This is a genomic window from Planotetraspora silvatica (genome assembly GCF_016863315.1).
Lineage (GTDB): Bacteria > Actinomycetota > Actinomycetes > Streptosporangiales > Streptosporangiaceae > Planotetraspora > Planotetraspora silvatica.
The window spans coordinates 1-57,671 of sequence record NZ_BOOQ01000047.1; the positions used below are offsets into that span (position 1 = coordinate 1).

At 68.6% G+C, this 57,671-nt stretch carries 42 protein-coding genes and 1 tRNA gene (1 of these 43 running past the window's edge); 16 read left to right on the top strand and 27 right to left on the bottom strand.

Translation table 11 applies throughout. From position 1 onward, the window contains the following. Positions 1–231 precede the first annotated feature (231 nt). The 3 genes from Psi02_RS31255 to mads6 all read right to left on the bottom strand — a co-directional run bounded on the left by Psi02_RS31255 (position 232) and on the right by mads6 (position 2,993). Positions 232–648, bottom strand: coding sequence for a pyridoxamine 5'-phosphate oxidase family protein (locus Psi02_RS31255; RefSeq protein ID WP_203979438.1), 417 nt, complete (start codon positions 646–648; stop codon positions 232–234). Positions 649–700: 52 nt separating this feature from the next. Next, positions 701–1,342, bottom strand: coding sequence for a response regulator transcription factor (locus Psi02_RS31260; protein WP_203979439.1), 642 nt, complete (start codon positions 1,340–1,342; stop codon positions 701–703). A gap of 214 nt (positions 1,343–1,556) precedes the next feature. Continuing rightward, positions 1,557–2,993: a methylation-associated defense system protein kinase MAD6 gene (gene mads6, locus Psi02_RS31265; protein WP_203979440.1), complete on the bottom strand. Its 1,437-nt coding sequence runs from the start codon at positions 2,991–2,993 to the stop codon at positions 1,557–1,559. A 411-nt stretch (positions 2,994–3,404) separates the two neighbouring features. Between mads6 and Psi02_RS31270 the strand changes: the two genes are divergently transcribed. Together Psi02_RS31270 and Psi02_RS31275 are read left to right on the top strand one after the other, a co-directional pair. Beyond that, a complete protein-coding gene (locus Psi02_RS31270) occupies positions 3,405–4,454 on the top strand; it encodes an NAD-dependent epimerase/dehydratase family protein (RefSeq protein ID WP_203979441.1) in 1,050 nt (349 codons plus the stop codon). Positions 4,455–4,543: 89 nt separating this feature from the next. After that, positions 4,544–4,837, top strand: coding sequence for a hypothetical protein (locus Psi02_RS31275; RefSeq protein WP_203979442.1), 294 nt, complete (start codon positions 4,544–4,546; stop codon positions 4,835–4,837). A gap of 5 nt (positions 4,838–4,842) precedes the next feature. Here the strand turns inward: Psi02_RS31275 and Psi02_RS31280 are convergent, their stop codons facing one another. The 3 genes from Psi02_RS31280 to Psi02_RS31290 all read right to left on the bottom strand — a co-directional run bounded on the left by Psi02_RS31280 (position 4,843) and on the right by Psi02_RS31290 (position 8,280). After that, entirely contained in the window at positions 4,843–5,868 is a 1,026-nt protein-coding gene (locus tag Psi02_RS31280) for a methyltransferase (RefSeq protein ID WP_239095312.1), read from the bottom strand. 115 nt (positions 5,869–5,983) lie between these two features. Continuing rightward, entirely contained in the window at positions 5,984–6,541 is a 558-nt protein-coding gene (locus tag Psi02_RS31285) for a hypothetical protein (RefSeq protein WP_203979443.1), read from the bottom strand. Next, entirely contained in the window at positions 6,538–8,280 is a 1,743-nt protein-coding gene (locus tag Psi02_RS31290; protein WP_203979444.1) for a PHP domain-containing protein, read from the bottom strand. Before Psi02_RS31290 ends, Psi02_RS31285 begins: the two co-directional genes overlap by 4 nt. A gap of 1,900 nt (positions 8,281–10,180) precedes the next feature. On the opposite strand from Psi02_RS31290, the gene Psi02_RS31295 reads away from it, so the two are divergent. Further along, the gene (locus tag Psi02_RS31295; protein WP_203979445.1) at positions 10,181–11,362 is read left to right on the top strand and encodes a carboxylate-amine ligase; all 1,182 of its coding nucleotides are present in this window, start codon (positions 10,181–10,183) and stop codon (positions 11,360–11,362) included. Positions 11,363–11,428: 66 nt separating this feature from the next. Here the strand turns inward: Psi02_RS31295 and Psi02_RS31300 are convergent, their stop codons facing one another. From Psi02_RS31300 to Psi02_RS31315, 4 genes are all read right to left on the bottom strand, one after another. Then, the gene (locus Psi02_RS31300; RefSeq protein ID WP_203979446.1) at positions 11,429–12,064 is read right to left on the bottom strand and encodes a TetR/AcrR family transcriptional regulator; all 636 of its coding nucleotides are present in this window, start codon (positions 12,062–12,064) and stop codon (positions 11,429–11,431) included. After that, on the bottom strand, positions 12,048–12,929 hold the full coding sequence (locus tag Psi02_RS31305) for an oxidoreductase (RefSeq protein ID WP_203979447.1): 882 nt from the start codon (positions 12,927–12,929) through the stop codon (positions 12,048–12,050). The genes Psi02_RS31300 and Psi02_RS31305 overlap by 17 nt, the downstream gene beginning before the upstream one ends. A gap of 199 nt (positions 12,930–13,128) precedes the next feature. Continuing rightward, complete coding sequence (locus Psi02_RS31310) at positions 13,129–14,496, bottom strand: sensor histidine kinase (protein WP_239095313.1); 1,368 nt, start codon at positions 14,494–14,496, stop codon at positions 13,129–13,131. Between the two features lie 106 nt (positions 14,497–14,602). Next, entirely contained in the window at positions 14,603–14,956 is a 354-nt protein-coding gene (locus Psi02_RS31315; RefSeq protein WP_203979448.1) for an MmyB family transcriptional regulator, read from the bottom strand. A 282-nt stretch (positions 14,957–15,238) separates the two neighbouring features. On the opposite strand from Psi02_RS31315, the gene Psi02_RS31320 reads away from it, so the two are divergent. Further along, positions 15,239–15,499 carry an SHOCT domain-containing protein gene (locus Psi02_RS31320; protein WP_203955072.1) on the top strand — a complete coding sequence of 87 codons (261 nt, stop codon included), beginning with the start codon at positions 15,239–15,241 and terminating at the stop codon, positions 15,497–15,499. Positions 15,500–15,628: 129 nt separating this feature from the next. Further along, positions 15,629–17,047, top strand: coding sequence for a sensor histidine kinase (locus Psi02_RS31325; protein WP_203979449.1), 1,419 nt, complete (start codon positions 15,629–15,631; stop codon positions 17,045–17,047). Between the two features lie 95 nt (positions 17,048–17,142). Here the strand turns inward: Psi02_RS31325 and Psi02_RS31330 are convergent, their stop codons facing one another. From Psi02_RS31330 to Psi02_RS31345, 4 genes are read right to left on the bottom strand one after another with little or no spacing between them, the layout of a single operon-like run. Next, positions 17,143–17,805 carry an NAD(P)H-binding protein gene (locus Psi02_RS31330; RefSeq protein ID WP_203979450.1) on the bottom strand — a complete coding sequence of 221 codons (663 nt, stop codon included), beginning with the start codon at positions 17,803–17,805 and terminating at the stop codon, positions 17,143–17,145. A 34-nt stretch (positions 17,806–17,839) separates the two neighbouring features. Next, positions 17,840–20,200: a xanthine dehydrogenase family protein molybdopterin-binding subunit gene (locus Psi02_RS31335; RefSeq protein ID WP_203979451.1), complete on the bottom strand. Its 2,361-nt coding sequence runs from the start codon at positions 20,198–20,200 to the stop codon at positions 17,840–17,842. After that, a complete protein-coding gene (locus Psi02_RS31340) occupies positions 20,197–21,192 on the bottom strand; it encodes an FAD binding domain-containing protein (RefSeq protein ID WP_203979452.1) in 996 nt (331 codons plus the stop codon). The genes Psi02_RS31335 and Psi02_RS31340 overlap by 4 nt, the downstream gene beginning before the upstream one ends. Further along, positions 21,189–21,788 (bottom strand): (2Fe-2S)-binding protein, encoded by a 600-nt coding sequence (locus Psi02_RS31345; RefSeq protein ID WP_373317717.1) that lies wholly within the window; start codon positions 21,786–21,788, stop codon positions 21,189–21,191. Before Psi02_RS31345 ends, Psi02_RS31340 begins: the two co-directional genes overlap by 4 nt. A 97-nt stretch (positions 21,789–21,885) precedes the next feature. Between Psi02_RS31345 and Psi02_RS31350 the strand changes: the two genes are divergently transcribed. Further along, positions 21,886–22,584 (top strand): TetR/AcrR family transcriptional regulator, encoded by a 699-nt coding sequence (locus Psi02_RS31350; protein ID WP_203979453.1) that lies wholly within the window; start codon positions 21,886–21,888, stop codon positions 22,582–22,584. On the opposite strand, the gene Psi02_RS31355 is transcribed toward Psi02_RS31350, so the two are convergent. The 4 genes from Psi02_RS31355 to Psi02_RS31370 all read right to left on the bottom strand — a co-directional run bounded on the left by Psi02_RS31355 (position 22,553) and on the right by Psi02_RS31370 (position 28,038). Then, positions 22,553–22,915, bottom strand: a complete 363-nt coding sequence (locus tag Psi02_RS31355; RefSeq protein WP_203955078.1) for a DUF1304 domain-containing protein — start codon at positions 22,913–22,915, stop codon at positions 22,553–22,555. The genes Psi02_RS31350 and Psi02_RS31355 overlap by 32 nt on opposite strands. A 119-nt stretch (positions 22,916–23,034) precedes the next feature. Next, entirely contained in the window at positions 23,035–24,420 is a 1,386-nt protein-coding gene (locus tag Psi02_RS31360; protein WP_239095314.1) for a chitinase, read from the bottom strand. A 229-nt stretch (positions 24,421–24,649) separates the two neighbouring features. Continuing rightward, positions 24,650–26,503 (bottom strand): ricin-type beta-trefoil lectin domain protein, encoded by a 1,854-nt coding sequence (locus tag Psi02_RS31365; protein WP_203979454.1) that lies wholly within the window; start codon positions 26,501–26,503, stop codon positions 24,650–24,652. 221 nt (positions 26,504–26,724) lie between these two features. Next, a complete protein-coding gene (locus Psi02_RS31370) occupies positions 26,725–28,038 on the bottom strand; it encodes an enolase C-terminal domain-like protein (RefSeq protein ID WP_203979455.1) in 1,314 nt (437 codons plus the stop codon). A 507-nt stretch (positions 28,039–28,545) separates the two neighbouring features. Here Psi02_RS31370 and Psi02_RS31375 point away from each other — a divergent pair. The 4 genes from Psi02_RS31375 to fxsT all read left to right on the top strand — a co-directional run bounded on the left by Psi02_RS31375 (position 28,546) and on the right by fxsT (position 36,205). After that, entirely contained in the window at positions 28,546–28,704 is a 159-nt protein-coding gene (locus Psi02_RS31375) for an FxSxx-COOH-like cyclophane-containing RiPP peptide (protein WP_203979456.1), read from the top strand. A gap of 48 nt (positions 28,705–28,752) precedes the next feature. Further along, positions 28,753–31,011: an FxsB family cyclophane-forming radical SAM/SPASM peptide maturase gene (locus Psi02_RS31380; protein ID WP_239095315.1), complete on the top strand. Its 2,259-nt coding sequence runs from the start codon at positions 28,753–28,755 to the stop codon at positions 31,009–31,011. A gap of 86 nt (positions 31,012–31,097) precedes the next feature. Next, positions 31,098–32,312: a TIR-like protein FxsC gene (locus tag Psi02_RS31385; protein ID WP_203979458.1), complete on the top strand. Its 1,215-nt coding sequence runs from the start codon at positions 31,098–31,100 to the stop codon at positions 32,310–32,312. 2 nt (positions 32,313–32,314) lie between these two features. After that, complete coding sequence (gene fxsT / locus Psi02_RS31390; RefSeq protein ID WP_203979459.1) at positions 32,315–36,205, top strand: FxSxx-COOH system tetratricopeptide repeat protein; 3,891 nt, start codon at positions 32,315–32,317, stop codon at positions 36,203–36,205. Positions 36,206–36,207: 2 nt separating this feature from the next. Here fxsT and Psi02_RS31395 read toward each other — a convergent pair whose 3' ends face one another. The 8 genes from Psi02_RS31395 to Psi02_RS31430 all read right to left on the bottom strand — a co-directional run bounded on the left by Psi02_RS31395 (position 36,208) and on the right by Psi02_RS31430 (position 46,643). Next, positions 36,208–37,074, bottom strand: a complete 867-nt coding sequence (locus Psi02_RS31395; RefSeq protein ID WP_203979460.1) for an alpha/beta fold hydrolase — start codon at positions 37,072–37,074, stop codon at positions 36,208–36,210. 194 nt (positions 37,075–37,268) lie between these two features. After that, the gene (locus Psi02_RS31400; protein WP_203979461.1) at positions 37,269–38,588 is read right to left on the bottom strand and encodes a hypothetical protein; all 1,320 of its coding nucleotides are present in this window, start codon (positions 38,586–38,588) and stop codon (positions 37,269–37,271) included. A gap of 6 nt (positions 38,589–38,594) precedes the next feature. Continuing rightward, positions 38,595–38,981 (bottom strand): cupredoxin domain-containing protein, encoded by a 387-nt coding sequence (locus Psi02_RS31405; RefSeq protein ID WP_203979462.1) that lies wholly within the window; start codon positions 38,979–38,981, stop codon positions 38,595–38,597. 56 nt (positions 38,982–39,037) lie between these two features. Continuing rightward, a complete protein-coding gene (locus Psi02_RS31410) occupies positions 39,038–39,883 on the bottom strand; it encodes a copper resistance CopC family protein (protein ID WP_203979463.1) in 846 nt (281 codons plus the stop codon). Positions 39,884–40,183: 300 nt separating this feature from the next. Continuing rightward, complete coding sequence (locus Psi02_RS31415; RefSeq protein ID WP_203979464.1) at positions 40,184–43,120, bottom strand: FG-GAP repeat domain-containing protein; 2,937 nt, start codon at positions 43,118–43,120, stop codon at positions 40,184–40,186. Between the two features lie 701 nt (positions 43,121–43,821). Next, positions 43,822–45,342, bottom strand: coding sequence for a serine/threonine-protein kinase (locus Psi02_RS31420; protein ID WP_239095316.1), 1,521 nt, complete (start codon positions 45,340–45,342; stop codon positions 43,822–43,824). Positions 45,343–45,684: 342 nt separating this feature from the next. After that, positions 45,685–46,209 (bottom strand): DNA-directed RNA polymerase subunit beta family protein, encoded by a 525-nt coding sequence (locus Psi02_RS31425; protein ID WP_203979465.1) that lies wholly within the window; start codon positions 46,207–46,209, stop codon positions 45,685–45,687. 348 nt (positions 46,210–46,557) lie between these two features. Next, positions 46,558–46,643 (bottom strand) — tRNA-Leu (locus Psi02_RS31430). A 216-nt stretch (positions 46,644–46,859) separates the two neighbouring features. Here Psi02_RS31430 and Psi02_RS31435 point away from each other — a divergent pair. From Psi02_RS31435 to Psi02_RS40350, 3 genes are all read left to right on the top strand, one after another. Then, on the top strand, positions 46,860–48,170 hold the full coding sequence (locus Psi02_RS31435) for a M20/M25/M40 family metallo-hydrolase (protein ID WP_203979466.1): 1,311 nt from the start codon (positions 46,860–46,862) through the stop codon (positions 48,168–48,170). Positions 48,171–48,264: 94 nt separating this feature from the next. Continuing rightward, positions 48,265–48,888: a hypothetical protein gene (locus tag Psi02_RS31440; protein ID WP_203979467.1), complete on the top strand. Its 624-nt coding sequence runs from the start codon at positions 48,265–48,267 to the stop codon at positions 48,886–48,888. A gap of 208 nt (positions 48,889–49,096) precedes the next feature. Next, a complete protein-coding gene (locus Psi02_RS40350; RefSeq protein WP_239095317.1) occupies positions 49,097–51,061 on the top strand; it encodes a chaplin family protein in 1,965 nt (654 codons plus the stop codon). Positions 51,062–51,390: 329 nt separating this feature from the next. Here Psi02_RS40350 and Psi02_RS31470 read toward each other — a convergent pair whose 3' ends face one another. After that, positions 51,391–51,576, bottom strand: coding sequence for a DUF5703 family protein (locus Psi02_RS31470; protein ID WP_203979468.1), 186 nt, complete (start codon positions 51,574–51,576; stop codon positions 51,391–51,393). 282 nt (positions 51,577–51,858) lie between these two features. On the opposite strand from Psi02_RS31470, the gene topA reads away from it, so the two are divergent. The 3 genes from topA to tmk form a co-directional block, all read left to right on the top strand. Further along, positions 51,859–54,534: a type I DNA topoisomerase gene (gene topA / locus Psi02_RS31475; protein WP_203979469.1), complete on the top strand. Its 2,676-nt coding sequence runs from the start codon at positions 51,859–51,861 to the stop codon at positions 54,532–54,534. Positions 54,535–54,617: 83 nt separating this feature from the next. Further along, entirely contained in the window at positions 54,618–55,955 is a 1,338-nt protein-coding gene (locus Psi02_RS31480; RefSeq protein ID WP_239095318.1) for a metallophosphoesterase, read from the top strand. A 181-nt stretch (positions 55,956–56,136) separates the two neighbouring features. After that, positions 56,137–57,671, top strand: partial view of a dTMP kinase gene (gene tmk, locus Psi02_RS31485; protein ID WP_203979470.1) — the 5' portion only. 523 nt of this gene lie beyond the right edge of the window; only the first 1,535 of its 2,058 coding nucleotides appear in the window; its start codon is at positions 56,137–56,139; the stop codon falls past the right edge of the window.

Here is a 57,671-nt window from a genome sequence, read left to right on the forward strand (position 1 = left end):
CCGCCACCGCCGGCCACGCACCGCTCCCGGAAAAGCCTCGGACAGGGCCTCGGACGGTGCCTCAGGCGGAGCCTCGGACAGAGCCTCAACCGGCGCCACCGCCGGTACGCCATCGAGGCCGTCAGGGCCATCGGGTCCGTCAGCTGATCCCTCCTGATCAGGCTGATCAGGCTGATCAGGCGGGAAGCGTCCACACAGCGGCGACCGATCAAGAACCCCCTGGCGTTCTGATCAATTGCGTACTCGGCGTCCGGAGATCTCCTCCGGCGCCATCACGATGAAGTGGATGAAATGATCATGACTTCTGGGTGCCCAGGGCGTCAGGGGGAGCAGGGACAGCCGGGAGATCTCATCGGGTTCCACCACTGCACGCGCATGTCCGATGGCGGTCACCGACCAGCCGACCCGCATGGCGGCGTCGAAGTCGTCCACCTCGAAGGCCACGATGGAGTTCTTCGCGGCGCCCGCGACCTTGGAGCCGATGGTGGTGCGGATGACGACGTTGCCGTCGATCAGGCAGAAGGCCACCGGCTGCACGGCGGGGAGAGCGCGATCGGTGAAGACGATCCTGCCGATCGGGGTCGATGCCAGCAGATCCAAGCACTCGTCCCGCGAGAGGATCTCCAGGCCGGCCGAGTCGAGCTTCATGCGAGCAAGCCTGCTCGATCAAGAGCGATACGGATAAGGGGCGAAGGTCCCGTCATTCCTGTCGATCGGCCTTCAATCGGGCGGCCAGCGCGGCCGCCTGCGTACGGCGCTGCATGCTGAGCTTGCTCAACAGATTGGACACGTAGTTCTTGACGGTCTTCTCCGCGAGGAAGAGCCGTTCACCGATCTGCCGGTTGGTGAGACCCTCACCGATCAGCTCCAGGATGTGCCGTTCCTGGTCGGAGAGGGCGGCCAGCGGGTCCTTCTTCGTGGCCTGGTCGCGCAGGCGCCTCAGCATGGTCGCTGTGGTGTGCGGGTCGAGTAGTGACTGCCCCGCGGCCACGGTTCGCACCGCGCCCACGAGATCCGATCCGTGGATCTGCTTGAGCACATATCCCGCCGCGCCTGCCATCACGGCGTTGAACAGCGCGTCGTCGTCAGCGAACGACGTCAGGATCAGGCAGGCCAGATCCGGCACCTTGGAGCGAACGTCCCGGCACACGTCGACGCCGCTTCCGTCGGGAAGCCGCACGTCGAGCACCACGACGTCCGGCTTCAGCGCCGGGATCCGCGCCATCGCCGACTCGGCGGTGGCCGCCTCGCCGGCGACCTCGATGTCCGGCTCGGACTCGAGGAGCGCCGCGACGCCCCGCCGGACGACCTCGTGATCGTCCACGAGGAAGACGCGAATCATGTGATCACGCTAACCGCGGTCCCGGCGGCCGCTGTAGGGGCCAAGGTCCCGACATGCTCCGCCCGCATCCAACGGCCCGGACAGCAGGCGCGGACAGCCACGGCATGGGCCGCGAGCGCAAGAACGGCGAACGCCAGGAAAGACGGGCTCCAGGGGTGAACAGCCTGCCCTCAGAAGAACGACCGGAGAATCAGAAGATCGACCGGAGAAACGGTCACCGACGGAAGACACGACGCATCGCGCCTCGAAGCCGCTCCATCGCGACCGTACGGCGCCTGCCCGTCTGGGGATCCCCGAAGCGCCGATTGTCGATCTGGGCATTGCGGGCTTGGCGGAGCTCGAGGCGGGCCGTCGCGGCGTCCGGCCGTTTCGACGGCGTGTGGTCGCGCATGCGCCGCACCAGGTCCATGACCTCGGGCGGAACCTGGCCGCCGTCGGCCTCTCCGTCCGGATCGGGAAAGGGGAGCTGACCGGTGAGCAATTGGAAGGCGATCACGCCCGCCGAGTACACGTCGGACGCCGGAGTCATCCGGTCGGGTCTGGCCCGGCATTCCGGAGCCACGTAGTGGGTGTCGAGGATGTTGGGGAGCTCCTGGGCGACCGTGTGTTTGCGCGGCCCCGGCTTGGCGTAGTCGAAGCCGGTCAGAATCGCACGGCTGTTCTCGGTGACGAGCACGCAGGCCGGCGTGAGAGCCCGATGGATGACCTTGTTGGCATGGACGTGGGCGAGCCCGAGCAGCATGTCCTCGAGCACGTCGAGCTTGGCTTCGGTCGTCAGCGGGTGCCCGGTGAGGTGCAGGTGCAGCGCCTGGCCGTGGACGTCGTCGAGAACGAGGACGAACCTGCTCTCGTCGTCGATCGCGAAGAAGTCGCGGGAGCGTACGACGCACGGATGCGGTGGGATCTTGGCGAGTGACTGATAGGCGTTGGCGATGCGCCGCTGCTCCGCCGCGCGACGTTGCTGCTCCGCCATCGGATCGGCCCGATAGACCCGGAGCAGGACGGTCTCGCTGGTCGGGGCCGTGGCGTTGACCGCGCGGTATTCGGTGACCCTGCTGTCTCCGCCGAGCTGCTCCTCGACCTCCCAGTTGCCGTACCGAGGCGGCGCCGTGGGCCGGCGCACGGTTCCGTTGAGCGCCTCGATGACCGCGGTCCGGTACGGCGTGGCGTCGCGGCTGCAGCCGTGCCGTACGCGGGAGACGTCGCTCAAGATGGTGACCAGCCCGGCCAGATCGGTGACGTGCCGTGCGTCGCGGCCACTGGGGTCGATCAGGACGGCGCCGGGGGCGGTCAGCACGACGATGTTGTCCACGTACAGCCGCTCGAGTTCGCGGTGTTCGTCGATCAGGACGCCCTTGAGCGCCCGGGCCGTCCCTCTGAGTTTGGCCACAGGGGATCCGAACGCCTCCCTGTGCTGGGGGAACCATCGAGTGCCCGCCACTTCGAAGCGGCCGCGTGCGCCCTTGACGTCGATGACGCAGAGCGAGTGGCCGGTGAGCACGACGAGGTCGACCTCGAACAGGTCCGCGCCGCGTGGGATCTCGATGTTGTGGAGCAACAGCCAATCGTCAGGGGCGTTGTCTCGCAGGTGCGCGATGACCCTTCGTTCGGCGTCATTGACGGGGCGTCCGCCACCGACGATCTGAGCCATCTTTCCCTGCCGCCTCTCTGACCATAAATGAGAACTTGATCCTCCTGAGTATCGGTATTCCCGTACCACCACTGGATTCCCCCTGATTGTCCAAGTGCAACCTTTCGTCTGGCCCGCAATGGGCGAAATGCCAGTGAGGTGAAGTGAGGTGACCTGCGAGTTCGCCCTGCCGGGAGGTGGCCTTCGGGAGGCGTGGCCCGCGGGTGGGCCAGTGCGGGGCTGGCCGCCGCACGCGGAGTAGGGGCCCGCGGGTGGGCCAGCGCGGGGCGGTCCGTTCCACGTGGAGACGGGACGCCCCGGCGCGAATGATGAGCGCCAGGGGTGAGCGATCATTCAGGCGGCGCGCCGAAGCGCCATGCCACGCGAGCCGCTGTCCGTTTGTCGACCTATTGACCGGGAAACGGATTGTTTATGCGGATTATTGTGGTCGGCGCCACCGGGAACGTCGGGACCAGCGTGGTTTCGGCCCTCGAGTCCGAGCCCTCTGTCACCTCGATCGTCGGGGTCGCGCGACGGCAGCCTGAGTGGCGACCAGGCAAGACCTCCTGGCGAACGGCGGACGTGAGCAAGGACGACGTCACGGAGATCTTCGCCGGGGCGGACGCGGTGATCCATCTGGCCTGGGTGTTCCAGCCGACCCATGATCCGGTGACGACCTGGAGGACCAACGTCCTCGGCAGCATGCGTGTCTTCCGGGCCGCGGCGACGGCGGGAGTGGGCGCGCTCGTCCACGCGTCGTCGGTCGGCGCCTACTCGCCGGGGCCGAAGGACGGCCCGGTCGACGAGACCTGGCCCACCCACGGCTGGCCCAACGCGGCGTACGCGAGGGAGAAGGCCTACCTCGAACGAGTCCTCGACGTCTTCGAGCACGATCACCCCGGCATCCGGGTCGTCCGCATGCGCCCCGGGTTCACCTTCAAGCGGGAATCGGCCACCGAGCAGCGGCGGCTGTTCGCGGGCCCGTTGCTGCCCCAGGGGCTGGTACGGCCGGGGCTGATCCCGTTGATCCCGGACATCCCCGGGCTCCGGATCCAGGCACTGCATTCCGACGACGCCGGCCAGGCCTACCGCCTGGCTGTGACCCGGCCTGTCTCCGGCGCGTTCAACCTCGCCGCGGACCCCGTCATCGATCCCGAAGTCCTGGCCGAGTTGTTCGGCGCACGCCGCGTGCCCGTGCCGCCGTGGCTGGCCAGATCGGTGATCGCCGCCGGCTGGCATCTGCACCTGATCCCGGCGTCACCGGGCCTGGTCGAGATGGCCCTGCGGATTCCCCTCATGGACGTGACCCGCGCCCGGACCGAGCTCGGCTGGCGCCCTCGCCGTACGGCCACGGAGGCCCTGAGCGAGCTGATCCAGGGCATGCACGCGGGGGCGGGGACGGCCACCCCGCCGCTCGCGTCGGTCTCAGGACTGCAGGACTGGATGAAGGAGCCGGCCGGTGGTGACGGACGGCGGCGGTAGCCGGTCACGCCCGAGGGCGTGTGGATCTCCGGCCGAGAGCTGCCGTACTCCGTAGTCGCGGGCCTGCCACACACGAAGGGAGCGCTCCGATGTCACTCGTCGATCAGGAATGTGTCAGGCAGTTGATCGAGTCCCCTGATCCGGACGTGGCGCTGGTCTTCGTCCGGGGGGAATGCGTGATCCGCTCCCTTGGCGAGATCGAGCGGGAGATGCGGGAGATTGAAGAGGGAGTTCAGGCGGAAGGCGTGAAGCCGCACCGCACGCTGGTGATCGTACGGCGGGAGGACATCCCGGGAGTGCTCTCCGGCCAGCCGGTGACCGAGGAGCGGATCGCGTCGCTGGCCCACTGCCTGGACAACGTCGCGAGGGATCTCGGCGCCTGAGCGGGCTACCGTACGGCCAGTTCGACGATCGACAGCGTCCCGGCCGGATGGACGGCGATCGTCGTGAGGCCGGCGGATTCCCCCAGGGCGGAGAGTTCGGCGACGCCGCGCTCCTTGCCGCCGAAGTAGACGAGCATCCGCAGGTCCATGGCGGTGATCACCGATTCGCCGTCGGTGCCGGTCTTCTCGACGACGAAGACGGATCCCTTGGCGCCGGCCGCCTTCGCGCAGGACCGCAGGATCGCCCGGGCCGCGTCGTCGTCCCAGTCATGGATGATCGCTGACAGAAGGTACCCGTCGGCGCCCGGCGGCAGGGCTTCGAAGAAGTCGCCGGCGGCGACGTCGCTCCGGTCGGCGAGGCCGGCGGCGGCCAGGGTGGCCCGCGCGGCCGCGGCGGTCTCAGACTGGTCGAACACCGTGCCGCGCAGCGTGGGGTAGGCCCGCAGCAGTGCCGCCATCAGGGTGCCGTTCCCACCGCCGACATCGATCACGTGCCCCAGCGATCCCCAGTCGTACGCCGAGATGATCGGTGGCGCCCACGCCGCCACGTCGACGCCCATCTGGGCGTCATAGGAGGCGGTGCGGACCGGATCGGCGGCCAGATCATCCCAGAAGGGACGGCCGAACTGCTCGGGAAAGGCCGGTCCGCCCGTCCTGACGCTGTGCAGCAGGTGGGCGAACGACAGGTCGGCGCGGCCGATCGCGCCTTCGAGGTCGAGCATCTCGCGAAGGCCCCCGGCACGAAGAGACTCGCCCAGCGGAGCGAGCGAGTACGCGCCCGATTCGTCCCTGACCAGCACGTCCGCCGTCGCGAGGTGCCGCAGCAGCCGTTCGAGCGCGTCCGCGTCGGCGTTCACGGCCTCCGACAGGTCCTTCGCCGTCCGCCGCCCCTCGGCGATGTGGTCGGCGATGCGCAGGGTCGCCGCCACGCGCACCGCCATCGGCGTCACCAGATCGGAGACCGTCCCCAGATCGACGCCTCCGTCGCCCCCGATGCCTCTGTCGCTCTCGTCGCCCTTGTGTCGTGCCACTGTGATCTCCTCCGCTTCGTGAACCGTTCGTCCCGGTCGTACCGGACGGACAGTTCTACCGCGTAGTCCAGCGAAGATCACCTGGTTTTCGGCGTGCGCCGTCAGCCGTGCGCCCTCAGCCGTGGTCGCCGCAGCAGGGCGTCGGGTTGGGTACTTCCGCCGGCATCAGCGTCCCGCCCGAGGCCGGCATGGTGAGGAGGGTCATCACGCCGTCCTCCCACACGGGCCGGACGAAGTCGTTGGTCGCCACCGCCAGGGCGTCGTCCGCCGGCTCCGACTGCGCGAGCACGCGGACTTTCGCGACGGCCGACCGTTCGACCAGCTCACCGACCGTCACCGTGCCGACGAGATCGTCCCTGCCGGGGAACATGACGATCCGGCCGCTCGCCCGCGACGCGTGCGCCGCCGCCGCGAGCGCCGCGCCGTCCGGGTTCGAGCCCGTACGGCTCTCGCCCAGCGAGGCGGACACGCCCTCCGGGAGGAGGGCCAGGTCGACCGAGGTGGGGACGGTCACGGAGCAGGCCACATGAGGCATCCCCGCGGACACGAAATGGGTGCATCCGACCACGTCGGACGGCAGGCCGAGCACCTCCACCACAGTGTGGAGAAGGTGCTCGGCCTCGGTGACCGTCCGTGATCCGGAGTCGATGCCCAGGATCATCGGCGTCGTCATCGGCGGGGCAGGATCCAGATCGGGTTGCTGTAGAACCAGAGGTCCTTCCACGGGTCGGCGTCACCGAAGACGTCGATCGCTGGGCCGTTCGGGTCGACCGACGCCCCGAGCAGGCCGGGAGCGGTGCGGTTGCCGTCGGTGCCGCGCAGACGCACGTAGATGGGGCGGTCGACCGCGCCGACGTTGTACGTGAAGCTGACGGTGCCGGTGTTCTTGTTGACCTCGAAGGACTTGACGACCTTGGTCTTCGGCGTGGTGAAGGTGTCCTTGTTGGACGCCGGGCCGGTCACGTCGCCCTGGATGACGTCCACCCGAGCCAGGGTCGGGATGACCTGGGCCCAGTTGGGACGGTTCGCCAGCGTGATCTCGATGGAGACCTCGACCTTGGACCCCTGGCGGACGTGCAGCGCGCCGCCGAGGGTCACGCCGCGGGTGTCCGACGTACGGGCGCGGACGATCAGGCCGCTGATCAGGCCACCGTGGTCGACCCAGATGCGGCCGGCGCGCATGGCGTCCATGACCGCGCCGTAGCCGAAGTCCGTGGCGCCCACGTGGGTCCGGCTGTAGTAGCCCGGCCAGAAGTCACCCTGGGTGAGGACGGGGCCGCCGCCGTAGACCGGGTCGTTGTACCGGCCGTTGGCCTCGAAGTCGCTGTTCGGGCCGCGGAGGCTGGTGTCCTGGTACACCGTGTGGGCGTCGGAGTTCGCCGTGATCCACCAGGTCTTGCCCTCGGCCAGGAGGCTGTCCCACAGACCGCCGACGGTCGAGGTCATCCAGTCGAAGCCGCCGAAGGTCTTGTAGCTCTCCGCCGGGTAGCCGGGCCAGGAGTCCGCGCTCGGGGTGCTGTCGTAGAAGCCGCGGCCACTGCCGGGGCCGTTCGGCTTGGGGATGCCCGCGGCCTGGTGGCCGGGAGCGCCCTCCATGCCGACCGCGATCGACGGCTGAGCGTCCCGCCAGCCGCGGATCTCGTGCGGCGAGTCGAGGCCCTTGCGGGCGGGGTGGTTGGCGAGGAACAGCGCGTCGTCGACGCGGCGCTTCTTGACCGCCTCGGCGAGGAAGTTGAGGCCGGCGATCGCGAGGGCCTCGTTCTGCGGCGTGCTGGCGGTCGCGTTCTTGACCGAGCCGTCGAAGGAGTTCTCGAACTCCTTCAGCGTGGCGACCTCGTTGCGGCCGGGGGCCACGAAGACCGTGCCGTGCTCGGCGCCCGGAATGTTCCACTCCAGGCCCTGGAAGACCAGGGTGTCCTTGATGACCTTGCGGGCCGCGACGATGTCGGGGTTGACCTTGTCGACACCGATCTTGGCGTGCGCGACGCTGCCGTGGTCGGTGATGACCATCCAGTCCAGGCCGTACGCGTTGGCGTGCTGCACGTGGTCGATCACCCGGTACATGCCGTCCGAGCTGTGCTGCGTGTGGATGTGGTGGTCGCCCGCCAGCCACAGATAACCGTCCCGGGGCTCGCAGTTGCTGCGGCCGTAGGACTTGCCGGAGTCGGCGGCCGCCTGGCCAGGCGTCCCGAGGACTCCGGCGGCGGTGATCCCCGCGCCGAGCAGTCCGGCGCGCCGGAACATCTGACGGCGCGACACCTGACCGGGGGAGAGTTCCGAGTCCGGGATCGACATGTCGACGACCGGCGCCATGTCGCCCTGGTCGGCGGCGTGCTCGTGGGTGTGCCCGTGCTCGTCGTCGTGCGAATGACCGTGTGAGTGACCGTGCGGGTGCGTGTGCCCGTGGCTCATGCTGTGTGCCCCTTCGTCCCGCCGGAAGGTAGATCATGTTCCGGCTACGTAGGCACGATTGCGAGGTTCAATTAACCGGGCGTAAACGTAGCGAGCCGCGAAAGGGGCCGGTTACTGTACGGCTACCATTCCGGTGTCTGTGTGTGCCGGAATGGTCACTGTGTGTTATTGAGCCAATCGCTACGTCGTGAGCAGGGGGCTCGCTTCACGGGTTTCACCGGATAGCCGAAGCGATTGGACTTCGCGGACGCGGGCGCGCCTCATCTCGTGGCGAAGTCCTTTGCGGGTGGCCGTTTCGACGTGAAACGGCGCGCGTTACGGGGCTGCCGATCATGCGGCGGGGCATTGGGTGGATCCACGCAGGGTGACGGGGGGACGTTCTGCCCTCCCTCACCGTCAGGCAACGGCGTGTCGCGTCGTTATCCCAATTTCCGGAAAAGGCCGACGGACATTTCGGACACGAAATCACCCTTTTCCGGGACAAAGGTGGACGTAAGTAGATAGACGTCTTGTGATTTTGTCGTCACTCTGCGTATGGACCCTAGAATGCCGCTCGAATCCATTGCGTACACGGTGTGTTACCTGTGACCATGAAATGGAAGGTCCGGAATCCCCTCCAGCCGGGTCGGCCGAGGTGGCGGTATTTTCCGTGGCTTGCGGGCAGACCCCAATGGAATGGAGTTCCCGGTTGGACCTTTAACCGTATTCGTGGTCACAAGCCGCGAATAGAGCATATCGGGGGAGGCCACAATGACGGTTATTCGGCCTCGCGAAAGCGGGGGGCGCGGTCGTGACGGGCGGGGTCGCGACCCGGAGTACGGCTCCTGGATAGGAGAGGTGGCGAGAGTGGTCCGGGACGTGGTCGACAGCACGCCCCGGACCATCCGCCTCTGCATTCTGATCGCGGTTGCCGCCGCGTCATGGGCATACCTCAAGTAGCGCTGGTGACGTACCTGTGGCCGCGGGCCCTAGGTTAAGCCGAGCAGGTCCTCCAAACGGTCCGATTTACGGGATCGCGACGATAATGAGGACCAACGCCAACGCTTGACCAGGGCCCGCCGCCAAGGCCGTGGGAGTCGTTTCACAGAGTCGTGGGCGACTTCCCATAGATGAACCGCCGGGTGGACCGCCGGCAGGTGCGTTCCTTCCGTTCCGGTGTTCGGCGGATGCCCCATGAATGCCCGTTAGGCGGCGGCTGTGCGTGGTCGGGTGCGGCTGTGCCCAGCCCGAGTCGGGGACGGCCGAGCGAATGGCCGAGCGAACGGCCGAGGAGATGGCCGAAGAGAATCGGACGCGAATCCGAAGCCGAGTCCCATTGAATCCGCAGTGAATCCTCGCGATCGGCCCAGAACCCGTGTGCGATTAAGTGCTGAGATATCGCACGATTTCGGATCCGTCGGCCGGGTCACTGCGTGAACATCCGGAGGAAATGGACCTGTGTGTCCACGCGAGCGTGCCGCATCCCCTCATTCCTCTCCTCCTCGGGCCCGGCCCGCCGGACCGCGTCGGGCTCTGCCGGTCGTCACTCTCCGGATCCGGCCGCGGGTCGCCGGCAGAGATCCGGCAGAGATCCGGCAGCAGACGGAGCAGTGGTTTGGCGTCATCTTTGAGCTTTTGGGTGATTTGCCGCCCTCGGTCGGGATAAGGGCGCGGTAGGTGAAGTAATCGCGATGCCGCCGACGCCTTCGATGTCGTCGGTGCATGCGTCTGGGAGGCGCGACATCACGTCCGGACACCGCGGGTTCCGCCGTACACCGGCACCTGGGGGAGCGACGCGGACATGACGCCCGCATGACCGGTTCCATCAATCCGGAAGAGAGATCGAGATGCGATCACGGCAAGTCGTGCGCCTGCCGGCGCCGGCCCGAACAGCGGGTGATCGGCGGGAAAGGGTCCGGCCGTGACGACGGCGGTCCGCTCCCGCGGTGCGAGGGCGCATCCTGCCGTCGCCGCGCATGCGGCCCCCGTCCCGGCGCTCACCATGGGAGTGGAGGAGGAGTTCCTGCTGCTCGACCCCGAGACGGGACGGGTGGTGCCCGGGGCCGATGTCGTCCGCGGGCGCGTCCGTGGTTCCATCGCGGCCCGGCTGGTCCCTGAGCTGACCCGATTCCAGGTCGAGAGCAACTCCGAGGTCCACACCGATCTGGACCGTCTCGGCGACGACCTGCTCGAATTGCGCAGGGTGGCCGCGTCGGCCGCCGCCGCGTCCGGACTGGGCCTGGTCGCCTGCGGGACGGCACTCAGCGGGAACGTGGGGATCCCGCCGTTGAGCCGGTCTCCCCGTTACCACGACATCGCCCGGGAGTTCCGCGCCGTCATCCGCGGGCAGGGCGTCTGCGGGTGCCACGTTCACATCGGGATGGACGATCACGAGGAGGCCGTGCAGGTCAGCAACCACACGCGCCCGTGGCTGCCGGTGCTGCTGGCGCTGACGGTCAACTCTCCGATCGCCGACGAGCTCGACACCGGGTACGCCAGTTGGCGGACGATGTTGATAGGCCGGTGGCCGAGCGCGGAGCCGCCGCCCTTCTTCCACTCGTTCGGGCACTACGAGAGCCTCGTCTCCGGCCTGCGGGCGAGCGGGGCGATCATGGATCGCGGCATGGTGTACTGGCTGGTCCGGATCTCCGATCACGTGCCCACGCTGGAGTTCCGCACCGCCGACGTCTGCGCGACGGTGGAGGAGACCGTGCTGCTCGCCGCGCTCGTCCGGGCGCTCGCCGCGACCGCCGTGCTCGACGTCCGGGCGGGGATCGCGGCACCGCAGATCGACCAGACACTGCTGCGGGCGGCCTTCTGGCGGGCGGCTCGGGACGGCATGGACGGTCATGGGCTCGACCTGCTCACCGGTAGCCGAGTGCCCGCCTGGCGGCTGGTCCGCAGGTTGATCGACCGGGTACGGCCGAGCCTCGCGGCCAGCGGTGATCTGCGCACGGTGACCGCCGCCCTGGATTCCATCCGGCGCGTCGGTTCCGGAGCGGCGCGCCAGCGCGCCGCCTACGCACGCCGCGGCCACCTGCCGGATGTGGCCCGGCTGCTGATCGAGCAGACCGTCGCCGCACCCGCGCGCAGGGCTCTGTGAAGACCGGGGCCCGGTCCTCAAGGTCTCCAGGGCGCTCGGGGTGCGGGGTGAGGGGTGCTCGGGTGCTCAGTCCGCGCCGGTCGAGGTGTGCCTGAGCAGCCCGTAGAGCGCCGCGCCGCTGATCGCGTCGGCCTCCTCCGGGGTGAGCGGACGGTGGCCGGAGATCAGCCGGAAGACGAGGGGCCCGAAGAGGATGTCGATGGCGGTCTCCACGTCGATGGCCGGATCGACCTCGCCACGCCGTACGGCACGCTCCCACAGCACCCCGATCGCCACGCGCCTGCCGTGCAGGAAGTAGACGCGGAAATAGGGCGCGGCGCCGGGGTCGCTCACACAGGCGGCCAGGAGCTGGGCGAACACGGTTCCCGCCGGACTGGCGTAGAAGGCGCTGACCAGGCGGACCTGCTCGGCGAGATCGCCGCGGGCCGTACCGGTGTCCGGCAGCGCAACGGTCTCGGCCATGCGACGCCCGAACGCCTCGGCCGCGACGGCGGTCTTCGACGGCCAGTGCTTGTAGAGGGTGGCCTTGCTGACCCCCGAGCGTTCGGCGATCGCGTCGACCGTCACGGCCGGGAGGCCGCCCTCGTCGAGCAGGTCGCAGGTCGCTCGGAGCGCGGCCTCGTGGACCCGGCGGCTGCGTGCGCCGGTCGGGTGCACGAGGATCCCCTCGGGTACCCGCGCGGGCTCAGCCTCGGGTGACATCGGCGCCGACATCGGGATGGTCCGTCGAGACGGACACGGCACGCCAGGTGTCGAGCTCGCGCCGTACGGTCGCCAGCTTCTCCTCCACCCGTTCCACGCAGTCGGCGCCGAGTTGCAGCCGCAACGGCGCGCGGGGCGACTCGGCGATGTCGACGATGGCCGCGGCGGCCTTGACCGGATCGCCGCGCTGGACATGGTTGACCATGACCGCGTTGTGGCGCATGGCGCCTGACGAGGCGGAGTAGTCGGAGATCTGAGCCGTCTCGGTGTGCAGGCTGCTCGCGTCGAGGAAGTCGGTGCGGAAATAGCCCGGCTCGACGATGGTGACCTTGATCCCGAGCGGTTCGAGCTCGGCGCTCATCGCCTCGGAGAATCCCTCCATCGCGAACTTGGTCGCGGAGTAGATGCCCCACCCGGGGGAGCCGGCGAACCCGCCGACCGAGCTGATGTTGATCACATGCCCGGACTTCTGCCGGCGCAACACGGGCAACACCGCTCGCTGCACGTTGAGCGTGCCGAACACGTTGGTGTCGAACACCGCTCGGGCGGCGGCGTCACTCGCCTCTTCGACCGCGCTGAGCAGGCCGCGCCCGGCGTTGTTGACGAGGACGTCGATACGCCCGAACGTCTGTACGGCACGAGCGACGGCCGCGTGCGACTGCGCCTCGTCGACGATGTCCAGATCGACGGGGAGAAGCCGGTCGTCCGCGCCGGGGAACCGGTCGTGTATCCGGTCGTATATGCGGTCGTGTATCCGGGAGCTGTCGCGGGCGGTCGCGACGACCTGGTGCCCGCGGGAGAGCGCCGCACGGACGATCTCGCTCCCGAAGCCTCGTGAGGCTCCGGTGACGAACCAGACGCTCATCTCGTCCTCCTCATGGAGTTCACCCTCAGCCGATCAAGCCGACAGCCGATCAAGCCGATGAAACTAAACTGAACGACTAGTTCAGATTAGATCGCGGAGGCGGCATGGAGCAAGCGGCGTCAATTCCCCCGTCGGTTCTCAGCCCGGTTGACCAGCCCGGTTGACCAGCCTGTTTGCCGGCCCGGGTGCCAGGGCCGGTCTATGGCCGGTTGCCGGGCCGGCCGCTGTCGGTCATCGCACTCAGGCGCATGACGAATCGGGCGCCCCGGGGGGAGTCCTCCACTTTGAGCGTGCCGCCGTGGGCCTCGACGATTTCACGGGAGATCGCGAGCCCGAGGCCGGTTCCGCCGGGGTCGCGGCGACGGGCGTCGTCCAGGCGGGTGAACCGGGCGAAGACGCGTTCGCGGTCGCGGGGGGCGATGCCCGCGCCGTCGTCCGTCACGCTCACGACGGCCTGGCCGTTCTCCGACTCGACGGTCACCTCGACGCTGCTGTCGGCATGGCGGCGGGCGTTGTTCAACAGGTTGTCGATGACCCGCATCAACTGGATGCGGCAGCCGCTGACCCGTACGTCGCCGGTCGCGTTCACATGCACGGGCACGGTGTCGATCCGGCCCGTCACCGCCTCCTTCGCCAAGGCGCCGAGCTCGATCGGCTCAGGCGGCTCCGGGTCGCTGGCGCGCAGACGGGCCAGCACCAGCAGGTCGCTGACGATGGCCTCGAGCCGGTTCGTGGTCGACAGCGCCGTCCGGAGGGTCTCCTGCGCGTCGACGTCCTCGGGATGAGCGATCGCGTCCTCAAGGGCCACGCGCAGGCCCGCGATGGGCGTCCGCAGTTCGTGAGAGGCGTCCGAGGCGAATCGGCGCTGCTGCTTGACCGCGATTTCGAGCCGGTCGAGTGTCTGGTTGGCGGTCCGCGCGAGCATCGCGATCTCGTCCCTGCCGGGCGGCAGCGGCACCCTCAGGCTGAGGTCGCTGCCGGTGATCTCCGACATCCGTGCACGGATCGTCTCCACCGGACGGAGTGTCCGGCCGACCAGCGTCCAGGTGACCCAGGCGACGAAGGTCAGGATCAGCAATATGCCCGCGAACAGGCCCAAGTCCAGCCAGCAGGTGGCGAGGATGGTCGGCTCGGGGAGTCCGGCGTAGACGACAGGCGAGTTCGCGGCGGGCGTCACCCGGATCGCCATGAGCAACACGCACTCGTGTCCGGGCTCACACGAGGTGATGTTCTGGAACCGGTCGTTCGACGGAGGGCGGACCGTGCTGATCGGAGGCCTGTTCCATGCCTGCTTGCTGGCCTGCAGGATGCGTCCGTCCGCGTCGACGATCTGGATCAGGTTGACCCTGGTCATGGAGGGCAACGTGTGCGGCACGCTGCCGTTCCGCACGGCCGCGCTCCACTGGCTGGCCACGGCCTTGGTGTCCTCGAACGCGTTGGCCTCGACCCGGTACCGGGTGGCCAGGTCGACGCTCACGCCGATCGTGACCAGAAAAAGCAATGACAGGGCCGTCGCCATCATCGTGTAGCGCATGCGGATGGAACGGGGGCGGAGCACCGGCCTCACCCGTCTCCTTCCGGCCGGGCCCACGGCCACGACGAAGACCGCGGCGGCACAGGGGTCCGGCGCGGGCGGTGGGGAACGGGCTGGAGCCGAGCCTGTCGGGGTGGCGTCATGGGCGACGGGCGTTCAGCAGGTCGAGAGCGCGCTCCGACCGGCTGCCCGGCTCGGCCTGGAAGATGATGAGCTGCTGGCCGGGCGCGCTGTTGACGGCGAACGTCTCGCAGTTGAGCCTCAGGTCGCCGATGCCGCGGACGTGGAACAGCTTGGACCCCTGGATCTTGGGCTGCACGTCGTGGCGCTCCCACAGCCTGTAGTCGGTGCTGACCCCGGCCAGGGTCGCGAGCTCTTCCCGGCGAAGTCCCGGTGTCCGGCGTCGGCCCGTGCGTGACAGTCCGACGTCCTCGATTGCCGTGCATTCACGGCGAGCTCGGAGAAATTGTCCGAGAAGACTGGATCTGTCCACATAGTCACTTTAGGGTGCTATGTCCTTTTTAAGGTGGCAGTGGTGCACCCAGGCAGAACGCACCCTGGCAGGTCAGGAGGCATGTGGCGGACTATTGGGTCATGGCGACAGCTCAAGATTCATCGTGGTCACCACTTCGGTGGAACGCACAGTGATCATCGAGCACCGCCGGCGGGACAGCGGCCCCACGTTTCGATCCTTCCTACCACCGCTCACCGCCGTCACTGCGACTCGTTCCGCGGCTGGGGGGCCGCCGGGCCGAGAAGGGAGAACAGCAAGCTGATGTTTCTTTACGGCATAGCGATCAGCGAACAGGAAGCGTTGTTCCTCATCGTCAGCGTCCTGTTCTGGGTAGCGATCATCGGTGGCGTGGGAGCCGTGCTCCGTACCAAGGTTCCCGTCTCCGGACGTGGAGCGGGATCTCGGGAAGAGGACATGTTGTTCCGGAGGTTCGTCGACGGCGAGATCGACGACGACGAGTACCGGTTCCGCCGTGAAGCCCTCCGTCAGATCCCTCACCCCTGCGGACACGACGGCTCCTGACCCAGAGCCGATCCGACGATCCGACCCCAAAACCAGATCCTGAGCGAGACCCGTGAGGGGGTGTGCCGGCACCTTATGCCTCCGTCGCTACGACATCTGCGGCTGCGTCCGCGGTCGATCAGGGGGCGAGTGACAGCCCTGATCACCTTCTTCGCGGTGCTGTTGCTGGTGCCCGGAGGAGTGGCGGCGGCCGCGGTGGCGCGGCAACGGCTGACCGACATGGAGTGGGAGCACGCACACGCTCAGGCAGTCATCACGGCAGCGGACATCCGCGCCGGACATCTGACGAATCCGATCACTCCCCGTGTCACGGGAGCCGACCTCATCCAGGTCGTGGCCTCTGACCACCGTGTCGTCGCATCCTCCATCGGCGCCAAGGCGCTTCCGCCGTTGACCGACGCGTGGCCGACCAGGCAGGAACCCCGCCTGGACGTGCAGACCTGTGGGCTTCCCCATGTCGGCTGCGTCCGGCTGGAAGCGGTGCTCGTGCCGAGCGTTCCGGTGAAGCCCGCCGTGAACGGCCCGCCCAGCGGCTCTCCCGGCACCGTGGACACGGCGTCGGCCTTGCAGGGCCCGTTCATCGTCTACGTGGGCGAACGGGTGTCCAGCCCGATGTCCACGGGGATCTTCGACACGTTGTTCGCGATCCAGGTCGCCGGCCTGATCTTCCTCACCGCCTGGGCGACCTGGAAGGTCACCGGCCGGACGTTGCGCCCCGTGGGGGCGATCAGGGCTGAGCTGGCCGCGATCAACGTCAACGACCTGAGCAGCCGTGTTCCCGAACCGGTCGGCGAGGACGAGATCGCACGGCTGGCCAGAACGATCAACAACACCCTCGGCCGGCTCGACCACGCTCAGCGCGGGCTGGAGCAGATGCTCGAGCAACAGCGGCAGTTCGCCTCCGACGCCTCCCACGAACTGCGCACCCCGATCGCGGGACTCCGTACGCAGTTGGAGGACGCCGTGCTCCATTTCGACGCGACCGACCTCCACGCGATGCTCGACCACGCGCTGGGCGACGTCGACCGCCTGGAGGCGATCGCCGCGGACCTGCTGCTCCTGGCCCGCCTGGGCACCGATGCGCCGGAGAACCGGGTCTCCCTCGACCTGGCCGAACTGGTCGAGGGAGAGGTCTCCACCCGGGCCGGCCGGCATCCGACCCATCTCCGCCTGGAGGCCGGCACCATGGTCGGCGTCGTTCCCGGGCAGATGCGCCGGGCGCTGTGCAATCTCCTGGACAACGCGCAGCGCCATGCCAAGGGCGCCGTGTCCGTCGACGTCCGCCGGGCCGGCGACGGCGCCGAGCTGATCGTCAGCGACGACGGGGAGGGCATCCCCGTGGCCGACAGGGAGCGGGTCTTCCTGCGGTTCACCCGGCTGGACACCGCTCGGAGCCGCGCCCACGGCGGAACGGGCCTGGGCCTGGCCATCGCCCAGGAGATCGCCCGCGCCCATCACGGCACGTTGTCCGTCGAGGACTCGCCCAACGGCGGCGCCCGCTTCGTCCTCCGTGTTCCCCTCGACGAATCGTCTCCGGCGAAGAGCTGACGGGGGAGCTGATGGGGGAGCTGACGGGGGAACCGGCGAGGGAGCCGGCGAGGAGTCGTCGGGGCCGCCATCGGCACGTGCGGCCCCGGAGCGGTTCAGCCCGCGGCCGCGTTGATCTCCCTGCTCCCCAGGATCCGGGCATCCGTCCCGCGTCGCGCGACGGCGATCATGGCTCTGCCCACGTTCGCCGTCGTGGTCACGTGGCCGGGCCACAGGCGCCTCAGGAGCGGGTAGGCGGGGGCGACGGCCCGGTACATGACCTGGTACCACCGCGTCTTGGATCGCACTCCGTGCCCGGGCTGGACGTAGCCGAGACGGAACACGTACGCCGCGAACGGCAGACGGAGCAGCGCGTTCTCCGTGCGGCCCCGGACACGCGCCCACATCACGCGCCCCTTCTCCGACCGGTCGCTTCCCACGCCCGAGACGTAGACGAAGGTCATGCCGGGGTTCTGCTCGGCGAGGACGGTCGCCGCGGCGAGCGTGATGTCGTACGTGACACGGCGATAGTCGTCCTCGCTCATGCCGATGGAGGAGACGCCGAGGCAGAAGAAACACGCGTCCTGGCCGGAGAACTCCGCCTTGAGTGAGGAGAAGTCCGAAAAATCCTTATGTATTACCTCGCGGATCTTCTCGTCGCGGAGGCCGGTCGGTGTGCGCCCCACGACCAGGACCTCGTCCACCCCGGGATCGAGGAGGCATTCCCGCAGGACGCCCTGCCCGACCATGCCGGTCGCTCCGAAGACGACGACCTTCATCGTGACTCCTCCTTCTCGTTCCCGGACGGCTGAATCACAGCAGCCGATCCAGGGTGATGGGAAGGTCGCGGACGCGCCTCCCCGTCGCGTGGTGGACGGCGTTGGCGATCGCCGCGGCGGCTCCGGTGATGCTCACCTCGCCCACGCCGATCAGCCCCAGGGGCATGGTCGGGTCGGGTTCGTCCAGGCAGGAGACGTCGATCGGCGGGACGTCCGCGTGCACGGGCACGTGATATTCGGCGAGGCTCGGGTTCATGATCCGGCCGTTTCTGGGGTCGACGAGCGTCTCCTCCGACAACGCCATGCCGATGCCCATCACGATGCCGCCGCGGAGCTGGCCGGCCGTCGTCTTCGCGTTGATCACCGTGCCGACGTCGAAGACCCCGACCCAGCGGGACACCCGTACCTCGCCGGTGTCCGGGTCGACGCGCACCTCGCAGAACTGCGCACCGCACGCCGCCTTGACCCAACGGCGCCGGTCGAGCATCAGCTTCGACATGAACCGGACCTGACCGGCGAGCGCGCCGACGCGGGTGTCGGAGCCCACCTTGGCCTCCACCGAGTCACGGCCCGCCCTGGCCAGGATCGCCGCGTAGGTCTCGCCGGAGCCGGAGCCGGAGCCGGAGCCGGAGCCGGAGCTGGAGCGGGAGCCGGACCCGGACCCGGACCGGTTCGCCCGATAGAGCCCCCCGTCCCTGGCCTCGACACCGCTCAGCCGCTGCCCGCGCAGCGGCGACTCACCCGACCGCCTCGCCAGGGCGAGCACCGAGCGCTTCAGCTTGTCGCACGCGCTCAGCAGGCTGGCGGCCACGCTCGCGGTCTGTCCGGAGCCGCCGGCTCCCGGCCCGGTGGGCAGGGTCGAGTCGCCGTACTCCACCCGGACGGCCTCGAACGGTACGCCGAGCGCGTCGGCGGCGATCTGCGCCTGCGCGGTGGCGCCGCCCATCCCCATCTCGTGGAAGCCGCAGCGCACCACGACCGTGCCGTCGGCCGACAGCCGTACCGTGACGTTGGCGGCGAACTGCCACGACGGGTGATAGGCGGACGCGACCCCCATGCCGACGAGCCATCTGCCGTCCCGCATCGAGCCCGGCTCCGGCGTCCGGGCGGACCAGCCGAACCGCTCGGCGCCCCGCGCGTAGGCCTCGCGGAGCATCCGGTGGGCGAACCGCTTGCCGTCGATCGGGTTGCGCTCCGGCTCGTTGCGCATCCGCAGCTCGATCGGATCGAGGCCGAGCTCGTAGGCCAGCTCGTCGATCGCCGTCTCCAGCGCGAAGGTGCCGATGGACTCGCCTGGCGCGCGCATCACCGTGTTCGAGAGCAGGTCGAGCTTGACGAGGTTCTGCTGGACCAGGATGTTCTCGGCGTCGTAGAGGTGCCGCGACTGGGAGGTCACCTGCTCGGGCCCGCCGCCGACCCGTCCGAGCCGGGTCACGCTCGTGTGGATGAGAGCGGTGAGCCTGCCGTCCCTCTCGGCGCCCAGCGCGACCCGCTGCGTCGAGGGCGTGCGCCCGCCGACCGTACGGTAGACCCCCTCGCGCGTGAGCATCAGGCGCACCGGGCGGCCCGTCACCCGCGCGGCCAGCACCGTGAGGATCGTCCCGGCCCAGATCATGGTCTTGCCGCCGAACGCGCCGCCGACGTAGGGGGAGATCACCCGTACGTTCCCGGCCGGGACGCCGAACTTCAGCGCGAGATTGTCGCGCACCCAGGAGATGTTCTGCGTCCCCTCGTGGACGGTCAGCCGGTCGCCGTCCCACGCCGCCGTCGTCGCGTGCGGCTCAAGCGCGTTGTGGTTGTGCGGAGGCGTGGTGTACCGCAGGTCCACCGACACGGGCGCCGCCGCGAGGGCGGCCTCCGCGTCGCCCTTCCTGGCTCCGCCGGACTGCACGAGATCACTCTTCTGGGGCTTGGCGTTCTTCTCCTCGGCGGCGAAGTCGAAGGCCGCCGGGAGCTCGTCGTAGGTCACCCCCACCAGCGACGCGGCCTGCTGGGCGGCCTCCAGGGTCTCCGCGACGACGACCGCCACCGGCTGGCCGTCCCAGTGCACCTCGTCGGTGTTGAGGTAGTTGACCGTCGTCCCTGAGGCGAGCGTGCTCAGATTCATCAGGCTCACCGGTGGAGGCGGCTTCATCGCCGGCGCGTTCCGGTGGGTGATGACGGCGAGCACGCCGGGCACGGCGGAGGCGGCCGCGTCGTCGATCCCGGTGATGCGGCCACGGCTGACGGCCGCGTGCACCAGCGCGGCATGCGCGATGTCGGGGTAGGGATACTCGGCGGAGTAGCGGGCCGCCCCGGTCGTCTTGGCCCTGCCGTCGACGCGGTCGATCGGCTTGCCGACGCTGCGCTCCGCCGTCGTGGGCAGAGGCCGGCTGTGCACCGGTGCCTGCGTCATGCCGCGCTCCCGTCGGTGAGCAGCCGGCGCAGCGTCGCCACGATCGTGCGCCGAGCCAGCTCGATCTTGAAGGCGTTCTGCGACTGGGCGACCGCGGGCGCGAGCTCGGCGTCCGCGGCCCGCTGGAACGACTCCTCGGTGGCCGGCGCCCCGAGCAGGACCTGTTCGGCCAGGTGGGCCCGCCACGGCTTCGCCGCGACACCGCCGAGGGCCAGCCGTACGGCGGACACCGCACCGTCGCCGGTCTCCAGCGCCGCGGCGACGGAGACCAGCGCGAAGGCGTAGGACGCGCGATCGCGGACCTTGCGGTAGGCCGAGGTCGCCGCGACGGGGGTCTCCGGAAGTTCGACCGCCGTGATGAGCTCGTCGGGAGCCAGCGCGGTCTCGGCGTCCGGCGTCTCACCGGGCAGCAGGTGGAACTCGGTCATGGGGATGCGGCGGACGCCGCGGATGCTCTCGGCGACCACGGTCGCGTCGAGTGCGGCCAGCGCCACGCACATGTCCGAGGGGTGTGTCGCGACGCAGGCCTCGCTCGCCCCCAGGATGGCGTGGTTGCGGGTGAACCCGCCGATCGCGTCGCAACCCCGGCCGGGCTCCCTCTTGTTGCACGCGGCGGCGCCGTCGTAGAAGTAGAGGCAGCGGGTGCGCTGGAGCAGGTTTCCGCCCACCGTCGCCATGTTGCGCAACTGGGCGGAGGCGCCGGTGAGGACGGCCTGGGACAACACCGGATAACGCGTCCTGATCAGCCGGTGCGCCGCGAGATGGCTGTTGCGGACCGTCGCGCCGATCCGGACCCCGCCGCCGGGCAGTTCCTCGATGCCGGACAGGGGGAGCCGGGTGATGTCGATGATCGTGTCGGGCCGCTCGATCTCCTCGCGCATCAGGTCGACGAGGTTCGTGCCGCCGCCGATGAACTTCGCGTTGGGCTCCGTGGAGATCGCCCGCAGCGCCGCCGGGACGTCGGTGGCGCTCACGTAGGAGAACGCTTTCATCGCACGGTCTCCATCGCGGTCTCCATCGCTGGTTCCGTCACTGGTTCCATGGCGTCGCGCCCGACCTCGCCGGGGACGGCCGCCGCGACTTCCCTGATCGCGCCGACGATGCCGTTGTAGGCGCCGCAACGGCACAGGTTGCCGCTCATCCGCTCCCGGATCTCGGCGTCGGACAGCTCGATCGTGTCGGCCGACAGGTGCTCGGTGGCGGCGCTCGGCGCCCCCGCTCCGTGTTCCGCCAGCATTCCGATGGCCGAGCAGATCTGGCCTGACGTGCAGTAACCGCACTGGAAGCCGTCGTTGCGCACGAACGCCGACTGCAGGGGATGCGCCCCCTCTCCGCCGCCGAGTCCCTCGATCGTGGTGATCTCGCGGCCGTCGTACTGGACGGCCAGGGCCAGGCACGAGTTGATCCGCTCGCCGTCGGCGAGAACCGTGCACGCGCCGCAGGCCCCCTGGTTGCAGCCCTTCTTCGTGCCGGTCAGGCCGAGGCGCTCGCGCAGCGCGTCGAGCAGGCTGACCCGCGGCTCCAGGTCGAGCGACTCCATGACTCCGTTCACGCGCATCCGTACCTCGACCACGGGCTGTCTCCCCATCGTGACGTCCACTGCTGGATGCCGCCGACGTTAACAGGACGGCGTTGCCTTAACAAGAGGACGGCGTTCTTTTAGCTCGGCGTATGCTTGCCGGGTCATGACAGGGCAGGGATTCGTCCGAGCCAGGCGGCCGGAGCACAAGCAACAGCGGCGTGAGGCGATCCTCGACGCCGCGCGCGACCTCGCCGAGCGATCCGGCGTCCGCAACGTCAGCCTGGGCGGCGTCGCGGCCGCCGTCAGCCTGGCGAAGTCCAACGTGGTGCGTTACTTCGGCACCCGCGAGGAGATCTACCTCGAACTCGCCGCCGAGGCGTGGCAGGAGTGGCGGAGCACGGTCTCCGAGCGACTGCGGACCTCGGCCGGCCCGGACGACATCCTCGCCGCTCTGACGGAGACGCTGGCCGACCGCCCGCTGTTCTGCGACCTGCTCAGCCACATGTCGACCAACCTGGAGCACAACGTCTCGGTCCCGGCGGCCCGCGCCTTCAAACGGGTCGTGCTCGGCGTGATCGCCGAGCTCGGAGCGCAGGTCGCACGGGCACACCCGGATCTGACGGAACCCGAAGGGGTCGAGCTGATCGGGGTGGCCACCGCTCTCGCCGGCACGCTCTACCCGGTCTCGAACCCGTCGGCCACGCTCGTCGAGCTCTACGCGCAGGACCCGGATCTCGCCGCGGCGTGCCCGCCCTTCCTGCCCACGTTGCGGCGGTGCCTCGCCGCGTTCGCCGCCGGGGTTCCGACGCTGCGCGGCAGCGGCTCCGCCGTCACCTGGACAGCAGGACCAGCAGCAGGCTGATCAGCGCGGGGACGGTCTGGACGAACAGGATCCGACGACTGGCGGTCGCGGCTCCGTAGAGTCCCGCGACCGCGATGCAGACGAGGAAGAAGACCTTCGCCTGGAAGCCCACCGGGTCGGCGGCGATCAGGCCCCAGACCAGACCGGCCGCGAGGAAGCCGTTGTAGAGGCCCTGGTTGCCCGCCAGGACCCGGGTCTTCTCCGCGAACTCCGGGTCGGTGCCGAAGGCCTTCATGGCTCTCGGGGAGGTCCAGCCGAACATCTCCAGGACCAGGATGTAGAGGTGGAGCAGCGCCATCACGGCCACTGCGACATTCGCCAACACCGTCACGGCGCCACTCCTCGTAAGACGGAGAATCCTGGTACGGCGGGTGCCGTACCAGGATTCTGTAGGGGTAGAACAACTCGCACAAATCGCCCTAGGGCGAATCCCGCCGGCTAGATGTACAGCTAGAAGCCGGCCGTGATGCGCGTGAAGTCCCAGTTGCCCTGGGAGGTGCCGCTGCAGGTCTCACTGACGCCACCGCCGGGGCACGGCCGGTCGCGGTTGACCGACCAGAAGGCCAGGCGGGTGAGGCCCTTGGACTTCGCGTAGTCGCGGATCTGGGTCCAGGTTCCGGTGGAGGTCATCTCCTGCTGGTCGGACACGCCGTTCATGCCGGAGATGCCCATGTGCGAGTAGGCCTGCGCGTCGGTCCAGCCGTACGCGCTCTTGAGCGCGTTCTTCAGGCCTTCGGACGCGTTGACCGTGCTCTGGTACATGTTCGAGCCGCCGCCGAAGTCGAATGGCATGATCGTGAAGTTGTCGACGGGCACGCCGAGCGCCCTCGCCTGGTTGATCAGCCGGATGCCGTCGTCGGTCGGGCCGGTGGTGCTGGTGCCGAAGGTCAGCGCGACCTTGACGTTGGGGTTGTTCTGCTTGACGATCTTCAGGCCGTTGAGGATGCGGTCCTGGACCGTGTAGTTCGAGAACTCGTCGGTGTTCTCGATGTCGAAGTCGACCACGGCGGGGCCGACCGCGTTGATGACCTGCTGGACCGCGTTGGCGTACGCCGACGGGGACGAGCAGTTGGGGCCGAGCTTGTTGCCGGACCAGCCGCCGAACGACACCTGGACGCTGCCGCCCGCGTTCTTGATGGAGGAGATCGTCTGCGCGTCGACACCGCCGGTCAGCGGCCTCGCGCCGTCCCACATCGGGTTGCAGCCGCCGCCCGACAGGATGAACGCCATGGTGAAGGACTTGACTCCGGTGGAGCTCATCACCGAGGTCGCGCTGGGCGGGCTGCCCCAGCCCATGTAGAGGTAGGGCGCGCCGGGCATCTTGGCGCCGGTGGGAGGCGGCGGGTTGGTGCCGCCACCGCTCGGCAGCGTCCAGCGCTGGTTCGACCCGGCGAAGCAGTCCCAGATCTGGAGCGGGGTGCCGTCGGCCGAGCTGGGGCCGGTGGCGTCCAGGCACTTGCCGAGAGCGCGCAGCGTGCCGTCGGAGTTCGCGGTCCACGACTGGGCGGCCGAGCCGTTGCAGTCGTAGATCTGCACCTTCGTGCCGTTGGCGCTGCTGGCGGCGGCCACGTCGAGGCACTTGCCGAGGGCGCGGATCGTGCCGTCGGCACCGACGTTCCACGACTGGGCCGCGGTGCCGTTACACGTGTAGAGCTGGACCTGTGTGCCGTTGGCGCTGCTGGCGGCCGCCACGTCGACGCACTTGCCGCCGAGGCCGGTGATCTGGCCGGTCGCGGCCATCGCGGGGGTCAGGCCGGTCGCGATCAGAGGGAGTGACGCGACCAGGGAGCCGAGGAGCAGCCGGAGCCGGAGCCGGCCGGAGCGTTTGGGGTTCAAGGGGGATGCCTCTTTTCTGAGAGGGGTCAACGCTTCGACTGCGAGGTGAAGAAGAGGTGAGGGGTGAGGACCTCCCGGGATCCGCCTTCCGCGTCGCCGGGTGGGCAGCCCCGACAACTGTTAGGAAGGTTTCTTTATAATTACTGAGCCGTAGTTAACTCCGGCGAACCGGGATGAGTCAAGAGTCCGGTTGATGTTCATGGAGCCGGGAGTCGACTCGAGCGTGGAGTCAGGCCTGGACGGTCCACTTCTGGTTGGAGCCGCCTGTGCAGTCCCAGATCTGGAGCGGGGTGCCGTCGGCCGAGCTGGGGCCGGTGGCGTCGAGGCACTTGCCGAGAGCGCGCAGCGTGCCGTCGGAGTTCGCGGTCCATGACTGGGCGGCCGAGCCGTTGCAGTCGTAGATCTGCACCTTCGTGCCGTTGGCGCTGGCGGCGGCCGCCACGTCGAGGCACTTGCCGAGGGCGCGGATCGTGCCGTCGGCACCGACCGTCCATGACTGGGCGCTCGATCCGTTGCACGTGTACAGCTGGACCTGTGTGCCGTTGGCGCTGCTCGCGGCCGCGACGTCGACGCACTTGCCGCCGAAGCCGGTGATGGCCTTGCCGCCGGGTCCGGGACCGCCGCCCGACTGGGTGCCGGCCCAGGTGAAGGTGGCGGAGGTCTTGGTGGGCAGGCTGTAGGTGAACGACTGGCCGCCCCAGTTGACCTTGACCGTCTGGGTGCCCCCCGTCGTGTTGTAGGCGATGAGCGCCTTGGACCCGTCGGGGTTCTTCCACGCCACGTTCTTCACCGCGGAGTTCGCGGTGGAGTCGATCCGATACGCGCCGGGCCGTACGAACTTGGTGAGGTGGCCCATCGTGTAGTACTCGATCGTGTAGTCGACCTGGCCGCTCCGGCCGTCGCCGTTGTGGACGGTGATCAGGCCGGTGCACGTGTCGCAGCCGCCGTTGTGCGGGCCGTGGTTCTGGTCGACGGCGAGGCTCCACTTGACCCAGCTACGGTCCCAGTTGCGGGTGTAGTCGATCAGGTTGTTCATGTCCTCGGTCTGCTGGTTCGCGATCCACGTCCCGCCCGAGTGTTCGGTCATGTACGCGTTGACCTGGGGGTACTGGTTGTGCACCGTCGTCTGGGTGGCGACGTCGCCCCCGTACCCGTGCCAGGCGATCCCGCCGAACAGCGGGTCGTTGCGGATGGCGGTGTCGGCGAGCAGCGGGGCGGCCCAGGTGTTGTAGGCGTCCCAGTTCCAGTCGTTGACGAGCGTCTTGGTGGTGATGCCGGCGTTGCGGAAGGCCGGCCACAGCGCGCTCTTGATGAAGTACTGGATGCCGGAGGTGTTCCACTGCATCGACGGATATCCGGCGCAGCAGGTGGGCTCGTTCTGCACCGACACGTAGTCGATGGGCACACCCTGCGCCTGGTAGGCCTGGATGTACTTCGCGAAGTACTCGCCGTACAGGCCGTAGTACTGCGACTGGAGCCAGCCCTGGTTCAGGGAGTTGTTGTCCTTCATCCACGCGGGCGCGCTCCACGGCGAAGCCATGACCTTGAGCGCCGGGTTGAGCGCCCTGGCCTGCTTGGTCAGCGGCAGGACGTCGGCGAGGTCGTGGTTGATCGAGAATCCGTTGAGGTCGCAGCAGGTGTCGTCGAAGGAGTAGTTGTTCCTGGCGAGGTCCGAGGAGCCCAGCGGGTTGCGGATGAAGCTCAGGCCGATGCCGTTGACGGGGTCGAACAACTTCTGCATGACCGAGGTGCGGGTGCTCGCACTGAGTGCGCCGCTGCTGTTCATCAGCCACGCGGCGGTGTCGGTGAACGACGCTCCGCCGCCCTCGAACTGCTGGTAGGTCGCGTTCTCGTTGACGGTGATCGTCTGGGCCGCCCCGGGACTCGTGGCGGCGAAGGACACGGGCGTCTGCTGCTGGAGCCCTCTGGTGACGGTACGGCCTCCGGAGTCGGAGGTCGTGGTGAGCCAGATGTCGACGCTCTCGCCCGCGGCCTGGGCGGCGGGGGCGCCGACGACGGTCAGCGCGCCGGCGGCCACCAGCAGGGCGGCGGGCAGCGCAAGGCGGAATCTTCGGAAGGGCATGAGCGGGGTCTCCCTCGGGGGGTGGAGTGAAGACCGCCCGTACGGGCCCTGCCCGGCAGCGCACTCGGCGTGACGTAAGTGATAACACGCCTGACACCGGTGTGCAACGGGTTGGCAACGGACAAGTGGCGAAAACGCCTGCCGTCAGTCCGCTGTCAGTTCACCATCAGTTCACCGTCGGCCCGTCGCCGATCCGTCGTCGGTGCGCCCTCGGTCCGTCGTCAGGGAGCCTCGATGCCGCCGTCGGGGCGCCGCACCCGGGTCGACCAGCGTTCGTGCAGGTGGGTGAGCGGCGGATGCTCGGCAGCCAGCTTCTCGTCCAGGTCGATTCCCCAGCCGGGGGCCTGGTTCGGGTACAGGTAGCCGTTGACCGGGCCGAGCGTGCCGGGGAAGACCTCGTGGACGATGTCGGGATACACGTGCCCCTCCTGGATCTGGAAGGCCGGGGTCGTCACGTCCAGCGCCACATTGGCGGCGGCGCCGACCGGGGAGACGTCGGCCGGCGAATGCCAGGCCGTACCGACTCCGATCAGCTCGCACAGCGCGACCAGCTTGCGCGTCGGGGTGGCGCCGCCCACCGCGGAGACGTGGAGTCGCAGCAGGTCGACGCCGCCGTCGCGGACCAGTCGCGCCGCGTCGGTGACCGAGCTGATCTGCTCGCCCGCCGCGATGGGCATCGGCGCGGCCGCGCGGACCTCGGGAAGGCGGTCGTAGAACTCCGGTGCGATCGGGTCCTCAAGGAAGAACAGCCGGTACGGCTCCAGCGACCTGGCCAGGGCGATGGCCTGCTTGGGCGTGAGCCGGGAATGCACGTCGTGCATCAGGCCGGGCTCCTCACCCAGTTCGCGGCGGGCGCGCTCGAACAGCCCGGGGGTGTCACGCAGGTAGCGCTGCACATCCCAGCCGTCGGGGTACGGCGAGCCGGCGTAGCCGCCGGGCGAACCGGGCGCGCCGTAGTGACCGAGCCCGGGGGCGCCCACCTGGAGCCGCACGTTCCGGTATCCCAGGGCCAGGATCGCCGCGGCCTCCTCGATCGTCTCCTCGACCGTCGCCCCTCCGGCGTGCAGGTACGTGTCGGCCGCGGCGCGCACCCGCCCGCCCCAGAGTTCGTGGACGGGCATGCCCGCGCGCTTGCCGGCGATGTCCCACAGTGCCTGGTCGACGCCGGACAGGGCGCTGTTCAGGACCGGGCCGCCGCGCCAGTAGGACGAGAAGTGCACCATGCGCGTGATGTCCTCGATGTCGGCCGGATGGCGGCCGATCAGGAGGGGCCCGACGTGCTGGTCGACCGCGGCCGCCACGGCGTGGAAGCGCTGGGTGAACGTCGCGCATCCCAGGCCGTACAGGCCCGGCTCGCTGGTATCGACCCGTACGACGACCAGGGGCGGCCCCTCGGGAGCCGTCACGATCGCGCGGACCCGGGTGATCCGCAGGGCGTCCCGGTCCGGCCAGGGCGCGGGGAACTCGGGGGAGGGGAACTCGGCCGACGGGGGCGCCGCTGATCCGGCCGTGACATCTCCAGCGTGCTCGGTCATCGCGACTCCCCCTGTGGTGTGCGAGCTGCCCGTACAAGCTGTGCCGTACAAGCTGCACCGTACAAATCGATTTGCATTCGTAGATCGCGAGCAGTTTTTCCCGGACTCCTCGCCTTGTCAACGGCCCGGCCTCGACCCGGAGGAGTGCCTTGTGCGACGCCGGCGGCCGCCTAGAGCCGCTCTCGTGACAGACACGGACATCGAGTCGCCCGGCGACCGACGCCCACTTCTCGGCGATCATCGAGCCGGCCGGGATGGGTCCCCTCGGCCGATTCCGCCCTTTTCCGGCGATGCGTGAGAAATGGGGCTCTCGTGCTAGAGAGGGTCTCGTTGTGCCCAAAATGCTAATTATAGGTTTATGGTGAGTTCGCTGCTCAAAGCATTCTGAGTCGTAACCCCAGGGGCGACGCCCATAGAGTGACTTCCTGCTAGCGTAAGCCCTCTACCGTCCTCGCGGCATTCTCGAATGCCCGTTCGCATTGGTCGTGGGTTATGAGCACTACTGCAATGACGCAGTTCAACGTGGCATCGAATGTCACGGATCTCCGGGACATTCCGCTGTCTCTCGTTCCCGCGTCCGATGTCGACCGTATTCTTGGACGTGTCCTTCCGGAGGCCGCGCCCGTCGAGTCGGTCTCCGTGGCGGCTTTCAACTCGTCGATCTGACCTCTAGGGGGGCCGGTGAACGGGCCCTTCACGCCATTCCGGCAATTCGTGGTCAAAGTACACAGTCGGTGCGATCTCGCCTGTGATCACTGCTATGTCTACGAACATGCGGATCAATCATGGCAAGTACGTCCGAAAGTCATTTCGGACGAAACGGTCGCATGGTCGGCCGGTCGGATCGCGGAGCATGTAAAGCGACACGGCCTCGACCGCGTGCATATCGTGTTGCACGGCGGTGAACCGCTTCTCGCGGGCCGGGCCCGGCTGGCGCGCATCATGGCCGAGCTGCGTGGCCGACTCGACGCGTTGTGCGATCTCGACCTTCGCGTCCACACCAACGGCGTGTTGCTCGACGACGCCTTCCTCGACGTCTTCGCCGAACACCGGGTGCTGGTCGGCATCTCGCTCGACGGCGACCGGATCGCCAACGACAGACACCGGCGCTACGCCGACGGTCGTAGCAGCTATGAACGCGTGATCCGGGCCGTCGAACTGCTGCGCCGACGTCGCGATCTGTATGCGGGTCTGCTGTGCACGATGGACGTCGCCAACGATCCGCTCGCCGTCTACAGGGCGCTGTGCGAGCTGGACCCGCCCCGCATCGACTTCCTGCTCCCGCATGCGACCTGGGACGCGCCTCCTCCGCGGCCGACTGAGACCGCCTACGCCGACTGGCTCATCCGGATCTTCGACGCCTGGATCGAAGAGGGGGCCAGGGTGCCGGTGCGCATGTTCGAGTCCATTCTGCGCACCAGCCGGGGAGAATCCAGCCTCACCGAATCGCTCGGCCTCGAGCCGGCCGACCTCGTCGTCATCGAGACGGACGGGGCCTACGAGCAGGCCGACTCCTTGAAGGTCGCCTTCGACGGGGCGCCTTCCACGGGGCTGAACGTCGTCACCGACGACCTCGACACCGTGGCCGCGCACACCGGCATCCTGGCCCGGCAGGAGGGACTCGGCGGGCTGTGCGACACCTGCCGGGCATGCCCGGTGGTCGAAAGTTGCGGCGGCGGCCTGTACGCGCACCGGTACCGGACGGGGTCCGCCTTCGCGAACCCGAGCGTCTACTCGGCTGATCTCCTCAAGCTCATCACTCATGTCAGGCACAGGATCGCCATGCCCACGCACGCCCTGCCGTACGACACGATCGAGGCTCTCGCCGCCGGGTACGGCGGCGACGACGACATGCAGCACCTTCTGGCGGGGCAGCGGACGCTGCGTCGAGGACTCCTTGCCGGAGTGCACACCCATCATTCCGCTGCCGAGGGATGGGATCTGCTGACCCGGCTCGACGCGGAGCATCGTCCCGCTGTCGACGCGGTGCTGGATCACCCTTATGTCCGGGAATGGGCCGCCCGGTGCCTGACCGGCGGCGGGAGCCCCGGCTACCTCGCGAACATCGCCGCCGCGGCCGCCGTCAAGGCAGGCGTCGACACGGAGATCACGCTGCAGGACGTGGACGGGGTCTTCCATCTGCCGACCCTGGGCGCGTTCGAAGCGGCGCGGGGCACCGACGCCCGGTTGCTCGTGAAGGACGAGCGGTTCACGCTGGCGGGGACTCCGGACGCCGTCTGGCATCCCGTGAGGAAGCTTCGGGCGAACGGATTCGAGGTCATCCTGGAGGACACCGATCCGCACCGTCACTGCCATGGTCATCAGACGGCCGGGCGCCTGTCCGAGGAGGAGGCCGGCGCGTGGCAGCGGGCGTTCGCCGACGCGTGGTCGCTGATCGAGTCCGATCACCCCCACTACGCGGCAGGGCTGCGTGGGGCTCTGTCCACTGTGGTCCCTCTGACTCCTCCACCAGTCGGCGGGGACGCCAGTTCGGCGGCCAGGCACGCGTTCGGATCCGTCGCCATCGCCCTGCCCAAGGACGCGGCCACGCTCGCTCTCCTGCTGATGCACGAGTTCCAGCACGTCAAGCTCGGAGCGGTCCTCGACATGGTCGACCTGTACGACCGGCAGCACGCGGGCCTCTATTACGCCCCCTGGCGTCCCGACCTACGCCCGCTCGAGGGTCTCCTGCAGGGGACCTACGCGCACCTGGCCGTCTCGGACTTCTGGCGGGTGCGGCGCAGCACCGTGGCGGGTCAGAGCGATGTCCAGTTCGCCCTGTGGCGCAAGCACACGGCCGACGCGATCGAATCGCTCGACACCTCGCGGGCGCTGACCCCCCTGGGGCTGCGTTTCCTGGCCGGCATGCGGCGGTCCGCGGAGCCGTGGCTCGCCGAACCGGTTCCCCGTGAAGCGATCGACGCGGCCGCGGAACTGGCGGAACGGCATCGAGCGGCCTCAGGCGCCGAGTAGGTCCCACCACTTTTTCTGGGGTTTCACGATCGCGGCCTTTCCTCGCAAAGGCCGTGTTTCTATAGTGAAAGCCCGGAAGGAGGCGGATGACGACTCCCCAGTCCTCGGCTCAGTCCTCGGGGCCGTACTTCTTCCTCAGCTACGCGCACGTGCCGCCATATGACCTCACCGACGGCGGCGATCCCAACCAATGGGTGGAAAAGCTGTTCAAGGTGCTCTGCGAGCACATCATGCATCTGACCCGGGTGCCCGCCGGAGCGGCCGGCTATATGGACCGGGAATTACGCGTCGGCGACAACTGGCCCCAAATGCTTTCGGAACGCCTCTCGAGTTGCCGGGTTTTCGTGCCTCTGTACTCACCGCGCTACTTCGAGAGTGATCACTGCGGCAAGGAATGGGCGGCCTTTCTCGACCGGGCACAGGGGCACACCGGGCCGGTGGCGATCCTGCCGGCCATCTGGGCTCCCATGCGGTCGATGACTCTTCCGCGGGCGGCCCAGGCGATTCAGTTCAACCACTCGGACCTCGGCTCCCGATACGCGGACGAGGGCTTCTACGGGATCATGAAGCTCAGCAAGTATCGGAACCAGTACCAGACGGCCACCTGGGGCCTCGCCCAGCGGATCATCGAAGTGGCGGAGACGTCCCCCATGCCGTACGGCAAGATCCGCGACTACACAGCCGTGCCGAGCGCCTTCACCGACCACACACCCGAGCGTCCGGTGACCGTCACCGTCGTCGCTCCCGACCTGCGCCACCTGCCCGAGGGGCGGGACGCCTACCACTACGGACGCACACCGCACGAGTGGGACCCGTTCCGCAGCCGCAACGGGATGCGCCCCCTCGCCGACTGCGCGGAGGATGTGGCACGTTCCCGCGGCTTCCTTCCTCATGTCGGCACCCTTGAGGATCACGGCGGCGAACTGGCGGCGGAGACGCCGCAGGCTCCGGCCGTGATGCTGGTGGACCCCTGGGCCACGACGCAGGAGGAGTGCCAGGAGTCGCTGCGACCGGTGAACCGGCCGGGTCGGCAGTGGATCTCCGTCATGGTGCCGTGGAACCGTGACGACCAGGAGACGGTCGAGCATGAGCCCCGGCTGAAGGGGCACCTCAGGGAAGCTCTCGGGCACAAACTGGCGGAGCCGGCGGCCGAGACGGACGTACGGAGCCTCGAGTTGTTCCGAAGTCTGTTGCCCGAGGCTCTGCACAAGGCGACCCAGCAGTACTTCAAGCACGCGCCCGCCTATCCACCAGAGGGCGCGAGAGTCGACAGACCCCGGCTGGTCGGGCCAGAGGAGTAGGCATGAGCGAGGGCCGGATCGTCACCTTCTACTCGTACAAGGGCGGCACCGGGCGCACGATGGCGCTGGCCAACACGGCGTGGATCCTTGCCAGCAGTGGTAAGCGGGTCCTGGTCGTCGACTGGGACCTCGAGTCGCCCGGATTGCACAAGTTCTTCCGACCATTCCTCGACACCGGCACGGTAGCGACCACCTCCGGGGTCATCGACCTGATCACGACCTACCAGTGGGCGGCGATGAAGCCGGGGGCCCGCGCCCGCGAATGGCATCGGCAGTACGCCCGCGTGGAACCGCACGCCGTCTCGCTCGACTTCGAGTTCCCCGGCGAGGGCACCCTGGACTTCATCTCGGCCGGCAGGCAGAACCGTGACTACTCCTCCCTGGTCTCCGGTTTCGACTGGGACACCTTCTACGAACGCCAGGGCGGCGGGCAGTTCTTCGACGCGCTGCGCGAGGACATGAAGGCCTGCTATGACTACACGCTCGTCGACAGCCGTACCGGGCTGAGCGACATCGCGGAGATCTGCACCATGCAGATGCCCGACGTCCTCATCGCGTGCTTCACCCTCTCCGACCAGGGCATCGACGGCACCTCGTCGGTGGCACGGCACATCGACGATCGTTACGGCGAGCGCAACATCCGCATCCTCCCTGTGCCGATGCGCATCGAGACGGGCGAGAAGGAGAAATGCGACGCGGGACGGACCCTGGCCAAGCGCAGGTTCGACAAGTTCCCGCGCGGGTTGACCCAGGAGGAGATCGACCGGTACTGGGGCGCCGTGGAGATCCCGTACACGCCCTTCTACGCCTTCGAGGAGATCCTGGCGACCTTCGGCGACGAGCCGGGTCGGCCGAGCTCCATGCTCGCCGCCTTCGAGCGGTTGACCGGCGTGATCACCGAGGGGGAGGTCGTTTCCTTCCCGCCGCTCGAGGAGTCCACGCGGATCCGCTATCTCGACACCTTCACGCGCCGCCACCCCACACACCAGACCGACGTCTACCTCAGCTACACGTCGAAGGACCGGATGTGGACGGACTGGATCGCCGCTCTGCTGGACCGATACGGCTACCGGGTGTCGCTGCGTGAGGTGGACTCCGACGAGGCCCTGGATTTCGCGGGAGACTCCCCGCGTACGGTCGTGGTGCTCTCTGACGCCTACATCCGCTCCTCCCGCAGCCACGAGGTGTGGCAGCGGCTCACGGAGGCGGAAGGTGCCGTCCGCGGCGAGCTGATTCCGATTCGGGTGTCCGAATCGCACTTTCCCTCGCCGTTCGGCGACCGTGCGCTCTCCGATCTCACCAGGATCGCGGAGCACACGGCCGCGGAGCGGGTCCTCAAGGCGTTCGGACGGATCGAAGAAGGGTCGGTGCTGGACACGACGGGGCTGGGGGCCCGGTATCCGGGAAGCGTGCCCGCGGTCTGGAACGTCTCCGACCGCAACGCGGTCTTCACCGGGCGGGGGGCCGTCCTCGACGAGTTGCGCACCCAGCTGGTGGGGGGCAGTTCCGCGGTGGTCCTCCCGCAGGCGCTCTACGGTCTCGGCGGGGTGGGCAAGACCCAGGTGGCGCTGGAGTACGCCCACCGGTTCCGCGCCGACTACGACCTGGTCTGGTGGATCTCGTCGGAGGATCGCGAGCGGATCAACTCGACCTTCGAGGAGCTCGCCCGTCAACTGCACATCCCGGTCGCCGACAACATCGCGGAGGTCGTCGCCGCCGTGCGTGAGTCGCTGCGTCTGGGCAACCCGTACGGCCGCTGGCTGCTGATATTCGACAATGCCGGCGACCCCGAGGACCTGAGGGGATTCTTCCCCGGCGGTTCCTCCGGCCACATCCTCATCACTTCGCGCAACCAGGCGTGGTCGGCCGTGGCGGCCCCTCTCGAGGTGGACGTCTTCAGCCAGGAGGAGAGCCTCGAGCACCTCAGCCGACGGGTGCCAGGACTGGCTTCACCGGATGCGATTCGCGTCGCCGAGGCCCTCGGCAACCTGCCGCTCGCCGTCGAGCAGGCCGCGGCGTGGCTGGCGGAGACCGGCATCCCGGCCGTGACGTTCCTGGAACAACTGGAGACCGAGGCGGCCCGGGTGTTGTCCATGACGCAGCCGGCCGACTATCCGCACCCAGTCGCCGTGACCTGGAACCTGTCACTCGGCCGGCTCAAGGAGAGCTCGCCCGCCTCGGTTCGCCTCCTCCAACTGTGCGCCTTCTTCGCGCCGGAGCCGATCTCGATGCAGCTCCTCTACAGCGACGAGATGATGGAGTCGCTGCTTCCGTACGACGACACCCTGCGTGAGAAGCTCGTCCTCGGCCGTGTCATCCAGGAGATCGGCAGGTTCGCCCTGGCCAAGGCCGATCAGGGCAACAACACGATTCAGGTGCACCGCCTGGTCCAGGCCGTGATCCGAAGCCAGATGACGCAGGAGGAGCAGGACGAGGCCTGCCACGAGGTCCATCGCATCCTCGTCGGCGCGAGACCGCGCCAGGGCGACGTGGACGACCCGGAGAACTGGATCCGCTACGACCTGATCTGGCAACACCTCCAGCCGTCGCGTGCAACCGAATGCACGGAGGAGGAGACCCGGCAACTGCTCACCGACCGTGTGCGGTACCTGTGGAAGCGCGGCGACTTCGACAGCGCTCTCGCGCTGGGCGACCGTCTCGCGAACTTCTGGGAGTCGGTGTTCGGAATCCACGACAGGCAGCGGCTCCATCTGCTGTTCAACGTGGCCAACGTCAAGCGCTCGCAGGGCAAGTACGAGGAGGCGCGCGACCTCGACACGTGGGTCCGGGAACAGCAACTGCAGGTCGTCGGGGAGCGCCATCCGCACACGCTTCTCACCGCGGGAGGGCTCGCGGCCGACCTCCGCGGTCTGGGGGACTACCAGAACTCGCTGGACATGGACAAGGTGACCTACCAGCAGTGGAAGACGCTGTTCGGCCAGGACCACCCGCGTACCCTCGCCTCGGCCAACAACCTCGCGCTGTGTTACCGGCTGGTCGGCGACGCTGTGAGCGCGCGCGACCTCGACCACGACACCCGCCAGCGCCGGAACAGGGTGCTCGGCGGGAATCATCCGTACACGTTGTTCTCCGCCGCTCAGCTGGCCCGCGACCTGCGCGAGATCGGGCTCTATCGCGACTCGGTGGATCTCCTGCGCACAACCCTGCAGCACTATCGGGAGTCGCTCGGCGAGTCCTTCGTCGACACTCTGCGGGCGGCCAAGAGCCTGGCCGTCTCGTTGCGGAGGGCGGGCGAACAGACGGAGGCGTGGCATCTGGCCAAAGACACAGAAGAGAGGTACATGCAGCGGTACGCCGGCACGCCGGACGCGCTCGCGGCGAGGCTCGAACTCGCCTGCTGCATGTCCGCTCTGGGCGACAAGACCGGTGCGCGTGACCTGGCAGGGGAGATCGCCCGCATCTATCAGGACACCCTGGGGGAAAATCACCCGGGAACGCATATCGCGCTGAACAACCTGGCGATCTACCTGCGCGGAACCGGGGAGAACGCCAGGGCGGAGAGCATCGCGAGGACGTCGTACGAAGGGCTCCACTCCCACCTTGGGGCGGATCATCCCTTCACCCTGTCGGCGGCGATCAACCTCGCCAACTGCCTGGGCGACGAGGAGCGCCTGGCGGAGGCCGAGACGCTGGAACGTCGGACGCTCGGGGATCTGCGCGAAAAGCTGAGCGACACGCATCCGGACACACTCGCCTGCGAGGCCAACCTGGCGGTGACCCTGCGGTCGAACGGGCAGGTCGCCCAGGCAGAGCAGTTACGGGGACGCCTGCTCCCGGTCATGGGCCGGATCCTGGGTGACAACCACCCGACCTTGGTCTATCTCAAGGAGTGGCGGCGAATCAACAGAGACCTCGAGCCTCAGCCGTTCTGAGGTCAGGCGGCGGACAACCAGGTCAGTACGTCCGGCAGGACGCCGAGGGCGCCGAAATGTGCGGCGCCCTCCTGAATGACCACGCGGGCCCCAGGGATCTGCCGGCCGAGCCAGCGGGAGTGGTCGACGGGTGAGAACACGTCCTCGTCCCCGTGCCACAGCAGCGTCGGTACAGAGATGTCCGCCGGCTGGAATCCCCATGGCGAGGTGAACGCCAGGGCGTCGTCGACCCACCCCGCCGCAGAGGTCCGGACGGCCTCCGCGAAATTGTGGGCGAGCATCAGGCGGATTCCGAAGTCCGCCATGACGTACCTGTCCGGTTCGGGGAGGTCGTCGTCGAAGGCGGGCACCAGCCGGGTCGGATCCGCTCGTATCCGCTCCACGGTGGGCGAGAGCAGTTCCATCATCGCGGCGTGACCGGTCTCTGCGGCCTTGTGCTCGATGACGTTGGACGGCGTCATGCCGTTGAACCAGTCCAGCCCTTCCGCTTCTCGTGGCGCCAGGGCGACGAGGGCGGCCACGCGCGTCGTCCTCTCGGGCAGCAACCCGGCGCAGGCCAGCGCGTGCGGAGCCCCTCCTGAGCGGCCGATCACCGCGAAGCAGTCGATGTGAAGAGCGTCGGCGATGGCTTCCACGTCGCCGGCGGCGTCGGCGACGGTCCGGCCCCTCCTCCGGTCGGACAGGCCGTACCCGGGCCGGTCATAGCTGATCAGCCTGATGCCGAGCCGGTAGAGGACCGACGCGCGCGGAAACGGCCCCAATCTGCTCCCCGGTGTGCCGTGTAACAGGAAGACCGGGCTCCCCTCCGGCTCACCCCTCTCGTCGACTGCCAGCGTCCGTCCGTCATGAGCCTTCACGAACGTCGTCAAGGCACCTCCCCGTCTCCCGATCGCAATTTTCCCTTATTGGTGCCTTTCGTCATATAGCTGTTTCTGACGAATATTCCGCACCGCAATGAAAGTGCTGGGAAAACTGGGGTGCGATGACATGAAACGTGATCACCCGATTAGAGGAATTGCGCCATAGCCATTCCGTTGACGTCTATGCGGAATGGCCGGGCGTCTCAGGCGGCGAACAGGAGCAGCAACCCCATCACGGTGTAGAGGACCATCAGCACCAGCAGGGGGATCTGCCCGGCGACGGCGGTGCGCCGCGGGAGCAGCGCCAGCGCACGGTCGTGGGCCAGCACGGTGCCGATCACGTGGCCGATGACGATGACCGTCACCTGGAGCATGGCGATGCCCGCGGGGGTGTTGCCGAGGCCGCCGACCGTCCAGCCGGCGGTGCCCAGCCAGTCGGCGCCGGTGCTCAGGGGGTCGGAGAGCAGCGCGATCGTCCGCTGCCCTTCGAGCAGAAAGAGCGTGTAGTAGTGCGCGACCAGATAGCCGACGGCGATCGGCACGATCGAGTGGGCGAGCTCGCCCGCCATGACGCGTGGCTCCGTCGCGCCCCGTCGGCCGGCCAGGGCGGTCGCGCCGAGGAATGCGGCGAGAACGAGGCCGATCACGACGACCAGGCCTGCCGTCCCCATGACGGGCGCCGGCAGCGGGCTCTCCTGGACGAACCGCACCCAGGCCGGGGTTCCGGAGAGGCTGTCGTACATCGTGGAGCCGAGGAGCACCACGACGAGCACCGGCAGACCGGGGGCCGGTCGTAACCCGGACATCCCGTCGAGGGAGTTCCGCCAGGCCACGACGCCGTCATCACGCCGCACCACGGGAGCGAGCCTGCCGATGAGGCCGCTGTAGGCCTCGAACGCGTCTCCCTTGTCGAACCACCGTGCTCCGAAGACCGCCGCCCCCGCCAGCATGAGCACGGCGTACGCGCCCAGCCAGATCCCGATGACGGGCAGGGTGGCCCGGTCGGGGGCGACCAGTTCCAGCCACACGAACGCGAACAGCCCCGCGGCGGCGGGCCAGTAGCCGAGCCCGTCGGGCAGCGGCAGCAACCCGGCGTCGGGGTCACGGCGCAGCGCCCTGGACGCCAGCAGGTGCAGCGTCCGCAGCGGGTTGAGGGCGCGCCACACCGGCCCGAACAGCAGTGAGACGGGAATGAGGCCGACCCAGAACAGGACGTAGAAGGCGCCCGCCGTCGGGTTCTCCACCTGGTCGGGACCGAAGATCAGGCCGATGCAGAAGTACGCGGCGACGACGAGCCCGGCCGTCCGCCAGATCCGCACCCAGGCCTGGGAGGAGACCGCCCGCTGGAACAGATCGGAGAACGGGCGGACCCGTGCGAGCGGCCCGCCCAGACGGGGCTCGGTCCACAACATGCCGAGGGCCGCGAACGACACCAGCAGCGCGATTACCGCACCCGCGAGCGCGGCGGAGAACGGGATCGGCAGATCCTGACGGCCGCCGACGCCGTGAGCGAGCAGCACCACGCCGCCCTAGCGGACCGCGAGCTGGAACAACTGCAGGCCCGACTCGTGCGTCTCGACCTCGAACAGGCCGTCCTGGTCGGCGACGAACTCGATCGTCGCCGGCGTTCCCGGCTGCAGGCTCGCGGCCTTGTCATAGCCGTGCACGTGCGCCTCGTCGGCCACATCGCTGGTCACCGTTATCCGTACGGTCTGGCCCTTGGTCACGTCGATCCGGCCCGGGGGAGGAGTCACACTCTTCGCGGCGATCGTCACATTGATCTCCTTGGCTCCCGCCACGGTGCTGGAGGCGGTGTCGGCACTCGATCCGGAGCAGGCGGCGGCGCCCCCCAGCAGGCCTACGCCGAGCACGAGGCCGGTGAGCAGCGAACGGAAGCGGGCAGGGTTCGGCGTCATGAGTGCTCTCCTGGGGGTGGAGGAGGGGGAATCCCTGTACTGGCGGAGGAGGTGGTTCAACGTCGCTTCGCGGTCTTGCCGCGTGGAGCCTTGCGCGGAGCGTCCACGCGCTGGGCCAGTGGTGATCTCCCGGGTGGGCCGGGGGCACGCCGGGCAGGAGCCGCTCCACCGGGTGAGGGCCGACGTGCGGCTCTGACCACCATGAAGCCCGTCCCCACGACGAGGACGGCGGGAATCAGCCACACGAGCACGCCGGTGCCGGAATCGTCCTGCGCCGCGGCCTGCGCGCCCACCGCGGGCGACGGACCGCCCGTGTCGCACCCGGTCTCCGGCACGCCCCGGGGAGTGCAACCGGCCGACGGGCTGGCGGACGTCGAGGTGCCGGCCTGCGGTACGGCGGCCGACGTGTCAGCCGCCAGGAGCGAGGCGTCCGGCTGGTTGGCCGGGGTCTGCCAGCCCTTGGGAGCCGCCGTCATCTTGCCCTTGTACGTGAACCTGAGCTGTCCCTGGACGTGCTCCCCGTCCGAGGCGATCGTCATGTACTTCGCGGTGTAGACACCCTGTTCCGGCCAGTACGCCACGGGGATCTTCGCGGGGTAGCCGGTGTGGTAGAGCTTCGGCTGCCAGACGCCGTCGATGAGGTGGTCCTCGCGGACCGGCTCGTCGAGCCGCTTGGGCTCATCCGTCAGCCACTGGCGGTCGACCCGGACCCCGCTCGGCGTGGTGACCGTGAAGTACGAGTTGGGCGCGGGCGGCTCGGTGAAGTAGAGGGAGACCGCCTCAATCGGCGCCCTGACCGTGCTGTCCTTGGCCGGGGTCGACATCCCGAGTTGGCCGTGGGCCGAGGCGGGCGACGACATGGTGGTCATGGCGGCGCCGCTGACGAGGGCCGCGAGGAGCATCAGGGACAACCGGCTCAGCCGCCGAGGGCCGCGACCTGTGACTGGTGAGGAAGAGGCCGGTGCTGGCGAAGAACGCATGACTTGGGACAAGCGCGGGGCCGATCCTTTCCGGTACCGAACACGTGCGCCGACCACGTCATACGTCGAGTTGTTCTCCCATGTTCGCCGGGTGCCGACCGGCTTACGCGAGAGACGCCTGGGGCCACATTGTCACCAGCAAGTTGATCGAGCGTCAACCCTCCGAAAACGGTGCGGGCCGGACACGTCGAGTGACGTGCCCGGCCCGGGAGTCGCAGACATTTACACGAGCGACTTGTAGTTCTTCCAGCCGGTGCCGATTCGGGTTTTGGTTCCGAAGGTGCTGTGGGTGTTGCCGGAGTAGCGGTAGAGGTTGCCTGCGGTGTCGCGGGCCAGGAGGTCGTTGTGACCGTCCTGGGTGAGGTCACCGATGCCGACGACGGCGTTGTAGCCCTTGAATCCGGAGCCGATCTTGACGCGACTGCCGAAGCGGTTCTTGCCGCCGAACCAGCGCCACAGGTTGCCGGATTTGTCGGTGCCGATCATGTCGCCTCTGCCGTCGCCGTTGAGGTCGCCGACGCCGACGAGCTTGGTGTAGCCGGCCTGGCCGGTGGCGATGCGGACTCGGGCTTTGAAGGCGCCCTTGCCGGTGGCGGCGTAGAGCCACAGGGCTCCGGCCTTGTCGCGGGCGACCAGGTCGTCGTGCCCGTCACCGGTCAGATCGCCCGGGGAGGTCAGCAGGTTGTACCTGTTCCAGCCCGTGCCGATCAGCGTGTACTTGCGCGAGCGCGAGAAGAACGGCAGGCCCGTGCCCCGGTACACCCGAACTGCGCCTTTGGAGTCACGGACCAGCATGTCCGCGTACCCGTCGTCGTTGAAGTCGCCGATCGGCACCAGCAACGACGAGGTCGGCCAGTTGGCGGTATAGCCGGACTTGCTCAGGGTCTTGTTGGAGCCCGTCCACGAAAGCGCCTTACCGTCCGTCCGTACAGCCACCAGGTCGGGAACGCCGTCGCAGTCGTAGACATGGACAGGCGTACGGCCGCAGTACACGGTGACGGCGCCGCTGCCCACTTGCACAGCGGTGGTTCTCCCGTCGTACTTGGCGGACAGCTTCCAGGTGTACGCCCCGCTGTCGGGGATGGCGCCGTTCGCTTCCTTGCCGTTCCACGAGACGACGATGGGGCCGTCGCCTCGTGGGGCCGTCCCCCGCAACGTCGCCACCCGGCGACCGGTGATCTTATGGAAGGCGCTCATCTCCCAGGAGTCCACCGGGCGGCTCAGCCAGATTTCGGCGTACCAGGGTATAGATCCCCTCGGCCTGACGATGGCCGGTGTCTGCATCGTGCCGATCACGGGCGCGGAGTTCGCCACACCGTCGACGTGTACGTGCACGCGGCCCGCGTCGTCCAGGTAGGCGATGTGGCCGCTGTACTTGTCCACAGCCCAGGTGATTCTGCGGTCGTCCTTGAGCTTGCCCGCCGGCAGGGCGACCAGAACGCGTTCCGCGATCGGGCTGCCGGTGTGGAAGTCGGTGAGCTTCAACGCACCGGTATTCCGGTCATGTCGAACGACGTAGCCGTCCCCGAGCATGGACGGCCCCGAGGGCACCGCGAACCCATGGTTTTTCGCCAGGTCGTACACCCCGGCCTGCTTGCCGTCCCCGCAGGACCAGTAGAGCCAGCGGGCGCTCGCCTGCATCTCGGTCGGCACACAGGCGACGCCGGTCTTCACCGTGCGGACCGGCTTGCCCGGGGTGGAGGCGTCAAGTGTCAGCTTCTCCGCCGTCACCGTGCCGGACGTGCTTGTGGATGCGCTCCACAGCGTGTCGTACCAGAGAGCCGCAGCCTGCACGGGACGGCTGCGCACGATCTTGCCGTGGTCCGGAGCGATGACGTACTGCGTCTTCGGATTGATGCCGTCGACCACCACATAATCGGCGGACGCGTCTACGACCTGTCTGCTGGTGATGTCAGGGATGCCCGGCTCCGCGCGGTCAGGCAGTTGGGTCTTCGTGTGAGACGGGCGGGTCTCAAGGTAGGTCAGACCGTCCGCCCCGGTCAGGTACGAAACCCCGTTGCGATTGCCTTCCACCGTCCGCACGCACTGGGAACCCACCGCACACTTCGCGATGGAATAGGCATCCGCGTACACCGACTCTGAATCACCCGCGACAGGTATCGCTCCGATGCCCACGTCACGCTGATCAATGCCGATCTCGCTCTGGGAGGTGTCCACCACGGTGAGTTCGCCTCGGTAGAGGTTCAGTCCCAGCACCTGGGCGGGCAGGGGAGGCAGTGGTTCGATCACCTTTTGCGTCAACGTTCCGTCGGAGCCTTCGGTGAACCGGCGGATCGCCCAGTCGTCGATGCCGGAGCCGCCGACCGACAGCACGCTTCCGTCCACCGCCCTGTTCAAGTTCGTGTAGTGACTGAGCAGGGTCTTCGGCTCGCCACCGTCGAGCGGCCGGGCCGTCACCCGCCGACCGAGATAGGCGTGGGGGTCGGTCTCCGGCTCCGAGGTCAGGAGGGTGCCGCCGATGAGTGCCTCGGGTCTCGAATCCGCAGGGTAGGAGAACTCCCGCGCCGGGGCCGAAGGGTCGTCGCGGGGCACCCAGTGCAGGGTGTGGTCGGCCGCCTGCCACCAGGCGAGACGGTCGGAGCTGAGCATGACGTGAGTGTCCCAGCCCCCCACGTCTCCGGGTATGGGCGTGAAGACGGCGGTGGCGGCGTCGAGTACGGCGTAGTGGTACGTACCGCCGTGGCCGTAGAGGATCACCGCGGACCGATCGTCCGCGGCGCCCCGCTGGACCTCCTGATAGCTCAGAAACGCCCCCGAGGGGATTCCAGTGATGGGGAGAGAACCCGTGGATCCGGGGGCGGCGTCGATCAGGACCCCTGACCGGCCTCTCGCCGTAGGGGTGTTGTCGAGCGCCAGCATCTTGTCGCCGATGGTTCCCATGAAGCGGTAGTTCGGCGGCAGTTGCACGTCATGCTGTTCGCCGGTGTGCGGATCGAGCGGGGTGACCCACCCGGCTCCTTGCGTCGGGCTCGGCGACAGGACGAGTTGGACGTCTCCCGCGCCGATCGCGTAATGCAGGGAGCCGGTCGGCAGCCAGGCGACCGGCACGCTCGTCGACTCGCCGGATGCGAAGTCGGTCCAGGCCGGGGTGTCCGCGGTCTCGTCCTGGTGAAGGAAGCCGGTGGATCCGCCCCCCATCAAGCTGGCCCCTTGAGGGTGGGCTCGAGTACCCGGCAGGATGACGATCTCCTGGGATGCCGCGGCCTCCGCAGGTGGCGCGCTCGTGGTAAGTGGTACCGCGGTGGCGGCGAGCGCCGCTGCCGCTGCCGCCAGGCAGTGGGTGATGCGCCGTAAGGAACGTCCTCGTCGGCGCGGTGACTCAGCCGGAACGTGGGTCGATGGCCCCACGGATCCTCCTTGGTGATGTCTCGAGGCTGCGTGGTACAGCGGAGGACGGCGCGGGATCATCGAACCATGAGCTTGTCGCCGACACGATCTCCGCTCGGTTGGGACCCCGAGGGCAGCGCAGCCGTCATGACGACCCGTGGATGGATCTTCGTCGTGTCGGCCGGTGGGTGGAAAGGGCTGCCGGGTTCACCGTCATGAGGGAGGACGGCCGACAGGCCCGGGAGAGTACGGCGCAAGGCTGCCTCTTCTTGGGGGGAGGAGAGAGGCAGCAGAATACCGTTCCAAAGCGAAAAAACAAGGCCATTAATGCGTATACGACTCGTACTTATCTATTACGGCAAGAGCCGCATATCGGTCATCAGCACCTCGCTCACCGCATGTGTACGGCCGGCGCTCTGACACTACGACGCCCTGCAGTCGATCGCCGATCTCGTCGACGGAGCCGCCGGAACGAACTGAGGGCGCGACGGCAGACCGCAGCGCCGGTCATGTCAGCGAAGGAGTATGCCCCTGACCTTGCCGGTGAGGCTCAGGCCGGCCTGCCACTCCAGAGTGAACGGCTTCCTGAGATCATCGGGCATCGGAAAGACCGCGTGGTCCGTGAACTTCTTGCCGGCCTTCACCGTCCAGTCCTTCCGGTGCGGATGGGCGGAACAGAAGGTCTCCTTCGAAGGGACGGCCTGGCCGCCGGCCAGCATGATCAGACTGGCGGTGGGAAGTTCGTCCTTACAGGTAAGCTGCCGCGTCCGTCCCCGCGGGCGGTAGTCGACATACGCGGTCAGAGTGTCCTTGCCCACCTCGAAGTAGTTCAGGACGAGAATCCACTGGCTCCCGGTATAGAACTGCCGATTGATGGGATATCGGCCGGGGGCCGGCCTCTTCGTTTCTGCCGGAGTCGTTTTGACCGGAGTCGCCGACGGGCTCACGCCCGCTGCCGCCTTCTGCGCGACGGCCGAACTCGTCGCCGTGGCCTTGGCTTCCGGTGCCCCGGCTTCCAGGTCCCGCGTGAGCTGCAGCACGGTGACCAGGCCGCCGACGAGCAGGACGCCGACGACGACCCCGGTGATCGCGGGGCGACGGGCCCATGACCGCCGAGGAGGGCTCGGCGACGTCTCCACCGAGGTGGCGTACTGGGTCAGGCGAGTGGTCAGCGTCGGCGGCAGCCAGTGGACCGTCGTGTCCGTGTCGCTCATCATCATGGTCTGGATGACTTGCTCGACCGTGGGACGCGCCTCCGGGTCTTTCGCAAGGCATCGGCGCACCAGCGACAGGATCGGCTCTGGGCAGTCCGTGAGCGTGGGCTCCTCGTGCACGATCCGGTAGAGCACCGTGGCGTCAGGGCCCTCTCCGAAAGGGGTGCGGCCCGTGGCCGCGAAATAGACCGTGGAGCCCAGGGCGAACAGATCGCTGGCGGGGCCCGCCGGCTCTCCCCGGGCCTGCTCCGGCGACATGAACCGCGGCGACCCGATGCGCAGTCCGGTACGGGTGAACGGCGTGCTGTCGGCCGCACGAGCGATCCCGAAGTCGATGACCCTTGGCCCGTCCGGGGCGAGAAGGACATTGGACGGCTTGAGGTCGCGGTGCACGATTTCGGCTCGGTGGATGGCTTGCAGGGCCTCGGCGATGCCGGCGACCAGCACGCGCAGGGTGTCGACCGGCAACGGCCCGAGTTCCGTCACCGCCTCGGCGAGCGAGGGGCCGGGGATGCACGCCGTGGCCAGCCATGGCTGCGCCACCCGGGTGTCGGCGTCGACGACCGGGGCGGTGTAGATGCTCTGCACCCGTTGCGCCGCCTCGATCTCCTGTTGGAAGCGTCGGCGGAACTCGGGATCCTCCGTGTATTCGGGCCGGATGACCTTGATCGCCAGTCGCCGCCCGCTCTGGGTGCTGCCCAGGTACACCCTGCCCATGCCACCGGCGCCCAGCCGGGCGAGAACGCGGTAACCGCCGATCTCGCGCGGGTCATCTGCGGCAAGGGGTTGGAACGGCGGATCGGACCATGCCGACTGCAAGGGGGCTCCTCCATCGCTCGGCAAGAACACGCAGCAACATAATGCGCCATTCACCCATTACTAGGCGATCTCCAAGCGACGACCATTCGCTGGTCGTTCTGCGAACTCTCACGTACGCGTAGAAGGCCACCGGAGTCTGAGCCACTGCGAGGCGAGCCGGTGACGGCAGTCGAACAGGGGCGACCCCCCACGGCCGCGCCGACATGCCCACGGCCTCGATCTCGAGGGCGTGGGCAGGCGCGGTCCCGCCGGGCGGAGGACACGGGTGAACTTCCGCAGGACGGGACCTGGGCTCGGCCGGGGGAAATCGCGACCCGAATCAGCCGCTATGCCGAGGAGATCTCAGGACGTGAAGATGGCGAACTCGTCCTGGCCGTACGCGCAGGGCCACACTTCGGACGTGGTGGACACCGCCAGGCATCGGCCGTTCGCGCCTTCGTGCCAGGAACGGATGAAGTGCACATTGGCGCCGGAGACGGACCCCGTTCTCTGGAGCAGCCATTGCTGGTTCTTCGCACCACTGCAGGGATAAAGGTAGACGGCCTGGGTCGTCGTCGTGTCGAGTGACTTGTCGATGCACAGGTTGCTGTAGCGCAGTCTGAACTGGACGATCCACTGGCTGTTGTAGATGTCGACGACGGTCATGTCGAATTGGGATGTGCCGCCGCTGAACTGGAGTGCCAGGCGACTTCTGGAAGTGACGCCCGTTGCCGCAACTTTCTGGGAAAGGCTGTTCTTCGGGCTCATGGAAGCGACGTACGTCGCGTAGACGGCGGCATTCGCAGGAGCGGACGGCACCGTGAACAGCGCCGCGGCTACGAGAATGCTCCAGGTGACGACAAGAGACCGACGGATGACGTTGCGCATGACTCCCTTTCCTCGGGCGAACACTCTTCTGTTGTGGCCGGCTCCGCTGTGTGATGCCGACTGGCGCCAGACTATGGTGATCAATCCCAATTCGCGCACATTGTGAATTAACGGCCGGTCATCCAGCCTCGCGCCGGGGAATCGACGGGAAAACGCCGACTACTTATGTGGGATTTGTCCGTAACCGAAAACGGTGTGGGGGATCCCGATGCCGCCCGTGGGCGCCTGCAGAGTCCGAAGATCGGCCTGAGGCCGCCCATACCCTGGAAAACAGAAATCCGGGCCGAGGAGAACCTCGTCCCGGATCAGCCGATCATTGAAAATGATCGTTGCTCAGAAGTGACTCTGTGTCCGAGGGGGGACTTGAACCCCCATGCCCATCACTGGGCACTAGCACCTCAAGCTAGCGCGTCTGCCTATTCCGCCACCCGGACGTGGTGCCTGCACGCGAGACCGTCATCCCGCGTCGGCTGATACAGATTAGCACTGTCCCGTGGCTGGTTCATACCGAGAATCCGGCGCCGTACGGCTTGTGCCCGGCCCGTGGTGATGGCCCGGGGCGACCGGCGGCAGGATGGAGACGCGAGCCGTCCAGGCCGCCTGCCGTACAAGATCGCAAGCCGACCCGGCAGCGAGCGCGAGGAGGCGCAATGACCCCATTGAACGGCGAGGACGAGGTCGTCGAGCTGTGTGGCGACCTCATCCGGATCGACTCGACGAACGCCGGGGACAACTCCGGTCCCGGTGAGCGGAAGGCCGCGGAATACGTGGCGGCCAAGCTCGCCGACGTGGGCCTCGAGCCGCAGATCCTCGAGTCCGACCACGGGCGGGCGAACGTGATCGCCCGCGTCGAGGGGGCCGACCCGGGCAGGGACGCCCTGCTGCTCCACGGGCACCTGGACGTGGTGCCGTTCACCGCGTCCGACTGGCGGCACCATCCACTGAGCGGCGAGGTCGCCGACGGCTGCGTCTGGGGGCGCGGCGCGGTCGACATGAAGGACATGGACGCCATGATCCTCGCCGTCGTACGGCAGCGCCTCAGCGCCGGCCGCAAGCCTCCGCGTGACATCGTGCTCGCCTTCACGGCGGATGAGGAGGCGGGTGGCAACTACGGCGCGCAGTGGCTGACGGAGAACCACCGTCACCTCTTCGACGGTTGCACGGAGGCGATCGGGGAGGTCGGCGGCTTCAGCGTGACCATGGGCGCGCAAGACGGCGGCTCACGGCGGCTCTACCTGATCGAGGCGGCGGAGAAGGGCATCGCCTGGATGCGGCTGACCGCCAAGGGCAGGGCCGGTCACGGCTCGATGCTGAACGATGAGAACGCGGTCACCGAGCTCGCCGAGGCCGTCGGCCGTCTCGGGCGCTACGAATGGCCCGTACGGCTCACCTCCACCGTTCAGGCCTTCTTCGACGAGGTTTTCGAGGTCGAGGTGAAGGCCGAGGACGCTGAGGCGGCGGTGGCCGAGCTCGGCCTGCTCGCCCGCATGATCGGCGCCACGCTGCGCAACACGGCCAACCCGACCATGCTCGCGGCGGGATACAAGGCCAACGTCATCCCACAGGCGGCGACGGCTCACGTCGACGGGCGGTTCCTCCCGGGCTACGAGGACGAGTTCTTCCAGACGGTCGACGAGCTGCTCGGGCCGAACGTCACCAGGGAGTTCGTCTACCACGACGTCGCGGTCGAGACCTCTTTCACCGGGCCTTTGGTCAAGGCCATGGCCGACGCCCTGCATGAGGAGGACCCCGGGGCGAAGGTCGTGCCGTACACGCTCAGTGGGGGGACGGACCTCAAGGCCTTCAGCCGGCTCGGGATCCGCGGGTTCGGCTTCGCGCCGCTCCAACTTCCCCCGGACTTGGACTTCTCCGGGATGTTCCATGGCATCGACGAGCGGGTTCCGGTTGATTCGCTCCGATTTGGGGTTCGAGTTCTTGACCGATTCCTCGATTACTGCTGAGAAATCTCTTGTGATCACGTGGTGTGCGGCTACAGTGACTCTGCGTTGAGGGCGGGATCCGCACCGGGCGGACTCCACGGACTCGGGAGGTCGTGTGACGCGCACGCCGGAGCTGCAGTGGGGGGCGCTCATGCCCGCCGCTGTCCGGTGCGCGTCCGCCGGTCCCGAGTCCGGCAGGGGAAACCGGATGGCGCGGTTCGCGGCCGGTTCCCGTCTGGGTCCGCTTCTGGCCATCGGCGGGCTGATCGCCGTCGGATGGCTGCTCGGTGTGATCTTCGGTGTCTTCGGCACGGCGACGTCCGTGGCGCAGACGGCCCTCTCGCATGTCGCTGCCGGATCGGCGCTCTCCGATGTTTTCCCCACGGCGGACTCCAGCGGATCGCTCGCGACGAGCGCCGACGGGGTCTCCACGGGGAGTTCCGGTGATTTCCCCACGGCGAGTGACAACGCCCCGGCGAACGCCGCGGCCATGGCGGGGCGCACGGTCGACGGGCTGACCAGCCAGTCGAAGCCCGTGCTCCCCTCACCGTCCACTGTGGACCACGCCCCGGACAACCATGGGCTGGTCCCACAGACGGGCAGTGGATCCTCCATGTTCGGGGATCTCGCGCGGCCCATTCTCGAGCCGCGTCTCTCTTCGCTGCCCGCCCCCTTGGCGGCAGTGGTTCCCCCGGTCGTCCGCACAGCGGCGGATGACCCTTCTTTCTCTCCAGACTGATCCCGCCTCGGCACCGGGTCCCCGTTCGACGGCGACCGGTGCCGGCGCCTGCCCTGAGCCGTTCACATGCGGCCCGGCGGGTTCCGCGCGGGTGACGCGGAATCTCTTCATCTCGTGACTGACGATCCAAGGTCCAGTGGTGCCTTGGCCTGGACGCATGTCCCGAGTTGTCAGGAAACCCCCTAAGAACGACATAGGAGCATTCATTATGCGAACGTGGGCGAAGGGCTCAGCCCCCGCAGCGTTTCTCGCCGCCGGCGTCATGGCCCTCGGCAGCGGCACGGCTCACGCCGACACCGTGGGCGACGGCTCGATCGGTGGCGGCAACCAGCTCAACCTGCCGATAACCGTGCCGATCGACATCAGCGGGAACGCCGTGGCCATCGCCGGCGACGCCGACGCGTCCTCCAAGGGCGGAGCGTCGGTACAGGGCGGGAACGGCGGTGGCATCTCGGGCCGGACCTCGGGGGCGCACAGCATCCTCGGCGGCAACCAGGCCAACGTGCCGATCACGGCGCCGATCAACGCCTGTGGCAACGCGGTGTCGTTGTTCGGAAACGCCGACGCGGGCTGCAAGGGCGGCTCGACGGTCAAGAACTCCGGCAGCGGCGGCGCCGGCGGGAACGTCACCTCCGGCCGCTCGTCCATCCTGGGCGGCAACCAGATCGTCGCGCCGATCACGGCGCCGATCAACGCCTGCGGCAACTCCGTGGCGATCTTCGGCAACGCGACCGCCGGCTGCAAGGGCGGCGCCTCGGTCCAGAGCTCCGGCAGGGGCGGCGCGGGCGGCAACCGTACGTCCGGGCGCTCGTCCATCCTGGGCGGCAACCAGATCATCGCGCCGATCACCGCGCCGATCAACGTCTGCGGCAACTCCGTCGCCGTCCTCGGCCGGGCGTTCTCCGGATGCCAGGGCGGCTCGTCCGTCTCCGGCGGAGGCGGCCACGGACACGGCGGTTACGGCGGCTGGAAGGGCGGCGGCCACGGCGGCTGGAACGGTGGTTGGAAGGGACACGGCGGCTCGACCGGCCGTAACACCACCGACGGCCGTTCGTCCATCGGCGGCGGCAACCAGGTGGTCGCGCCGATCACGGCTCCGGTCAACGTGTGCGGCAACGCGATCGGCAACGGCAGCGCGAGCTGCGGTGGCGGCGTCAGCGTCAAGCAGCCGAAGCCGGGTGGCTGGAGCGGTCGTAACACCACCGACGGCCGTTCGTCCATCGGCGGCGGCAACCAGGTGGTCGCGCCGATCACCCTGCCGATCAACATCTGCGGCAACGCCGTGGCGCTCGCGGGCGACGCCTTCGGGGGCTGCCGCGGCGGCGCGTCCGTGAAGGGCGGCTGGGGCGCGGGTGGCGCGGGCCACAATGTCACTTCGGGCCGTTCGTCCATCCTGGGCGGCAACCAGATCGTCGCGCCGATCACGGCGCCGATCAACGCCTGCGGCAACGCCATCGCGGTGCTCGGCCGGTCGAACGCGAACTGCGCGGGCGGCGCCTCGGTCCTCGGCGGTGTCGGCGGAGGCCGCAACACCACCTCGGGCCGGTACGGAATCCTCGCGGGCAACCAGATCGTCGCCCCCATCACGGCTCCTGTGAACGTGTGCGGCAACGCCGTCGCCGTTCTGGGCGACGCGGCCGCCGGCTGCCTGGGCGGCGCCCAGGTCGGCTCGCACCACGGCCGTTACGACCACCACGGCTGGGGCCGGACGCAGCACCAGGCCGCGTCTCGTGACGCGATGTCCGCGCTTCCGGGTGTCCCGGCGCTGTCGGGCCTCAAGGAGGCCAACGGCGTGCCCCAGCAGATGAGCGCCGCCGCCGCGCCGTCGGCGCCGTCCGTGGGCGACCTGCCGAGCATGGCGGGCCTCCCCGCGCTGCCGGGCGCGCCCATGGGTTCCAGCACGCTCCCCAGCGGCAGCCTGGACAAGACGGCGCGCACCCTGACCGGTCAGGACGCCGTCGGCGGCGTGACCGACGCGCTGCCGGTGAGCGACCTCGGCGAGGCCACCGACGCGCTGCCCCTCAAGAACCTCGGCCTGATGAGCGCGGAGCAGCCGGTCGGCGTGACCGGGATGAACTCCGGTTCGCTCGCCGCCCTGCTCCTTGGTGCCATGTTCGCCGCTTCGGCGAGCCTGTTCGCCGTGACCCGGCGCATCCGCGTCGGCCGGAAGTGACTCCAGCCCGAAGCGACTCCGGCCGGGGACGACCCGGCCGGAACTGATCCCAGCAGGAACTGGTTCCGGCTGGACGTAGCACCAAGCCCTTCACAGCTTTCCGCCGGAGGACGCCCGGTAGAGGTGGTTCTGGCGGAAAGTAACAAATATCACTCGTCCGAGTCAGGGTGAGGGACGGCGCATCAGTCGCCTGTCCAGCGCCGGGCGCGGACGACCAGAGACGCTCCCCCGCCGTCCAGGCGGTGGTGAGCACAGATGCTTTGCCCGTTCCGGGGGCGCGGCCCGGGGCGGGCAAAGCGCATTTGTCCGACCGGTCGTGCGACTATTACTCACATCGTCCGAACAGCGCGGATGACCTTGCGGCGCAACCGGACACGTCTGCTGCCGTCGGGATACAGCCGTAGCCGATCGATCTCCCAGCTCCCATGCTGGGCATGCTCCGTCAGCATCTGCCTGGCCACCTCCCGCGAGGTGTCGCGGGGCAGATAGATGTCCATGTAGGAGTAATCCAGCACAGCGATTAGTCTCCGAGGGCGTGCTAGGGAACCCGAACGGCTCTATTCTGCGTCCTCGTGGATAACGGGTCCAGGTGGGTTACATCCTCGGACAGAACCGGGTAGCCCGAGAGGGAAGGACTTGCGGATCCAGGTACCTTCAAATCGGCTCCCTGGCCGGGGACGAGCGAGGCGGCAGGCGCTGTGCCGCCCGGGGCCGGAGAGACGAAGGACACCAGTGATCGGGAACGCAAGGCCCGGAAACACGGGGAACGAACAGCGAACAGCGAGGTAGGAAGCAGCGTGCCAGCCAATAACGGCAACGCCGGCGGAACCCGCCTGGTGATCGTCGAGTCGCCTGCCAAGGCGAAGACGATCGCCGGGTACCTCGGGCGCGGCTACATCGTGGAGTCCAGCATCGGGCACATCCGTGACCTCCCGGAGAAGGCCGATGACATCCCGGAGAAGTTCAAGGGAGAGGCCTGGGCACGTCTCGGCGTCAACGTCGACCATGAGTTCGAGCCGCTGTACGTCGTCAACCCCGACAAGAGGTCGCAGGTCTCCAAGCTGAAGCAGCTGCTCAAAGAGGCCGACGAGCTCTACCTCGCCACTGACGAGGACCGCGAGGGCGAGGCCATCGCGTGGCACCTTCGTGAGGTGCTCAAGCCGAAGATCCCGGTGCACCGGATGGTCTTCCACGAGATCACGCCGCACGCCATCCAGGACGCGGTGTCCAATCCCCGCGATCTCGATCTCCGGCTCGTCGACGCTCAGGAGACCCGCCGGATCCTGGACCGCCTCTACGGCTACGAGGTCAGCCCCGTCCTGTGGAAGAAGGTCAAGCCGCGGCTGTCGGCAGGCCGCGTGCAGTCGGTGGCGACCCGGTTGGTCGTCGAGCGCGAGCGGGAGCGCATGGCGTTCACCGCCGCCAACTACTGGGACCTGCAGGCGCTGTTCGACACGGGCCGCGCGGCCGACGACCCGAGCACCTTCACGGCCACGCTGACCGGGGTCGACGGCAAGCGCGTCGCCCAGGGCCGCGACTTCGCCTCCACGGGCACGTTGAAGAGCGCGGGCGTCCTTCACCTCGACGAGGCGTCCGCCGGAGCCCTGGCGGGCAGGCTCTCCGGCACCTCCTACGCCGTCCGGTCCGTCGAGCGCAAGCCGTACACGCGAAAGCCGTACGCGCCGTTCCGGACCACGACGCTGCAGCAGGAGGCGAGCCGCAAGCTGGGCTTCTCCGCGAAGTACACGATGCAGGTCGCCCAGCGGCTCTACGAGAACGGGTTCATCACCTACATGCGTACCGACAGCATCACGCTGTCGGAGACGGCCGTGGCCGCCGCGCGAGGCCAGGCCATCAAGCTGTACGGCGCGGCCTACGTGCCCGACAAGCCGCGCGTCTACACGAGCAAGGTGAAGAACGCCCAGGAGGCCCACGAGGCGATCCGCCCGTCCGGCGAGGAGTTCCGCACGCCCGGCGAGACCGGGCTGTCCGGCGACATGTTCCGGCTGTACGAGCTGATCTGGCAGCGCACGGTCGCCTCCCAGATGAAGGACGCCGTGGGCGAGTCGGTGTCGGTCAAGGTCGCCGGCACGTCGAGCACAGGGGAGAGCGTCGAGTTCAGCGCCACCGGCCGGACGATCACGTTCTACGGGTTCCTCAAGGCGTACGTCGAGGGTGCCGACGATCCGGCGACCGACCGGGACGACTCGGAGAAGCGACTGCCCAACCTGGCCGAAGGCGACCGCCTGACGGCGAGGGACCTGACCGCGCTGGGCCACTCGACCAAGCCGCCCGCCCGATACACCGAGGCGTCGCTGGTCAAGGAGCTGGAAGACCGCGAGATCGGCCGTCCGTCGACGTACGCGTCGATCATCGGGACGATCCTCGACCGGGGGTACGTCTTCAAGAAGGGCACCGCCCTGGTGCCCTCCTTCCTGGCCTTCGCCGTGGTCAACCTGCTGGAACAGCACTTCGGCAACCTCGTCGACTACGACTTCACCGCCGACATGGAGAAGGTCCTCGACGACATCGCCAACGACCGGGCCGAGCGGGTGCCCGAGTTGCGCCGGTTCTACTACGGCGAAGAGGGTGACGAGGGTCTCAAGGAGATGGTCACCGACCTCGGCGAGATCGACGCCAAGGAGATCAGCTCGTTCGCGATCAGGGGCAGCGACATCGTGATCAGGGTCGGCCGGTACGGGCCGTACCTCGATCGCGAGGGCGCCCGGGTGAACATCCCGGAGGACATGACCCCCGACGAGTTGACCGCCGACAAGGCCGAGGAGTTGTTCTCGCGCCCGAACGGCGATCGCGAACTCGGCGTCGACCCGGCCACCGGCCGCACGATCGTGGCCAAGGACGGCCGGTTCGGGCCCTACGTCACCGAGATCCTGCCGGAGGAGCAGCCGCCCGCCGACACGAAGAAGCGGACCAGGAAGGCCGACGTCGTCAAGCCGCGCACCGGCTCGCTGTTCAAGACGATGTCCCTGGACACGATCACCCTTCAGCAGGCGCTGATGTTGCTGACGCTTCCCCGCGTGGTCGGTGAGATCGACGGGGAGGAGGTGACCGCCCAGAACGGCAGGTTCGGCCCGTACATCAAGAGGGGCACGGACTCCAGGTCCCTCACGTCCGAGGACGACCTGCTGACGGTCACGATCGAGCAGGCCAAGGAGCTGTTCGCGCAGCCGAAGCCGCGTGGCCGTGGCCGGGCGGCGGCCGCACCGCCGCTGCGTGAGCTGGGTGTGGACCCGAACTCCAAGAAGCCGGTCGTGGTGAAGGAGGGCCGCTTCGGGCCCTACGTCACCGACGGGGAGACCAACGCGTCCCTCCGCAAGGGCGACGGGGTCGAGGAGATCACGATCGAGCGCGCGGCCGAGTTGCTCGCGGAGCGCAGGGAGCGGGCACCGGCCCCGAAGAAGCCCACCACCAGGGCCAAGACGACCACGAAGAAGCCCGCCGCCAAGTCCTGAGGCGGCGGGCGGGCCCGCGGGAGCGGCGCGTTTGTCGGCGGTAGCTCGTAGCATCGTCGTCAGCCGGTCGAGGGGAGTCCGTCGTGGGGTTTGTGATCGCCATCGTGGTGGTCGTGGCGGTCGCGCATTACTACCTGTGGCGACGCCTGATCAGGCCGATGACGGCGCAGGGGTCCCGGGCCCGCCGGGTGGCGGTCTGGGCCCTGATCCTGCTGGCCGCCCCGCTGGTGCTGACGCGCGCCGGCGGCCGGCTCTTCGGCACCGGGTTCGAGCACTTCATCGCCTGGCCGGGCTACCTGTGGCTCGCGATCATGTTCTACCTGCTGGTGTTCACGCTCGTCATGGAGATCCCGCGGGCCCTGGCTCTTCTGGTGGTGCGGCGGATCGAGCGCCGCGAGGCCGGTTCCCCGGCGGCCGTCACGGCCGTCCAGGACGAGTTGCCGGTGGCGGCTCTGGCGGCGTCCGGCACGTCTTCCCCCGAGGTCGTCTCGGGGGCCTCTGGGCCCGCTGACATCGCCTCGCACGGCCGGGACGGCCGGCCGGGAGACGTGGCCGCCCCGGCCGCGGGCCGGATCGACCGGCGGATGTTCATCTCCCGTACGGCCTCCGCGGTCGTGGGCGTGGGTGCGCTCGCCACCGTCGGCTACGGCATGGCCACAGCCTTGGGCGACCCGATCATCGAGCGTGTCCCGGTCCGCCTGGCCCGGCTGGACCCGCGGATGAACGGGCTGCGGATCGCCGTGGTCAGTGACATCCATCTCGGCCCGCTGACGGGCATCGGGCACACCGAGCGCATCACCCGGATGATCAACGGGCTCCAGGCCGACGTGGTCACGATCGTCGGGGACCTGGTCGACGGCAGCGTCGCCGAGCTCGGCGCCCTCGCGGCTCCGCTCAAGGACCTGGAATCCCGCTACGGGTCGTATTTCGTCACCGGCAACCACGAGTACTACACGTCCGCTGGACCCCAGGAGTGGATCGAGGAGCTGGACTCCCTGGGCGTCCGGTCGCTGCGCAACGAGCGGGTCGAGATCAGCCACGCCGGAGCCGTGCTCGACCTCGCCGGGGTCAACGACCTGAACGGCGCGGCGTACGGAGACGGCCCCGACTTCGGCAAGGCCCTGGACGGCCGTGACGCCGCCCGGCCGGTCGTGCTGCTCGCCCACCAGCCGGTCCAGGTCGACACGGCCGCGGAGCACGGCGTCGACCTGCAGCTTTCCGGGCACACCCATGGCGGCCAGATAGCGCCGTTCAATCTGGTCGTCTCGCTGCAGCAGCCGGTGGTGGCGGGCCTCGCCGCGTTCCCGAGGGCCGGTGGGGGCGAGACACAGGTCTACGTCACCCGAGGCGCCGGTTACTGGGGTCCGCCGGTCCGGGTCGGCGCTCCGCCCGAGATCACCCTCATCGAGCTGCACGCCTGAATTCCCGGCACGTTTGGCCCTGGGCATATCTGTTGAAAAGGGACGGTAGAAGGTGACTGTTCCTCGCGTCCACAGTGCGGGACAGGGCGGGACGTAATACCCTCAGGCGACGAGCAGGCAGGGCATATCCGGCCCGCTCGTCCCCCATACAGCCCAGCGAGCACCTGGATACGCTGACATCATGAGCACCCCTGGCCGGGCAGCCCAGCGACGTAAGACGTCGCACGTTCTGGCGATAGCGCCGTTCCGCAGGCTCTGGACGGCGATGGGGGTGTGCAGCCTCGGTGACTGGCTCAACATCATCGCGCTGACGGCCCTCGCGGGTAACCTCACCCAAGGTTCGGGCTTCCAGGCGCAGAGCCTGGCCATCGGTGGCGTCTTCGTCGCCAAGATGTTGCCCGCGATCCTGCTCGGGCCGATCGCCGGAACCGTGGCGGACCGCTTCGACCGGCGCCTGACGATGGTCGTGGCCGACATCGTCAGATTCGCCGTGGTGTTGTCGATTCCGCTGGTCGGCAGCTACCAGTGGGTCCTCATCGCCGCGTTCCTGGTGGAATGCGTGAACCTCTTCTGGGTGCCCGCGAAGGACGCGACCGTCCCCAACCTCGTGCCCAAGGAGAGGCTGGAGGAGGCCAACCAGTTCAACCTCCTGGTCACCTACGGCACCGCTCCCGTCGCCGCGGCCCTGTTCGCCGTCGGGTCGGCGTTGACGAGCATGGTGACGGCCGCCTTCCCGGCGTCCGGCGTGAAGCCCACCGACCTGGCACTCGGCATCAACGCCGTCGCGTACCTGGTCTCGGCCGTCCTGATCTTCACCTTGCGCAGCATCCCCAAGGACCACACCCGCCAGGCCTCCACCCTCTCGGTGCTCGGGCAGATCGTGGACGGCTGGCGCTTCGTCGGCGGCAACCGGGTCGTCAAGGGCCTGATCATCGGAATGCTCGGCGCGTTCGCCGCCGGCGGCGCCGTCGTGGGCGTCGGGAAGGCCTATGTCAGCGCCCTCCACGGGGGAGACGCGGGATACGGCGCGGTCTTCTGCGCGGTGTTCCTCGGCATGGGGCTCGGGATGTTCTTCGGGCTGCGCCTGCTCGGCGGGCTCTCCCGGCGGCGCATGTTCGGGCTGTCCATCATCTTGGCCGGGCTGACCCTCGCGGCCATCGCGGTGATCCACGATCTCGTGATCGTCGTCATGCTCACCGTGCTGCTCGGAGCCTGCGCCGGCATCGCCTGGATCATCGGCTACACGATGATCGGGCTGGAGGTCGAGGACGCCCTGCGCGGCCGTACCTTCTCCTTCCTGCAGTCACTGGCCCGCGTGGTGCTGTTGCTGGTCGTGGCCGTGGCCTCCGGGCTGGCCGCCGTCTTCGGCAGTCATCTCCTCGCCGTCGGCGGGATCAGCTACCAGTTCGACGGCTCCAACGTGGTGCTCCTGCTGGCCGCCCTGCTCGCCGTGGTCGTCGGCCTGCTCGCGTTCCGGCACATGGACGACCGCCGCGGCATCCCCATCGGTGTCGACCTGATGGCGGCGCTGCGGGGCGAGAAGTTCGTCCCCGAGGCCGAGGAACAGCCCCGCGGGTTCTTCGTGGCGTTCGAGGGCGGGGAGGGATCGGGCAAGACCACCCAGTCGCGCCTGCTCGCCATCTGGCTGCGCGACCAGGGGTTCGACGTCGTCCAGACCCGGGAGCCCGGCTCGACCAAGGTCGGCATGCGCCTGCG

What these genes read in the sequence shown, in the direction of transcription:
- Psi02_RS31270 (WP_203979441.1), top strand. Translation starts at nt 3,405, where the DNA reads ATGCGGATTATTGTGGTCGGCGCCACCGGGAACGTCGGGACCAGCGTG.
- Psi02_RS31305 (WP_203979447.1), bottom strand. Translation starts at nt 12,929, where the DNA reads ATGAGCGTCTGGTTCGTCACCGGAGCCTCACGAGGCTTCGGGAGCGAG.
- Psi02_RS31345 (WP_373317717.1), bottom strand. Translation starts at nt 21,788, where the DNA reads ATGGGGAGACAGCCCGTGGTCGAGGTACGGATGCGCGTGAACGGAGTC.
- Psi02_RS31255 (WP_203979438.1), bottom strand. Translation starts at nt 648, where the DNA reads ATGAAGCTCGACTCGGCCGGCCTGGAGATCCTCTCGCGGGACGAGTGC.
- Psi02_RS31275 (WP_203979442.1), top strand. Translation starts at nt 4,544, where the DNA reads ATGTCACTCGTCGATCAGGAATGTGTCAGGCAGTTGATCGAGTCCCCT.
- Psi02_RS31375 (WP_203979456.1), top strand. Translation starts at nt 28,546, where the DNA reads ATGACGCAGTTCAACGTGGCATCGAATGTCACGGATCTCCGGGACATT.
- Psi02_RS31425 (WP_203979465.1), bottom strand. Translation starts at nt 46,209, where the DNA reads ATGCGCAACGTCATCCGTCGGTCTCTTGTCGTCACCTGGAGCATTCTC.
- mads6 (WP_203979440.1), bottom strand. Translation starts at nt 2,993, where the DNA reads ATGGCTCAGATCGTCGGTGGCGGACGCCCCGTCAATGACGCCGAACGA.
- Psi02_RS31385 (WP_203979458.1), top strand. Translation starts at nt 31,098, where the DNA reads ATGACGACTCCCCAGTCCTCGGCTCAGTCCTCGGGGCCGTACTTCTTC.
- Psi02_RS31410 (WP_203979463.1), bottom strand. Translation starts at nt 39,883, where the DNA reads ATGCTCCTCGCGGCCCTCGTCAGCGGCGCCGCCATGACCACCATGTCG.
- Psi02_RS31260 (WP_203979439.1), bottom strand. Translation starts at nt 1,342, where the DNA reads ATGATTCGCGTCTTCCTCGTGGACGATCACGAGGTCGTCCGGCGGGGC.
- Psi02_RS31340 (WP_203979452.1), bottom strand. Translation starts at nt 21,192, where the DNA reads ATGAAAGCGTTCTCCTACGTGAGCGCCACCGACGTCCCGGCGGCGCTG.
- Psi02_RS31350 (WP_203979453.1), top strand. Translation starts at nt 21,886, where the DNA reads ATGACAGGGCAGGGATTCGTCCGAGCCAGGCGGCCGGAGCACAAGCAA.
- Psi02_RS31435 (WP_203979466.1), top strand. Translation starts at nt 46,860, where the DNA reads ATGACCCCATTGAACGGCGAGGACGAGGTCGTCGAGCTGTGTGGCGAC.
- Psi02_RS31365 (WP_203979454.1), bottom strand. Translation starts at nt 26,503, where the DNA reads ATGCCCTTCCGAAGATTCCGCCTTGCGCTGCCCGCCGCCCTGCTGGTG.
- Psi02_RS31415 (WP_203979464.1), bottom strand. Translation starts at nt 43,120, where the DNA reads ATGGGGGGCGGATCCACCGGCTTCCTTCACCAGGACGAGACCGCGGAC.
- fxsT (WP_203979459.1), top strand. Translation starts at nt 32,315, where the DNA reads ATGAGCGAGGGCCGGATCGTCACCTTCTACTCGTACAAGGGCGGCACC.
- Psi02_RS31335 (WP_203979451.1), bottom strand. Translation starts at nt 20,200, where the DNA reads ATGACGCAGGCACCGGTGCACAGCCGGCCTCTGCCCACGACGGCGGAG.
- Psi02_RS31370 (WP_203979455.1), bottom strand. Translation starts at nt 28,038, where the DNA reads ATGACCGAGCACGCTGGAGATGTCACGGCCGGATCAGCGGCGCCCCCG.
- Psi02_RS31285 (WP_203979443.1), bottom strand. Translation starts at nt 6,541, where the DNA reads ATGACGACGCCGATGATCCTGGGCATCGACTCCGGATCACGGACGGTC.
- Psi02_RS31290 (WP_203979444.1), bottom strand. Translation starts at nt 8,280, where the DNA reads ATGAGCCACGGGCACACGCACCCGCACGGTCACTCACACGGTCATTCG.
- Psi02_RS31300 (WP_203979446.1), bottom strand. Translation starts at nt 12,064, where the DNA reads ATGTCACCCGAGGCTGAGCCCGCGCGGGTACCCGAGGGGATCCTCGTG.
- Psi02_RS40350 (WP_239095317.1), top strand. Translation starts at nt 49,097, where the DNA reads ATGCGAACGTGGGCGAAGGGCTCAGCCCCCGCAGCGTTTCTCGCCGCC.
- Psi02_RS31330 (WP_203979450.1), bottom strand. Translation starts at nt 17,805, where the DNA reads ATGAAGGTCGTCGTCTTCGGAGCGACCGGCATGGTCGGGCAGGGCGTC.
- Psi02_RS31320 (WP_203955072.1), top strand. Translation starts at nt 15,239, where the DNA reads ATGTTTCTTTACGGCATAGCGATCAGCGAACAGGAAGCGTTGTTCCTC.
- Psi02_RS31405 (WP_203979462.1), bottom strand. Translation starts at nt 38,981, where the DNA reads ATGACGCCGAACCCTGCCCGCTTCCGTTCGCTGCTCACCGGCCTCGTG.